The organism is Microbacterium sp. cf332 (genome assembly GCF_900102175.1).
In the GTDB taxonomy this organism is placed as follows: Bacteria; Actinomycetota; Actinomycetes; order Actinomycetales; family Microbacteriaceae; genus Microbacterium.
In genome coordinates, this window is record NZ_FNKN01000001.1 from 512018 (window position 1) to 567674 (window position 55657).

General features: G+C 70.5%; 57 protein-coding genes, 1 tRNA gene and 1 other RNA gene (2 of these 59 cut by a window edge). 19 read left to right on the forward strand and 40 right to left on the reverse strand.

Annotated elements, in window-relative coordinates; translation table 11 throughout:
- Positions 1-1120, reverse strand: partial view of a glutamate--tRNA ligase gene (gltX, locus tag BLT21_RS02405; RefSeq protein ID WP_091498702.1) — the 5' portion only. 395 nt of this gene lie to the left of the window's left edge; the window shows 1120 of its 1515 coding nt (coding positions 1-1120); the start codon lies at positions 1118-1120; its stop codon lies beyond the left edge, outside the window.
- Positions 1121-1130: 10 nt separating this feature from the next.
- On the reverse strand, positions 1131-2087 hold the full coding sequence (locus BLT21_RS02410; protein WP_091498705.1) for a LysR family transcriptional regulator: 957 nt from the start codon (positions 2085-2087) through the stop codon (positions 1131-1133).
- Positions 2088-2167: 80 nt separating this feature from the next.
- Between BLT21_RS02410 and BLT21_RS02415 the strand changes: the two genes are divergently transcribed.
- Entirely contained in the window at positions 2168-3217 is a 1050-nt protein-coding gene (locus BLT21_RS02415) for an aminotransferase class V-fold PLP-dependent enzyme (protein WP_091498709.1), read from the forward strand.
- A gap of 16 nt (positions 3218-3233) precedes the next feature.
- Here the strand turns inward: BLT21_RS02415 and BLT21_RS15595 are convergent, their stop codons facing one another.
- From BLT21_RS15595 to BLT21_RS02440, 6 genes are all read right to left on the reverse strand, one after another.
- Positions 3234-3410, reverse strand: coding sequence for a hypothetical protein (locus BLT21_RS15595; RefSeq protein ID WP_176786789.1), 177 nt, complete (start codon positions 3408-3410; stop codon positions 3234-3236).
- Positions 3411-3471: 61 nt separating this feature from the next.
- Complete coding sequence (locus BLT21_RS02420; RefSeq protein ID WP_091498713.1) at positions 3472-4740, reverse strand: MFS transporter; 1269 nt, start codon at positions 4738-4740, stop codon at positions 3472-3474.
- The gene (locus BLT21_RS02425; protein WP_091498717.1) at positions 4733-5497 is read right to left on the reverse strand and encodes a fumarylacetoacetate hydrolase family protein; all 765 of its coding nucleotides are present in this window, start codon (positions 5495-5497) and stop codon (positions 4733-4735) included. Before BLT21_RS02425 ends, BLT21_RS02420 begins: the two co-directional genes overlap by 8 nt.
- A 1-nt stretch (position 5498) precedes the next feature.
- Positions 5499-6605 carry a branched-chain amino acid aminotransferase gene (locus BLT21_RS02430; protein WP_091498720.1) on the reverse strand — a complete coding sequence of 369 codons (1107 nt, stop codon included), beginning with the start codon at positions 6603-6605 and terminating at the stop codon, positions 5499-5501.
- A gap of 43 nt (positions 6606-6648) precedes the next feature.
- The gene (locus tag BLT21_RS02435; protein ID WP_091498724.1) at positions 6649-7701 is read right to left on the reverse strand and encodes a 3-isopropylmalate dehydrogenase; all 1053 of its coding nucleotides are present in this window, start codon (positions 7699-7701) and stop codon (positions 6649-6651) included.
- A 38-nt stretch (positions 7702-7739) separates the two neighbouring features.
- Positions 7740-9287: an MFS transporter gene (locus BLT21_RS02440; RefSeq protein WP_091498728.1), complete on the reverse strand. Its 1548-nt coding sequence runs from the start codon at positions 9285-9287 to the stop codon at positions 7740-7742.
- A 62-nt stretch (positions 9288-9349) separates the two neighbouring features.
- Between BLT21_RS02440 and BLT21_RS02445 the strand changes: the two genes are divergently transcribed.
- Positions 9350-9895 carry a TetR/AcrR family transcriptional regulator gene (locus BLT21_RS02445; RefSeq protein ID WP_176786790.1) on the forward strand — a complete coding sequence of 182 codons (546 nt, stop codon included), beginning with the start codon at positions 9350-9352 and terminating at the stop codon, positions 9893-9895.
- A gap of 42 nt (positions 9896-9937) precedes the next feature.
- Here BLT21_RS02445 and serA read toward each other — a convergent pair whose 3' ends face one another.
- The 10 genes from serA to BLT21_RS02495 form a co-directional block, all read right to left on the reverse strand.
- The gene (gene serA, locus BLT21_RS02450; protein ID WP_091498732.1) at positions 9938-11542 is read right to left on the reverse strand and encodes a phosphoglycerate dehydrogenase; all 1605 of its coding nucleotides are present in this window, start codon (positions 11540-11542) and stop codon (positions 9938-9940) included.
- Positions 11543-11679: 137 nt separating this feature from the next.
- Positions 11680-12033 carry a hypothetical protein gene (locus BLT21_RS02455; RefSeq protein ID WP_091498736.1) on the reverse strand — a complete coding sequence of 118 codons (354 nt, stop codon included), beginning with the start codon at positions 12031-12033 and terminating at the stop codon, positions 11680-11682.
- Complete coding sequence (locus tag BLT21_RS02460) at positions 12033-12524, reverse strand: hypothetical protein (RefSeq protein WP_091498740.1); 492 nt, start codon at positions 12522-12524, stop codon at positions 12033-12035. The genes BLT21_RS02455 and BLT21_RS02460 overlap by 1 nt, the downstream gene beginning before the upstream one ends.
- A gap of 69 nt (positions 12525-12593) precedes the next feature.
- Positions 12594-13340, reverse strand: a complete 747-nt coding sequence (locus BLT21_RS02465) for a hypothetical protein (protein ID WP_091498745.1) — start codon at positions 13338-13340, stop codon at positions 12594-12596.
- Positions 13341-13487: 147 nt separating this feature from the next.
- On the reverse strand, positions 13488-14513 hold the full coding sequence (gene ilvC, locus BLT21_RS02470; protein ID WP_091498748.1) for a ketol-acid reductoisomerase: 1026 nt from the start codon (positions 14511-14513) through the stop codon (positions 13488-13490).
- Positions 14514-14549: 36 nt separating this feature from the next.
- The gene (gene ilvN, locus BLT21_RS02475) at positions 14550-15059 is read right to left on the reverse strand and encodes an acetolactate synthase small subunit (protein WP_071918201.1); all 510 of its coding nucleotides are present in this window, start codon (positions 15057-15059) and stop codon (positions 14550-14552) included.
- Between the two features lies 1 nt (position 15060).
- Positions 15061-16863, reverse strand: coding sequence for an acetolactate synthase large subunit (locus BLT21_RS02480; protein ID WP_091498753.1), 1803 nt, complete (start codon positions 16861-16863; stop codon positions 15061-15063).
- A 46-nt stretch (positions 16864-16909) separates the two neighbouring features.
- Entirely contained in the window at positions 16910-18616 is a 1707-nt protein-coding gene (gene ilvD / locus BLT21_RS02485) for a dihydroxy-acid dehydratase (RefSeq protein ID WP_091498758.1), read from the reverse strand.
- Between the two features lie 29 nt (positions 18617-18645).
- The gene (otsB, locus tag BLT21_RS02490; RefSeq protein WP_091498762.1) at positions 18646-19437 is read right to left on the reverse strand and encodes a trehalose-phosphatase; all 792 of its coding nucleotides are present in this window, start codon (positions 19435-19437) and stop codon (positions 18646-18648) included.
- Entirely contained in the window at positions 19434-20915 is a 1482-nt protein-coding gene (locus BLT21_RS02495) for an alpha,alpha-trehalose-phosphate synthase (UDP-forming) (RefSeq protein WP_091498767.1), read from the reverse strand. Before BLT21_RS02495 ends, otsB begins: the two co-directional genes overlap by 4 nt.
- Before the next feature lie 81 nt (positions 20916-20996).
- Between BLT21_RS02495 and BLT21_RS02500 the strand changes: the two genes are divergently transcribed.
- On the forward strand, positions 20997-21254 hold the full coding sequence (locus tag BLT21_RS02500; protein WP_091498771.1) for a hypothetical protein: 258 nt from the start codon (positions 20997-20999) through the stop codon (positions 21252-21254).
- 55 nt (positions 21255-21309) lie between these two features.
- On the opposite strand, the gene BLT21_RS02505 is transcribed toward BLT21_RS02500, so the two are convergent.
- Positions 21310-22494 (reverse strand): acetyl-CoA C-acyltransferase, encoded by a 1185-nt coding sequence (locus BLT21_RS02505; RefSeq protein ID WP_091498774.1) that lies wholly within the window; start codon positions 22492-22494, stop codon positions 21310-21312.
- Positions 22495-22578: 84 nt separating this feature from the next.
- Positions 22579-22654, reverse strand: a tRNA-Lys gene (locus BLT21_RS02510).
- Between the two features lie 95 nt (positions 22655-22749).
- Between BLT21_RS02510 and BLT21_RS02515 the strand changes: the two genes are divergently transcribed.
- From BLT21_RS02515 to BLT21_RS02530, 6 genes are all read left to right on the forward strand, one after another.
- Positions 22750-23586, forward strand: a complete 837-nt coding sequence (locus BLT21_RS02515) for an inositol monophosphatase family protein (protein WP_256335882.1) — start codon at positions 22750-22752, stop codon at positions 23584-23586.
- Entirely contained in the window at positions 23583-24143 is a 561-nt protein-coding gene (locus BLT21_RS15490; RefSeq protein WP_143024929.1) for a hypothetical protein, read from the forward strand. Before BLT21_RS02515 ends, BLT21_RS15490 begins: the two co-directional genes overlap by 4 nt.
- Entirely contained in the window at positions 24143-24532 is a 390-nt protein-coding gene (locus tag BLT21_RS15495; protein ID WP_143024930.1) for a nuclear transport factor 2 family protein, read from the forward strand. The genes BLT21_RS15490 and BLT21_RS15495 overlap by 1 nt, the downstream gene beginning before the upstream one ends.
- 61 nt (positions 24533-24593) lie before the next feature.
- Positions 24594-24752 carry a hypothetical protein gene (locus BLT21_RS15600; RefSeq protein WP_176786791.1) on the forward strand — a complete coding sequence of 53 codons (159 nt, stop codon included), beginning with the start codon at positions 24594-24596 and terminating at the stop codon, positions 24750-24752.
- A 105-nt stretch (positions 24753-24857) separates the two neighbouring features.
- On the forward strand, positions 24858-25061 hold the full coding sequence (locus tag BLT21_RS02525) for a hypothetical protein (RefSeq protein WP_091498779.1): 204 nt from the start codon (positions 24858-24860) through the stop codon (positions 25059-25061).
- A 104-nt stretch (positions 25062-25165) separates the two neighbouring features.
- Positions 25166-25567 (forward strand): DUF3021 domain-containing protein, encoded by a 402-nt coding sequence (locus BLT21_RS02530; protein ID WP_256335883.1) that lies wholly within the window; start codon positions 25166-25168, stop codon positions 25565-25567.
- Positions 25568-25679: 112 nt separating this feature from the next.
- Here the strand turns inward: BLT21_RS02530 and ssrA are convergent.
- Positions 25680-26049: a transfer-messenger RNA gene (ssrA, locus tag BLT21_RS02535) on the reverse strand.
- A 133-nt stretch (positions 26050-26182) separates the two neighbouring features.
- Between ssrA and BLT21_RS02540 the strand changes: the two genes are divergently transcribed.
- A complete protein-coding gene (locus BLT21_RS02540; protein ID WP_091498784.1) occupies positions 26183-26845 on the forward strand; it encodes an SIMPL domain-containing protein in 663 nt (220 codons plus the stop codon).
- 46 nt (positions 26846-26891) lie between these two features.
- On the opposite strand, the gene smpB is transcribed toward BLT21_RS02540, so the two are convergent.
- The 4 genes from smpB to prfB all read right to left on the reverse strand — a co-directional run bounded on the left by smpB (position 26892) and on the right by prfB (position 30554).
- Complete coding sequence (gene smpB, locus BLT21_RS02545) at positions 26892-27368, reverse strand: SsrA-binding protein SmpB (protein ID WP_091498788.1); 477 nt, start codon at positions 27366-27368, stop codon at positions 26892-26894.
- Between the two features lie 89 nt (positions 27369-27457).
- Positions 27458-28372 (reverse strand): permease-like cell division protein FtsX, encoded by a 915-nt coding sequence (ftsX, locus tag BLT21_RS02550; RefSeq protein ID WP_091498793.1) that lies wholly within the window; start codon positions 28370-28372, stop codon positions 27458-27460.
- Positions 28369-29343, reverse strand: a complete 975-nt coding sequence (gene ftsE, locus BLT21_RS02555) for a cell division ATP-binding protein FtsE (protein WP_091498797.1) — start codon at positions 29341-29343, stop codon at positions 28369-28371. Before ftsE ends, ftsX begins: the two co-directional genes overlap by 4 nt.
- 98 nt (positions 29344-29441) lie before the next feature.
- A complete protein-coding gene (gene prfB, locus BLT21_RS02560; protein WP_091498801.1) occupies positions 29442-30554 on the reverse strand; it encodes a peptide chain release factor 2 in 1113 nt (370 codons plus the stop codon).
- A gap of 25 nt (positions 30555-30579) precedes the next feature.
- Between prfB and BLT21_RS02565 the strand changes: the two genes are divergently transcribed.
- From BLT21_RS02565 to opgC, 6 genes are all read left to right on the forward strand, one after another.
- A complete protein-coding gene (locus BLT21_RS02565) occupies positions 30580-31905 on the forward strand; it encodes an MFS transporter (protein ID WP_256335959.1) in 1326 nt (441 codons plus the stop codon).
- A 1-nt stretch (position 31906) separates the two neighbouring features.
- Positions 31907-32767, forward strand: coding sequence for an endo alpha-1,4 polygalactosaminidase (locus tag BLT21_RS02570; protein ID WP_256335884.1), 861 nt, complete (start codon positions 31907-31909; stop codon positions 32765-32767).
- 149 nt (positions 32768-32916) lie between these two features.
- On the forward strand, positions 32917-34866 hold the full coding sequence (locus tag BLT21_RS02575; RefSeq protein ID WP_091500649.1) for a glycosyltransferase: 1950 nt from the start codon (positions 32917-32919) through the stop codon (positions 34864-34866).
- A 3-nt stretch (positions 34867-34869) separates the two neighbouring features.
- Positions 34870-35205 carry an STAS domain-containing protein gene (locus tag BLT21_RS02580; protein ID WP_091498810.1) on the forward strand — a complete coding sequence of 112 codons (336 nt, stop codon included), beginning with the start codon at positions 34870-34872 and terminating at the stop codon, positions 35203-35205.
- The gene (locus BLT21_RS02585) at positions 35198-35617 is read left to right on the forward strand and encodes an ATP-binding protein (protein WP_091498813.1); all 420 of its coding nucleotides are present in this window, start codon (positions 35198-35200) and stop codon (positions 35615-35617) included. Before BLT21_RS02580 ends, BLT21_RS02585 begins: the two co-directional genes overlap by 8 nt.
- Positions 35602-38142: an OpgC domain-containing protein gene (opgC, locus tag BLT21_RS02590; RefSeq protein WP_256335885.1), complete on the forward strand. Its 2541-nt coding sequence runs from the start codon at positions 35602-35604 to the stop codon at positions 38140-38142. Before BLT21_RS02585 ends, opgC begins: the two co-directional genes overlap by 16 nt.
- Positions 38143-38145: 3 nt before the next feature.
- Here opgC and BLT21_RS02595 read toward each other — a convergent pair whose 3' ends face one another.
- Positions 38146-39318: a SpoIIE family protein phosphatase gene (locus BLT21_RS02595; RefSeq protein WP_091498818.1), complete on the reverse strand. Its 1173-nt coding sequence runs from the start codon at positions 39316-39318 to the stop codon at positions 38146-38148.
- 154 nt (positions 39319-39472) lie between these two features.
- Between BLT21_RS02595 and BLT21_RS02600 the strand changes: the two genes are divergently transcribed.
- A complete protein-coding gene (locus BLT21_RS02600) occupies positions 39473-39931 on the forward strand; it encodes a GNAT family N-acetyltransferase (protein ID WP_176786792.1) in 459 nt (152 codons plus the stop codon).
- A gap of 38 nt (positions 39932-39969) precedes the next feature.
- Here the strand turns inward: BLT21_RS02600 and BLT21_RS02605 are convergent, their stop codons facing one another.
- The 14 genes from BLT21_RS02605 to BLT21_RS02670 all read right to left on the reverse strand — a co-directional run bounded on the left by BLT21_RS02605 (position 39970) and on the right by BLT21_RS02670 (position 53919).
- Positions 39970-40386 carry a pilus assembly protein TadG-related protein gene (locus tag BLT21_RS02605; RefSeq protein WP_256335886.1) on the reverse strand — a complete coding sequence of 139 codons (417 nt, stop codon included), beginning with the start codon at positions 40384-40386 and terminating at the stop codon, positions 39970-39972.
- 13 nt (positions 40387-40399) lie between these two features.
- Complete coding sequence (locus BLT21_RS02610; RefSeq protein ID WP_091498821.1) at positions 40400-40885, reverse strand: hypothetical protein; 486 nt, start codon at positions 40883-40885, stop codon at positions 40400-40402.
- Complete coding sequence (locus BLT21_RS02615; protein ID WP_091498824.1) at positions 40860-41246, reverse strand: TadE/TadG family type IV pilus assembly protein; 387 nt, start codon at positions 41244-41246, stop codon at positions 40860-40862. The genes BLT21_RS02610 and BLT21_RS02615 overlap by 26 nt, the downstream gene beginning before the upstream one ends.
- A gap of 1 nt (position 41247) precedes the next feature.
- Positions 41248-41436: a hypothetical protein gene (locus BLT21_RS02620; protein ID WP_091498828.1), complete on the reverse strand. Its 189-nt coding sequence runs from the start codon at positions 41434-41436 to the stop codon at positions 41248-41250.
- A gap of 60 nt (positions 41437-41496) precedes the next feature.
- Positions 41497-42414, reverse strand: a complete 918-nt coding sequence (locus tag BLT21_RS02625; RefSeq protein ID WP_091500653.1) for a type II secretion system F family protein — start codon at positions 42412-42414, stop codon at positions 41497-41499.
- A complete protein-coding gene (locus BLT21_RS02630; RefSeq protein WP_091498832.1) occupies positions 42411-43271 on the reverse strand; it encodes a type II secretion system F family protein in 861 nt (286 codons plus the stop codon). The genes BLT21_RS02625 and BLT21_RS02630 overlap by 4 nt, the downstream gene beginning before the upstream one ends.
- Complete coding sequence (locus tag BLT21_RS02635) at positions 43268-44389, reverse strand: TadA family conjugal transfer-associated ATPase (protein WP_256335960.1); 1122 nt, start codon at positions 44387-44389, stop codon at positions 43268-43270. Before BLT21_RS02635 ends, BLT21_RS02630 begins: the two co-directional genes overlap by 4 nt.
- A gap of 329 nt (positions 44390-44718) precedes the next feature.
- Complete coding sequence (locus tag BLT21_RS02640) at positions 44719-45903, reverse strand: M20 metallopeptidase family protein (RefSeq protein WP_176786793.1); 1185 nt, start codon at positions 45901-45903, stop codon at positions 44719-44721.
- A gap of 7 nt (positions 45904-45910) precedes the next feature.
- Positions 45911-46684, reverse strand: coding sequence for an ABC transporter ATP-binding protein (locus tag BLT21_RS02645; RefSeq protein ID WP_091498838.1), 774 nt, complete (start codon positions 46682-46684; stop codon positions 45911-45913).
- A complete protein-coding gene (locus BLT21_RS02650) occupies positions 46681-48573 on the reverse strand; it encodes a dipeptide/oligopeptide/nickel ABC transporter permease/ATP-binding protein (protein WP_091498842.1) in 1893 nt (630 codons plus the stop codon). The genes BLT21_RS02645 and BLT21_RS02650 overlap by 4 nt, the downstream gene beginning before the upstream one ends.
- A gap of 10 nt (positions 48574-48583) precedes the next feature.
- On the reverse strand, positions 48584-49603 hold the full coding sequence (locus BLT21_RS02655) for an ABC transporter permease (protein ID WP_091498845.1): 1020 nt from the start codon (positions 49601-49603) through the stop codon (positions 48584-48586).
- A 10-nt stretch (positions 49604-49613) separates the two neighbouring features.
- Positions 49614-51197, reverse strand: a complete 1584-nt coding sequence (locus BLT21_RS02660) for an ABC transporter substrate-binding protein (protein ID WP_091498849.1) — start codon at positions 51195-51197, stop codon at positions 49614-49616.
- A gap of 38 nt (positions 51198-51235) precedes the next feature.
- Positions 51236-52816, reverse strand: a complete 1581-nt coding sequence (locus tag BLT21_RS02665) for a hydantoinase/oxoprolinase N-terminal domain-containing protein (protein ID WP_091498854.1) — start codon at positions 52814-52816, stop codon at positions 51236-51238.
- On the reverse strand, positions 52813-53919 hold the full coding sequence (locus tag BLT21_RS02670; RefSeq protein ID WP_091498858.1) for a DUF917 domain-containing protein: 1107 nt from the start codon (positions 53917-53919) through the stop codon (positions 52813-52815). The genes BLT21_RS02665 and BLT21_RS02670 overlap by 4 nt, the downstream gene beginning before the upstream one ends.
- 73 nt (positions 53920-53992) lie before the next feature.
- On the opposite strand from BLT21_RS02670, the gene BLT21_RS02675 reads away from it, so the two are divergent.
- Positions 53993-55474, forward strand: coding sequence for a PucR family transcriptional regulator (locus tag BLT21_RS02675; protein WP_143024931.1), 1482 nt, complete (start codon positions 53993-53995; stop codon positions 55472-55474).
- A gap of 96 nt (positions 55475-55570) precedes the next feature.
- On the forward strand, positions 55571-55657 hold the start of the coding sequence (locus BLT21_RS02680) for an MSMEG_1061 family FMN-dependent PPOX-type flavoprotein (protein ID WP_176786794.1). Its footprint extends 540 nt past the window's final position; 87 of the gene's 627 nt are visible here — the first part of the coding sequence; its start codon is at positions 55571-55573; the stop codon falls past the right edge of the window.

Consider the following 55657-nt stretch of genomic DNA (forward strand, 5'->3'; position numbering starts at 1 on the left):
GCTCGCCCGCGGTCGGCGGGTTCTCGATGAGACCCGCGTTCGCGAGATACGGGACGAGACGCTCGGCGAAGACCTCGGGCGCGAGCATGCGGACATGGTCGCCGTTGATGGACTCCGCCTTCTTCTGATCGAAGCGCGCGGGGTTCGGGTTGACGTCGGCGACGTCGAAGGCCTCGATGAGCTCGTCGCGGGTGAAGACGTCGCGGTCGGCGGCGATGGACCACCCGAGCAGCGAGAGGTAATTCAACAGCCCCTCGTGGATGAAGCCCTTCTCGCGCTGCAGGAAGAGGTCGGCCTTCGGGTCGCGCTTCGAGAGCTTCTTGTTGCCCGTGTCGCCCAGCACCAGGGGCATGTGGCCGAAACGGGGGACGAAATCGGTCACGCCTGCTTCGATGAGCGCCGCGTAGAGCGCGAGCTGGCGGGCCGTCGATGGCATCAGATCCTCACCCCGGAGGACGTGGGTGACGCCCATGAGAGCGTCGTCGACCGGATTCACGAACGTGTAGAGCGGGATGCCGCCGGCCCGCACGATCACGAAGTCGGGGAAGGAGCCGGCCGGGAAGGTGACTTCACCGCGGATGAGGTCGACGTAAGTCAGATCGTGGTCGGGCACGCGCAGGCGCCACGCCGGCTCGCGGCCCTCAGCTCGGAATGCGGCCTTCTGCTCGTCGGTCAGGTTGCGATCGAAGTTGTCGTAGCCGAGCTGCTTGGCGCGGCCGTTCGCCTCGTTGCGGGCGTCGATCTCTTCGGCCGTCGAGTACGACTCGTAGACCACACCGGCGGCGATCAGCTTGTCGAGCACCTCTCGGTAGAGCTCGTGACGCTGCGACTGACGGTACGGTGCGTGCGGCCCGCCCTTCTCGACACCCTCGTCCCAGTCGATCTCGAGCCACCGCAGCGCCTCGAGCAACTGCTGGTAGCTCTCTTCGCTGTCGCGAGCGGCATCGGTGTCCTCGATGCGGAAGACGAGCTTGCCGCCGTTGTGACGCGCGTAGGCCCAGTTGAACAGAGCCGTGCGGATGAGACCGACGTGCGGCAATCCGGTCGGCGAAGGGCAGAAGCGGACGCGGACGTCGGTTCCGGAGGCGGTCGTGGTGGCGGGGTGCGGTGCGGTGGACATCCCCTCCAGCTTAGTTCTTGCGCGGCGGGCCGCCGAGGAGCTCGGTGACGACCGCTCGCAGGTGCGCGAGGACCGAAGCGACGGCCGGCACCCGGCCGGCGCCGCCGGCGGACACGGCATGGATCGCGCGCCGCTCGCTCGCCGGCAACGGTCTCGTCACGACGCCGGGAAGCAGGGGGAAGGACGACACCGCCAGCCCGGGCAGCGTCGCGACGCCGATGCCCTGTGCGACGAGCTGCTCGACCGCGACGAAGTTGTCGGTCTCGAACCGGATGGCCGGAACGAAACCCGCACGACCGCAGACCTCGAGCAGGTGTCCGCGACAGCGCGGGCACCCTGCGATCCACGCTTCGTCGGCCAGCGGCCGGACGTCGATCGCACCACCGCCGCGCGCTGCCGGATGCCCGGCGGGCAGGACGGCGAGCAGGTCGTCGTGCCCGATGAGCTCGGTGTCGAGACCCCGCGCGTTCTCCCCGTGCGGATCGGAGCGGTCGCCGGGATACCCGAAGGTCAGGGCGATGTCCGCCCGATCGGCTCGGACGTCCGCGATGGCCTCGGGTGGCTCGGCCTCGACGTACGTGAGCGTGAGGTCGGGCTGGCTCAGCGCGAGCCGGTCCATGAGTCTCGGGAGCACGGTGGGCGAGGCCGACGGGAAACCGACCATCCGCACCGTGCCGGCTCGGAGGCCGGCGAGCTCGGCGAGCTCCCCCGACGCGGCTTCGATGGCCGTGGCGACCGCTGCGGCGTGGCGAGCGATCACGCGACCGGCTTCGGTGAGCCGCATCCGGCGTCCGACGCGCTCCACGACCGGCACTCCGAGGCGCTGTTCGAGCCGCTTCACCTGCTGGCTGACGGCCGGTTGGCTGTAGCCCAGCGAGGCTGCTGCGGCGGTGATGGAACCACCGTCGGCGATGGCTCGGACGATGCGCAGCTCGGCCACATCGAGACGATAGTCGGGAGTGTCCATAGCGAAAGATAACGCTGCGTGATGCTTCTCATGCAAATCCTGGTCTGGATGAATGCGTCCGCGCCGTCGATCCTGGATACATGCAGACCACCGCCCTCTCCCCCGATGAACTCCGCACCGAGTTCTCCGGCACGGCGGGATACCTCGCGGCGTGCAGTACCGGCCTTCCGAGCCGGGCCACCCGCGCGGCTGTCATCGCCGACCTCGACGCCCGACCCGACCTGCATCACTACGCCGCTGTGGCCGAGCGGTGCCGCGCACACTTCGCCCGCATCGTGTCGACGTCTCCCGAGCGTGTCGCCGTCGGCTCGCAAACTTCCGTGATGGTCGGGATGCTGGCCGCGTCGCTCCCCGACGGGGCGACGGTCCTGTGCCCCGAAGGCGAGTTCTCGTCGCTCGTGCTGCCCTTCGTCCACGTCGGTCGCGGCATCCGCGTGCGTTCGGTTCCGCTCGCCGGCCTCGCGGCAGCGATCGACCCCACCGTCGACCTGGTCGCATTCTCGATCGTCCAGTCCGCGACGGGCGAGGTCGCGGATGCGGCCGCCATCGTCGCGTCCGCCCGTCGCAACGGCACACGGACGCTGTGCGATGCGACACAGGCCGCCGGCTGGCTGCCCGTCGACGCGGGCATGTTCGACGCGCTCGTCTGTCACACCTACAAGTGGCTGTGCACTCCTCGCGGCCTCACGTTCCTCGCGCTGACCGAGGACTACGCCGCGACCCTGACGCCGATCCACGCGGGCTGGTACGCCGGTGAGGACCCGTGGGCCGCCTGCTACGGGGCCGACGCGTCACTCGCGGCTTCGGCCCGCCGGTTCGACGTCTCGCCCGCCTGGCAGGCGACGGTGGGAGCAGAGCCCGCTCTCGCGCTCTTCGCGGATGCGGATGCGTCGGCGCTCCACGAGCGTGTGACCGGACTCGCGGCGCGGTTCCGCGAGAGGCTCGGCCTTCCCGAACCGGTGCGGCCCACGCCGATCGTGACCTGGCCCGATTCAGAAGGCCTGGATCTTTGCCGGCTCACCACGGCGGGTGTCGTCGCATCGGGGCGTCGGGGCAACGCGCGCCTCGCGTTCCACGTCTTCAACGACGACGGCGACGTCGACCTCGCGGTGCGCGCGCTGCTCTCCTGAGCACCGAACCGACGGGTCAGGCGACGAGGCCCCACACGGTGAGTCCCGCGGCGTCCGCGATCTCCGGCTCGCCGGGGAAGTCGATGCCGCCCGTGAAGAGGCTCGTGACGACGAGCACGAAGACGAACGCGATCGAGAGGAACAGGATCGCGCTCGATCCCAGGGCGATGATCAGCTGTGCGCGATGGCTCATGCCACCAAACTGACACACGCCGGGCCCGCGGCCAAATACTTGCCGCGCGGACGCCCAGCGGCTAAGACGGGCCCGATCGTACCGACTCGGCCTCGCGACCCTCCCCATCGCGCGCGAGCGGCGAAGCGAGGACGACGACCGCGACGATCGCGAGCGCGGCGACCGCGAGGCCGGCATAGCCGACGAGGCCGAGGGCGACTCCCGCGCCCGCGGCTCCCGCGGCGCCCACCACGTTCATGGCCGCGTCGCTGCGCCCCTGACGGGCCGTGCGTCGGTCCGGCGACGACGCCTCGGTGAGCAAGGCGGAGCCGGCGACCGTCGCGGCGCTCCACCCGAGTCCCAGCAGGACGAGCGAGACCGTCACCGCGGGCGCCGACTCCGCGCCGAACGCCGCGACGACGAGCGAGAGCCCGAGGAGCGCCTGACCGACCAGGATCGTGGCAACGCGGCCGAGACGGTCGGCGATGAGACCGAAGACGGGAGACAGCGCGTACATGCCGGCGATATGGAGGCTGATGGTGAGTCCGACGACCGACAGCTCCGCCCCGTGATGCACGAGGTGCAGCGGGGTCATCGCCATGACCGAGACCATCACGCCATGCGAACCCGCGATCGCCGCGACGGCGTAGCGCGCGGCCCGGGGCCGATCCGGATGCGCGATCGCCTCGCGTCCCGCGCGCCCGCGCGCCGCGTCGGCCCGGGCGAGCAGCAGCGGGTCGGGCCGCAGGGCGGCCAGGTACAGCACGATCGCCATGATCTGCGCGACGGCGGTGAACAGGTAGGGCCCGGTCAGCGGCGGCATCCCGATCGCGCCGCCGACCGATTCGCCGGGACCGACGAGGTTCGGCCCGAGGACGGCGCCGACCGTCGTCGCCCAGACCACGATCGACAGGTCCCGCCCGCGGGTCCGGTCGGTGGCGAGATCGGTCGCTGCGAACCTCGACTGCAGGTTGGCCGCCTGGCCGCCGCCGATCATCGCGAACGCGAACAGGAGCAACGGCACGCTCGCGAGCGCGGCACCGGACACAACGAGCACGACACCCGCGAGCGCGAGAACCATGCCGAGCGTGAGCGCAGGGCGGCGGCCCGACCGCGCCGCGAACGATGCCAGCGGCACCGCGAGCAGCGCGGCGCCGAGGGTCACCGCCGCCGTCGGGAGCCCCGCCAGGGCGTCGTCACCCGTCAAGCGCTCGATGATGACGGCGCCGAGCGAGATCGTCGAGCCGAAACCGATGCCGCCCAGCACCTGACCGAGCGACAGGACCGCCAGCGACCGCCTGCGGATGCCGTCGCGGACCGTGTCGTCGGTCGCGGGTTCGGCCTCAGACATCCCGGACGATGTTGCGGAGGATACCGAGACCGTCGATCTCGACCTCCACGACATCGCCCGCGACGAGCGGCCCGACGCCGGCCGGCGTCCCCGTGAGGATGACGTCACCGGGAAGCAGCGTGAAGGCCGCCGACGCGTAGGCGATCAGCTCGGCGATGCCGTGGACCATGTCGGTCAGCGGCGCACGCTGCTTCTCCTCGCCGTTGACACGGGCGACGAGCTGGGCCTGCGCCGGATCGAACTCCGTCTCGATGGCCGGCCCCAGCGGGCAGAAGGTGTCGAAGCCCTTGGCGCGCGTCCACTGCCCGTCGCTGCGCTGCAGGTCGCGCGCCGTGACGTCGTTGGCGATGGAGTAGCCGAAGACGTGGCCGAGCGCCTCATCGGCCGACACGTTGCGGGTGACCTTGCCGATGACGACGGCCAGCTCCCCCTCGAAGTCGACCTGCTGCGACTGCGTCGGCCGCACGATCGCGTCGCCCGGGCCGATCACCGACGTGTTCGGCTTGAAGAACAGCAGGGGTTCGGCCGGGACCTCGTTGCCGAACTCGGCGGCGTGCTCGCGGTAGTTGCGACCGACCGCGATGATCTTGGAGCGCGGGATGACCGGAGCGAGCAGCACGGCGTCGCTGAGCGGCACGCGATCGCCGGTCGGCTCGTAGCCCGCGTAGAGGGGATCACCGGCGAGGGTCACCAGGTCGGTACCGTCGAGGATGCCGTAGCGGATGGCCTCGTTGTGCGAGAAACGGACGATCTTCATGTCAGCCGTCCAACCGCACGAGCCAGCCGTGCTTGTCTTCTCGTCGGCCGTACTGGATGTCGGTCAGCTCCTCGCGCAGCGACAGGGCGAGTTCGCCGACCGGCTGCTGGTCGATGAAGTCGCGGCCCTTGAGCACCCCGATCGGCGTGACGACAGCGGCGGTTCCACAGGCGAACACCTCGACGATGTCGCCGGACGCCACGCCCTGGCGCCATTCGTCGAGCGAGACGGCGCGGCCCTCGACCTTGTGTCCGCGGTCGCGCGCGAGCTGCAGGATCGAATCGCGCGTGATGCCCTCGAGGATCGAGTCGGACTGCGGGGTGACGATGGTGCCGTCCTTGTAGACGAACACGACGTTCATCCCGCCGAGCTCCTCGACATTGCGGTCCTGGTCGAGGAACACGACCTGGTCGCACTCGTTCTCGTAGGCCTCCGCCTGTGGCAGCAGACTCGAGGCGTAGTTGCCGCCGGTCTTGGCTGCACCGGTCCCACCCTTTCCAGCGCGCGCGAAATCCTCGCTCAGCCAGATCGACACCGGCTTCACGCCGCCGGTGAAGTAGGCACCGGCGGGGCTCGCGATCAGGTAGTACGCGACCTTGTTGGCCGGACGGACGCCGAGGAAGGCCTCCTTCGCGAACATGAAGGGACGCAGGTAGAGCGACTGGTCCGCACCGGAAGGGACCCACGCACCGTCGACCGCGATGAGCTCGCGCAACGACTGGACGAACCACTCGACGGGCAGCTCGGGGAGGGCGAGCCGGCGTGCCGAGCGCTGCAGGCGGCGACCGTTCTGGTCGGGACGGAAGGTGTGCACCGAACCGTCCGCGTGACGGTAGGCCTTGATGCCTTCGAAAATCTCCTGCCCGTAGTGGAGCACGGCCGCGGCGGGGTCCAGCGTGATCGGGCCGTACGGCTGCACGCGTGGGCGATGCCAGCCCCCGAGCACCGACCAGCAGATGTCGACCATGTGATCGGTGAAATGCGTGCCGAAGCCGGGGTTCGCCAGGATCTCGTCGCGTCGCGCGGCTGCCGCGGCGGCGAGGTTGCGGGTGACGGCGAACTCGAGCGGGGCGAGTCCGGCGTCGGGATCGTTTTCGAGAAGGGTCATGAGTCTTCCAAGCGAAAGTGGGGGCGACGGGGCGGAGTCCAGGCTACGCCTGGAGCTGAGCCGCGATCGCGTCGCCGATCTGCGATGTGGTGCGGGAGTCCGAGGTTCGGGCGGCGATGTCGTCCTCGACGGCGCGGGTGACGCGTCGAGCGGCCCCCGTGAGCCCGAGGTGATCGAGCAGCAATGAGACGGAGAGGATCGCGGCCGTGGGGTCGGCCTTCTGCTGGCCCGCGATGTCGGGCGCCGATCCGTGGACGGGCTCGAACATCGAGGGGAACGCGCCGTCGGGGTTGATGTTCCCCGAAGCGGCGAGGCCGATGCCTCCGGTGACGGCGCCGGCCAAGTCGGTCAGGATGTCACCGAAGAGGTTGTCGGTGACGATCACGTCGAAGCGGCCCGGGTTCGTGACCAGGAAGATCGTCGCCGCGTCGACGTGCAGATAGTCTACGGCGACCCCGGGGTGCTCCGCCGCCACCTGGTCCACCACGCGCTTCCAGATCCCGCCGGCGTGCACGAGCACGTTCGTCTTGTGCACGAGCGTGAGGGCACCTCGGCGGCGCTCCGCGAGCTCGAAGGCGTAGCGGACGACGCGCTCCACCCCGAACGCAGTGTTTACCGACGTCTCGTTCGCGACCTCGTGCGGGGTCCCCCGGCGGATGCTGCCGCCGTTGCCCACGTACGGTCCTTCCGTGCCCTCTCGGACCACGACGAAGTCGACGTCGCCCGGCTCGGCGAGGGGCCCGGGCACGCCGGGGTACAGCTTCGAGGGACGCAGGTTGACATAGTGGTCGAGCTCGAAACGCAGCTTCAGGAGGAGGCCCCGCTCGATGTTCGCGTCGCGGAGCCGCGGATCGCCCGGCACTCCCCCCACCGCGCCGAGGAGGATCGCGTCGTGCTCGGCGATCGCCGCGAGATCACCATCGGTGAGAGTGTCGCCGGTCTCGAGATACCGAGCCGCCCCGAGCGAGAACCGGGTCTTGTCGATCACGACATCCGTGCCCGCCACGGCCGCGTCGAGCACCTTCTCGGCCTCGGCGACGACCTCGGGACCGATTCCGTCGCCCGGAATCACGGCCAGCTTCACGACGCGCGACATCGCTCTCCTCGTTCTCGGCGATGCGGCGCGCCGGAAGCTCATCGCCCGGCGTGCCGCGTGTGGGATCCCTTCAGCGTAGCGGCCGCGATGACGCCGGCGCAGACCACGAGGACCGCGCCGATCGTGGCCGTGACGGCGACGCCCGAGTCGAACGCATGCGCAGCCGCGTCGAGCAGCTGCTGTCCCACCGGCTGCGGCAGCTCCTGTGCGACGTTCACGGCACCAGCAAGGGTCTCGCGCGCCGCATCGGCGGCCTCGGCGGGCACACCAGCGGGCACGACCATACCGATCCGGTACATGGCGGTCAGGATGCCGCCGAGCACCGCGGTGCCCAGCACGGCCCCGACCTCGTAGGCGGTCTCCGACACGGCGCTCGCAGCGCCGGCTTTCGCGGGCGGCGCGCTCGCGAGGACGAGCTCGTTCGAGACCGTCTCGGCGGCGCCGATCCCCATGCCGAGGAGGGCGAACGCGACGACGAGCTCGATCATGCTCTCGGCGTCGGTCAGCACAGCGATCATCACGTAGCCCGCGGCGGACAGGGCCAGCGCGGCGGGGACCACGATGCGGGGTGACACACGGCGCGAGACGGGGACGACGCCGAGACCGGCGATGATCATCATCGCGAGCCCGGGCACCAGAGCGAGCCCGGCTTCGAGCGGCGACAGACCGACGATCAGCTGCAGGTGCTGCGTGACGAAGTAGAGGAACCCGACGAGCGCCACCACGCTGAGCAGATTGACCAGGAGGGCGCCGCTGAAGGTGCCGCGCGCGAACAGGCGCATATCGAGCATGGGCGACGCCACCCGCAGCTGTCGCCGCACGAAGAGCCAGCCGAACGCGATCCCCGCGAGGAACAGCACGGGCGGCAGCGGCCCCCAACCCTTGACCGCGAACTCCTTGATCGCGTAGACGATCGGCACCATCGTGAGCATCGACAGCGCAATGCTCACGGGATCGATGCGCCCGGGGCGCGGGTCGCGGCTCTCGGGCACGAAGAACGGCGCGAGGACGAGCAGGGGCACGAGCACGGGAACCGCCATGAGGAACACCGAGCCCCAGCTGAAGTGCTCGAGCAGGATCCCGCCGACGATGGGACCGAGCGCGGCACCGGCCGAGAACATCGACGCCCAGACGGCGATCGCGAGACGCCGCTGATCGCGGTCGGTGAAGATGCTCCGCAGCAGCGAGAGGGTGGAGGGCATGAGCATCGCGCCGAAGACGCCCATGGCGGCGCGCGCCGCGATGAGGAGCTCGGCGTTGGGTGCGAAGGCGGCGAGGGCCGAGACCGTCGCGAAGCCCGTCGCTCCGACCAGCAGCATGCGGCGGCGGCCGAAGCGGTCGCCCAGCGAGCCCATCGTGACGAGCAGCCCCGCGAGGATGAGCGGGTAGACGTCGATGATCCACAGCTGCTGCGCGCTCGTGGGGCTGAGCGAGCGCGCGATCTCGGGCAGGGCGAAGCTGAGCACCGTGTTGTCGACCGATACGAGCAGCACCGGCAGCATGAGCACGACGAGCGCCGCCCAGCCGCGCCAGCCGACACGCCGGCCCTGCCCGTCGGCGATCGCGATTTCTTCCGTGAGAGTCATTTATTCACCGTCCAGCCGGTATAGTAACAGGAACAGCGGCGCGACGCGCGAGGATGGATGCCATGAGTCGTCCTCCCCGCGCGCGCGAGAGCGTGCTCGACGCGTACGAACAGCTGCTGATCTCCGACGGCGCACGCGGCGCGACGATGGACGCGGTGGCCGCGGCCGCCGGGGTGTCCAAGGGCGGACTGCTCTACCACTACGCCTCGAAGGAAGCGCTCGAGACGGCACTGCTCGACCGGATGATGGACCTCGCCCGCCTCGACGTGGACGACATGTCGCAGCACCCCGAAGGCATCGTCGCGGCATACCTGCGCACCTCGGTCATGGAGGACAGCGCCCTCGACCGCGCTCTTCTGGCTGGATCGCGGTTGGCCCAGAGCGGCCACGCTGCCGCGAGCTCCGCGCTCCGCGACGTCCGCACGCTCTGGGAAGAGGCGCTCCGCGACCACACGCGCGACGAGACCGCCCTGCAGCTCGTCCTTCTGGTCGGCGACGGGCTCTACTTCAACAACGCCCTCGGGGCGGGCGCCGTGGTCGGCCCGCTCCCCCAGGGCGAACAGTTCGACGCCCTCATCCGTCTCGTCCTCGGCGTGACCGCACGCTGACGGCGTCCGGAGCGCAGCGGCCCCGGACGCCGGACCGGCGGGTCAGACCTCGCTGAGCTCGATCTGCCGGAAGAGGTCTGCTGCGACCGCCTCGCGCATCTCGTCGAGCAGGTGGTCGGGAACGGGCGAATCGACGGTCAGCACCGACAGTGCGCGCCCCGAGGCGTCCGGGCGGGCGACCTGGAGCCCGGCGATGTTGATGCCCGCCTGGCCCAGCTTCTGCCCGTAGATCGCGACGATGCCGGGGCGGTCGGCGTAACGCATGACGACGTGGTGGCGCTCGATCGGCACCTCGACCTCGTAGCCATTGATGCCGACGACCTTGGGCACCATGCGGGTGCCGGCCAGCGTGCCCTCGACGGTCAGCACGGAGCCGTCGGAGAGCGTACCGCGCAAGATCGTGATGTTGCGGTACAGCGGGCTGTCGGACTCCACAATCAGGCGCGTCTCGATGCCGCGCTGCTCGGCGAACAGCGGCGCGTTCACGTACGAGACGTTTTCGCTCACGATGTTCGTGAAGATGCCCTTGAGGGCGGCCAGGCGGTAGACGCTGACGTCGTAATCGGCCAGCTCACCGCGCACCTCGATGTCGAGGCTCGTCAGGGCGCTCGGGGCCAAGCCGGTGAAGATCTGACCGAGCTGCTCGACCAGGGCGATGCCCGGCCGGACGAAGGGGTCGATCACACCACCGGCGACGTTGACCGCATCGGGCACGAGGTCGCCCTCGAGCGCGAGCTTGACCGACTTCGCGACGGAGACGCCCGCCTTCTCCTGCGCCTCGTCGGTCGAGGCGCCGAGGTGCGGCGTCACGACGACGTTGGGCAGCGACAGCAACGGGAACGCCGTTCCGTCCTCCTTCGGCGGTTCGCTCGTGAACACATCGAGGCCGGCGCCCGCGATCTCGCCCGTGGTGAGCGCCGTGTACAGCGCCTCCTCATCGATCAGCCCGCCGCGGGCGACGTTGACGACGTAGGCCGTCTTCTTCATGCGCGCGAACTGCTCCGTGCCGATCATGCCGGTCGTCTCCGGCGTCTTGGGCATGTGGATCGTGACGAAGTCGCTCTGTCCGAGCAGCTCGTCGAGGCTCAGCAGCGTGACGCCGAGCTGCTGTGCACGCGTCGGCGTGACATAGGGGTCGTACGCGACGACGCTCACACCGAAGGCCTGCAGGCGAGCGGCGATGAGCGCTCCGATGCGTCCGAGGCCGATGATGCCGACGGTCTTCTCGAACAGCTCCGTGCCCGTGAACGACGATCGCTTCCACGCGCCGGCGGCAAGCGAGGCGTGCGCGGCCGGGATGTGACGTGCCAGGCTCAGGATGTGTCCGACCGTCAGCTCGGCCGCCGAGATGATGTTCGACGTCGGGGCGTTCACGACCATGACGCCGGCGGCGGTGGCGGCCTTGATGTCGACGTTGTCGAGACCGACACCGGCACGGGCGATGACCTTCAGCGCGGGGGCCGCGGCGATCGCTTCGGCGTCCATCTTGGTCGCCGACCGGATGAGCACGGCGTGCGCGTCGGCGAGAGCGGGCAGCAGGGCCGCGCGATCGGCACCGTCGACCGACCGGACCTCGAAATCAGGACCGAGGGCATCGATCGTGGCGGGCGAGAGTTCTTCGGCGATGAGCACGACGGGCTGGGGCACGGACGATCCTCTGGAGCATGCGCGTGAGCGCGGAACGGGTGGTCGCCACGACGGCCGACGGCGGTGCGGCGGGTCGTCTCAGCCTAGCGCGGCGCAGACGGCGCCTGAGACCGTGTGACGCCGCGCGACCGCCGCGGTCAGCTGCCGAGCAGCGACCCGCCCTGCGTGATCGAGTACGACAGGATGTTGAGCCAGAAGACCGCGGTGAGTCCCAACCCCGCGAGCAGGATGAGCGCGAACGATCCCGCGCCGCGTCGGTGTCCGAGCGCGAACGCTCCCGCGAACACGAGTATCGGGAACACGATCGCGCTGCCGAGCACGGCCCAGCCGAGACCGTTGAGTCCGAGGACGCCGGTCGCCTGCGTCACGAGGTGCCCGACCGCGACCCACACCGCGTAGGCGTAGAACAGACCGAACGCGCCGGCGACCGTGGCGATCAGCCACGTCGGCGTTCGATGGGCGTGCTTCTCGGCAGACGTGTCGACGGTCATCACAGCCCCGTTCCGAGCATCGCGAACGGCCAGGGGACGAGCAGCACCGCGCCGGCGACGAGCCAGACGAATCGGAGCCACGTAGCCCGCCCGCGCGTGAGGAGGAAGGTCACCCCGAACCAGACGGCCGGGGCGAGGATCGCGACGATGATCGCGGGAACCGAGGCGGTCGGCGCCACGATGAAGCCGGCGATGTCGTTGAGCCGGAGACCGCCGACGATCCAGCCGACGGTATAGAGGAGGTAGATGCCGCCCAGCACGCCGAACGAGACGAGCGCGGCGCTGCTCATCGCGGGACGGCCCGCATCGGCCGTGCCGGGGTCGCCCGCGGACTCGAGGTCCTGCGCGGGCGCCGGCTCGCTCGGGTGCGTGGGCGGCGCGGCGGCATCCGACGGTCGCGATGCGAGCCCGGAGTCACGCGTCGGGGCCGACACGAGCGTCGGATCGTCGTCTCCCGCCCAGCTGAGGGCATCGTCATCGCGGCTCGTCACGGATTCAGAGTAGCGCGCGGCTCGAGGGCGGGGATCCGGTGCGGTGACGGCGGGCGCTCCCCCGCGGGGTCAGCGCCCGATCTGTCGACCGCCGCGCAGGACGAAGACGGCCACGCCGGCTGCGGCGACGCCGAGAGCGCCGGCCCACGGGCCCCAGACGACGGGCTCCACGAGCTCGGTGCCGGAGCCGTCGCTCAGTGCACCCACTTGAACGGCATCGGTGCGTCCGGTGGTGTCCTGGGGCGGCACGACGGTGTTCAGCTCCGCGGAGCCCCCGACATCGGGGCCGCCCTCGACGTGCACCTCCTCCGTGGGCTGCGGGGTGGGTGCCGCAGCCGCATCCCTCGACCCGAGTCGCAGCAGGGCGCCCAGTCGCGCAGCCGTCGGAAGTCGGACATCGACCTCGCTCTCGACGCTCGGAACCTCGAGCGCGGGTGGCGCGGGTACTGCCGGGATCTCGATCGGAGGCACGCTCGGAGACGGGATCTCCGAGGGCTCCGGGCTCGGGATGGGCGGGGGCGTCGGGATCGTGGACGGCGAGCCGGACGGACCGGGCGACGGAATCGATGACTCTTCCGGCTCCGGCGTCGGAACGGTCTCCTCCTCGCCGGGCGTGTCCTCGTCGTCTCCACTGCCATCGCCCTCGTCGCCGCCGGGCAGGGCCGGGGTCGCGATGTCGGACCGAGGAATCGTCTCGACCGCGTCGGAGGTGTCCGCCCACGCGGCGGGCGCGACCGTCACGCCGGTGATGACGCAGGCCGCCAGGCAGACCGCCCCCAGGCGCGTGCGCGGAGGACGCTCGGTCGGAGGGGACATGCACTCCATCGTAAAACGTATCTGCGCGGACGTCGCACGCCGAAAGCCCGGCCCCTGATGGGGACCGGGCTTCCGTGGCACGAGGCCGAGCTCGGCGGGGTGCCGCCGAGGGTCACGGGGCGGGTGCGCACCGCCGCGGGAGGTGGGTCAGCGCGCGGCGCTGCCTTCCGTGTAGTCGCTGTCCTGCTGCTTCCAGGCGAACAGGCCGCGGAGCTCCTTGCCGGTCGCCTCGATCGGGTGACCCTGCTCCTTCTCACGGAGTCCGAGGAACTCGGGCGCGCCGTTGTCCTGGTCGGCGATGAAGCGCTGCGCGAAGGCGCCCGACTGGATGTCGGCGAGCACGGCCTTCATGTTCTCCTTGACGTCCGGCGAGATCACGCGGGGGCCGGAGACGTAGTCGCCGTACTCCGCGGTGTCGGAGATCGACCAGCGCTGCTTGGCGATGCCGCCCTCCCACATGAGGTCGACGATGAGCTTGAGCTCGTGCAGCACCTCGAAGTAGGCGATCTGGGGCTGGTAGCCCGCCTCGATGAGGGTCTCGAAGCCGTACTGGACGAGGTGGCTCACGCCACCGCAGAGCACGGCCTGCTCGCCGAACAGGTCGGTCTCGGTCTCTTCGGTGAACGTGGTCTTGATGACGCCGGCACGGGTGCCGCCGATCGCCTTCGCGTACGACAGGGCGGTGTCCCATGCCGAGCCCGAGGCGTCGCGCTCGACGGCGATGATGTCGGGGATGCCGCGGCCCGCGACGAACTCGCGGCGCACCGTGTGGCCCGGGGCCTTGGGCGCGACCAGGATGACGTCGACGCCCTCGGGAGCGTCGATGTAGCCGAAGCGGATGTTGAAGCCGTGCGCGAAGGCGAGGGTCTTGCCCGCTGTCAGCTTGTCCTTGATAGAGTCGGCGAAGATCGAGCGCTGGTGCTGGTCCGGCGCGAGGATCATGATGAGGTCGGCCCACTCGGCCGCGTCCGCGACGCTCTTGACCTCGAAGCCCTCGTCCTGAGCCTTCGCGGCCGACTTCGAGCCGTCCTTGAGCGCGATGGCGACCTCGACACCCGAGTCGCGGAGGTTCTGAGCGTGGGCGTGGCCCTGCGAGCCGTAGCCGACGATCGCGACCTTCTTGCCCTGGATGATGGACAGGTCGGCGTCGTCGTCGTAGAAGATCTCGGCCATGTTCGTGTGTTTCTCCTTGATTCGTGGTTCGGAAGGTCAGCCGCGCAGGACGCGCTCGGTGATGCTCTTGCCGCCGCGACCGATGGCGAGCAGACCCGACTGGGCGAGCTCCTTGATGCCGAAGGGCTCGAAGGCGCGCAGGATCGCGTCGATCTTGCCGCGGTCTCCGGTCACCTCGACCACCAGGGCGTCGGGGGCGTAGTCGACGATCGCGGCGCGGAACAGGTTCGCGACCTCGATGACGTTCGATCGGGTCTGGTTGTCGGCGCGCACCTTGATCAGGATGTGCTCGCGCTGCACCGACGACGAGAAGTCGAGCTCGACGATCTTGATGACGTTGACGAGCTTGTTCAGCTGCTTCGTGACCTGCTCGAGCGGCAGCTCCTCGACGTCGACGACGACGGTGATGCGCGAGAGACCCGGCACCTCGGTCACTCCGACCGCGAGCGACTCGATGTTGAAGCCGCGCCGGGCGAAGAGCCCGGCGACGCGGGTGAGCAGACCGGGCTTGTCCTCGACCAGGAGGCTCAGCACGTGACGCGACATCTCAGTCCTCCTCGTCGAAAGCGGGCGCGTGCTCGCGCGCGTACTGGATGTAGCTGTTGCTGACACCCTGCGGGACCATCGGCCAGACCATCGCGTCGGCGCTCACGACGAAGTCGATCACGACCGGGCGGTCGTTCGTCTCGAGGGCGAGCCGGATCGCTTCGTCGATCTGGTCCTCGGTCTCGACCCGGATGGCGAGGCAGCCGTAAGCCTCGCCGAGCTTGACGAAGTCGGGGATGCGCGCCGTGCCGTGGCCGGTGTTGAGGTCGGTGTTGGAGTGACGGCCGTCGAAGAACAGCGTCTGCCACTGCCGCACCATGCCGAGCGACGAGTTGTTGATGATCGCGACCTTGATCGGGATCTGGTTGATCACGCAGGTGGCCAGCTCCTGGTTGGTCATCTGGAAGCAGCCGTCGCCGTCGATCGCCCACACGACGCGGTCGGGCTGGGCCACCTTCGCGCCCATGGCCGCCGGCACCGCGTAGCCCATCGTTCCGGCGCCACCCGAGTTCAGCCACGAATTGGGGCGCTCGTACTTGATGAACTGCGCCGCCCACATCTGGTGCTGCCCGACGCCCGAGGCGTAGACGCCCTCCGGGCCCGTCAGCTCGCCGATGCGCTGGATGACCTGCTGCGGCGAGAGGAGGCCGTCGGTGGTCGGTGCATAGCCGAGCGGGAACTCCTCGCGGAGGCCGTCGAGGTACGCCCACCATTCGGTCGTCTCGGGCTTTCCATCGCCGATCGTGCCCCGGAACGCCGACTCGAGGTCGACGAGCACGTCGCGCACGTCTCCCACGATCGGAACGTCCGCGAAACGGATCTTCGAGATCTCCGCCGGGTCGATGTCGACGTGGACGACCTTGGCATTCGGCGCGAACAGCGAGGCCTTGCCGGTCACGCGGTCGTCGAACCGCGCACCGAGAGCGACGATGAGGTCGGACTCCTGCAGGGCGAGCACGGCGGGCACCGTGCCGTGCATGCCGGGCATGCCGAGGTGCTGCGGGTGCGAGTCGGGGAACGCACCGCGCGCCATGAGCGTCGTGACGACCGGGGCTCCGGTCGCTTCGGCCAGGGTCAGCAGCTCCTCGGACGCGCGGCCCCGGATGACGCCGCCGCCGACGTACAGCACGGGCTTGTGCGACTCGGCCAGCAGCTGGGCCGCGGCCTGGATCTGCTTGCCGTGGGCCTTGGTCACGGGCCGGTAGCCCGGGAGGTCGATCTTGGGCGGCCACACGAACGGTGCGGTGTTCTGCTGCGCGTCCTTCGTGATGTCGACGAGCACGGGACCGGGGCGACCGGTTCCCGCGATCTCGAACGCGGCGGCGATCGCGCCGGGGATCTCCTCGGCGGTCTTCACGAGGAACGAGTGCTTCGTGATCGGCATCGTAATGCCGACGATGTCGGCCTCCTGGAACGCGTCGGTGCCCATGAGGGTCGAGAACACCTGCCCCGTGATGCAGACGAGCGGCACGGAGTCCATGTAGGCGTCGGCGATCGCGGTGACGAGGTTCGTGGCGCCCGGCCCGGAGGTCGCGATGGCGACCCCGGTGCGGCCGGATGCGGCGGCGTACCCCTCGGCGGCGTGGCCGGCGCCCTGCTCGTGGCGGACGAGGATATGGCGCACCGCCTCGTCGTCCATGAGCGGGTCGTAGACGGGCATGATCGCGCCGCCGGGAAGCCCGAACACCTCGGTGACCCCGAGGTTGTCGAGTGAGCGGACGACGGCTTCGGCGCCCGTCATCAGGGGTGCCGAAGGCGTGCGGGACGGCGGCCGGGGAATGGCCGCGGAGATGTCGGTGGACATGGTGATGAACCTCGCTGGAGAAGAGGAGACGATGTCGGAGCCGAAGTCAGCCGGTGGTCGCGCCCTCCGCGGCGGAGCGCACGAGCTTGGAGTACTTGGCCAGGACGCCACGGGTATAGCGCGGGGGAAGAGGGGCCCAGCCGTCACGGCGGGCATTCAGCTCAGCCTCGTCGACGAGTAGGTTGAGGGAGCGAGCCGCGATATCGACCCGTATCAGATCACCATCGCGCACGAATGCGATGGGACCTGCGTCCACCGCTTCGGGTGCTATGTGGCCGATGCACAGGCCGGTTGTGCCGCCTGAGAATCGTCCGTCCGTCAAGAGTAGTACATCTTTCCCGAGCCCGGCGCCCTTGATGGCCGCCGTGATGGCGAGCATCTCGCGCATACCGGGACCGCCCTTCGGGCCCTCGTAGCGGATGACGATGACCGAGCCCGGCTCGATCTCGCCGTTGGCGACGGCGTCCATGGCCGCACGCTCGCGCTCGAACACGCGCGCCGGACCTTCGAACACCGCGGCGTCGAAGCCGGCCGTCTTCACGACCGCACCCTCCGGCGCGAGCGATCCGTGCAGGATCGTGATGCCGCCGCTGGCGTGGATCGGGTTGTCGAACGTGTGGATGACCTTGCCGTCGAGGGGCTCGGGGTCGAGGTCGCGGAGGTTCTCCGCGAGCGTCTTGCCGGTCACCGTCAGCGCGTCGCCGTGGAGCAGACCCTCGTCGAGCATCGCCTTCATCACGACCGGAATGCCGCCGTGCCGGTCGACGTCGTTCATGACGTACTGTCCGAACGGCTTCATGTCGGCCACGTGCGGAGTCTTGTCGCCGATGCGGTTGAAGTCGTGCAGGCTCAGGTCGACCTCGGCCTCGCGGGCGATGGCCAGGAGGTGGAGGACCGCGTTGGTCGAGCCGCCGAGGGCCATGACCAGCGCGATCGCGTTCTCGAAGGCCTCCTTCGTCAGGATGTCCTTCGTCGTGATGCCCTGGCGCAGGAGGTTGACGACGGCCTCGCCGGAGCGGTGGGCGTAGTAGTCGCGACGCCGGTCGGCCGAGGGCGGGGCTGCGGAGCCCGGCAGGCTGAGGCCGAGGGCCTCTCCGACGGACGCCATCGTGTTGGCGGTGTACATGCCGCCGCAGGCGCCTTCGCCGGGAACGATGGCGCACTCGATGCGCTTGAGGTCGGCTTCGCTCATCTTTCCCGCCCGGCAGGCGCCGACGCCCTCGAACGAGTCGATGATCGTGACGTCCTTCTCGGTGCCGTCGCTGAGCTTCACCCAGCCGGGCATCGTCGAGCCGGCGTAGAGGAAGACGCTCGAGAGGCCGAGGCGGGCGCTGGCCATCATCATGCCCGGGATCGACTTGTCGCAGCCCGCGAGCAGGACGGTGCCGTCGAGGCGCTCGGCCATGATGACGGCCTCGACGGAGTCGGCGATGACCTCGCGCGAGACGAGGGAGAAGTGCATCCCCTCGTGCCCCATCGAGATGCCGTCCGAGACGGAGATCGTGCCGAACTGCAGCGGGTAGCCGCCGCCGGCGTGCACGCCCTCCTTGGCGCCCTGCGCGAGGCGGTCGAGGCTGAGGTTGCAGGGGGTGATCTCGTTCCAGCTCGAGGCGATGCCGATCTGGGGCTTGTCCCAGTCCTCATCCCCCATGCCGACGGCACGGAGCATGCCTCGGGAGGTCGTGGCTTCGATGCCGTCGGTGACGGCACGACTGCGGGGCTTGATGTCGATGGTCTCGGAGCTGTCGGGCATTCTCGAATTCTATGCCCGCGGGCCCGGGCTCATTCTCCCGCGCGGGCCTCGGCGAGCCGCCCGAGCACGGCCGCGAGCGCCGCGGCATCCGGCACCCGGTACCGCGCCGCCGTCTCGCCGCCGCCCACGCGGATGCCGACGTCGCCGGCCTCGAGCGAGCGCAGTGCGTCCTCGTCGGTCACATCGTCGCCGGCGAAGAGGACGACGTCGGCGCCGCTGCCGTCGCGCAGCGCGCGGACCGCCGAGTCCTTGCCCTCGTGACGCGACGCGAACTCGAGGATGTCCTGCCCCGTGCGGCGGCGCCAGGCGGGCGCGCCCTCACGCACGAGGTCGTCGATCCGCGCGATCGCTTCCACCGCGCGGTCGCGGTCGGCGAGTCGCGTGTGCAGACCGAACCCGAAGCGCTTGTGTTCGATCCACGCGCCGTCGACGTCCGCGACGATCTCCTCGGCACGCGCCGTCAGAGCGTCGCGAAGGCCGGCATCGTCGTCACGGTCGTCGTCGGAGGTCGCGCCCGGGTGCCAGAACTCGGCACCGTGGGATCCGGCGAGATGAATGAGCGAGTCGTTCTCGCGCTCGGAGATCTCCGCGAGATGCTCCAGCGTCCGGCCCGACACGAGCGCGACGGTGGTGTCGGGTGCGTGCGAGAGCCGGCGGAGGGCGTCGCGCGCGGCAGGCAGCATCCGCGCCGACATGGGCTCGTCCACGAGGGGTGCGAGCGTGCCGTCGAAGTCGAGCGCGACGAGCAGATGCCGGGCCGATGCGGCGCGGGCGACCGCCTCGGCGATGCCCTCGTCCGGGGTGAACACGATCTCGCTCATGCCCGGTGCTCCGCCTCGGTGGCGGCCGTCGAGACGGCCCGGGCGGTGGCGGCCGAGTCGGCGGGGCTGTTCGACCGTGCGGCCGTCGCGAGGGCCTCGAGGAATGTGCGCGACCAGTCGTCGACGTCGTGTTCGCGCACGCGCTTGCGCAGCGCCCTCATCCGCCGCCCCTGTTCGGCGGCCGGCATCTCGATCGCGCGGACGATCGCGTCCTTCATCCCGTCGATGTCGTGCGGGTTGATGCGGACCGCGCTCGCGAGCTCGTCGGCCGCGCCGGCGAACTCGCTCAGCACCAGCACGCCGCGGTTGTCGACCCGGCTGGCCACGTACTCCTTGGCGACGAGGTTCATCCCGTCGCGGAGAGCCGTGACGAGCATGATGTCGGCCGCGAGGAACAGCGCGACCATCTCCTCGCGGGGGAACGCCTGGTGGAGGTAGCGGATCGCGCTGTGACCCCACGTGTCATGGTCGCCGTTGATGCGCGCGACGGTGAGCTCGATCTCGTCGCGCAGCTGGACGTACGACTCGACGCGCTCGCGGCTGGGGCTCGCGACCTGCACGAGCGTCGCGTCCTCGACCGAGACGCGCCCGTCCTGGATGAGCTCGCCGAACGCCTTGAGACGGTGGCGGATGCCCTTGGTGTAGTCGAGCCGGTCGACGCCGAGCAGCACCGTCTTGGGGTTGCCGAGGTCCTCGCGGATCTCGGCGGCACGGGCCTGGATGTCGGGGCGCTGCGCGAGCTCGATGTAGTCGTCGGTCGAGATCGAGATCGGGAACGCCTTCGCCACGGCTGTGCGGTGACCACCGTCCGTAGCCGGAACGCGGATTCCGGTCGCCTTCGTCTCGAGCCGCAGCTGACGGCGGACGGCCCGCGCGAAGTTGCCCGCATCCGCCACCCGCTGGAACCCGATGACGTCGGCGCCCAGCAGACCCTCGAGCACCTGCTTGCGCCACGGCAGCTGCGAGTAGAGGCCGTGGGCGGGGAACGGGATGTGGTGGAAGTACCCGATCGTGAGGTCCGGACGCAGGTCGCGCAGCATCTTCGGCACGAGCTGCAGCTGATAGTCCTGCACCCAGACGGTGCCGCCCTCGGCGACGGCTGCGGCGGCGGCCTCGGCGAAGCGCAGGTTCACGCGCTGGTAGGCCTCCCACCAGTTGCGTCGATAACGCGGAGCCGCGATGACATCGTGGTAGAGCGGCCAGATGGTGTCGTTCGAGAAGCCCTCGTAGTAGTCCTCGACGTCGGCGGCGCTCAGGGCCACCGGCACGAGATGCATGCCGTCGAAGTCGAACGGCTCGAACTCGAGGTCGGGCTTGCCCGGCCAACCGACCCACGCTCCCTCGGTGCTGCGCATGACGGGCTCCAGGGCGGTGACGAGTCCTCCCGGGGAGCGACGCCATTCGCCCTCCTCACCACCGTCCGTGTTCCGGTCAACCGGAAGACGGTTGGCGACGACGACGAAATCAGCGGTGCTCATGCATGCCTCCAGGCTGCGATCGGCGGTGACGCCAGCCTACCCGCGCTCCCGTCGACCCCTGCGGGCGACTACGTTTGTGCTATGCGCAAGTACCTTTTCGGCACCGGTCTCCTCTCCGCGATCACCGGCGGTGTGACGCTGCTGCGGTCGGCCCGCAACGACGAGCCGTTCACCTGGCGCACCGCCCTGGCGTGGCTCAGCTGGGGCATCACGATGGCCCTCGCGGTCGGTGCGGTCGTGGACAGCTACCGCGGTGCCCGCGGCCACCTGATCGACGGCGACTCGAAGGTCGATCGCGACAAGCTCTTCGCCGAGCGCGTCAAGCGCAACCGTCGCTGAGCGACGCCACTCCCCCGCCGCCGTGCGCCTCATCGCGCGCACGGCGGGGTGAGCGTCACCGGGTCAGGATGAGCGCCTCCCCCTGGCCTCCACCGCCGCAGAGCCCGGCCGCCGCGGTCCCCGAGCCGCGACGAGCCAGCTCATGGGCGAGGTGGACGACGAGGCGCGCGCCGGACGTGCCGATGGGATGCCCGAGCGCGATCCCGCCGCCGTCGACGTTCACGATGTCCGAGGCGACGCCGAGCCGCCGTTCCGAGGCCGCCACGACGGCGCCGAACGCCTCGTTGATCTCGATCAGGTCGAGATCCGACACCGCCAGCCCCTGCTTCGCGAGCGCTCGCTCGATCGCCGCGGCGGGCTGCTCGTGGAGCGAATTGTCGGGACCGGCGACCTGACCGTTGGCCCCGAGCGCCGCCAGCACCGACCATCCCTCCCGGTCCGCACGCTCGCGCGTGGTCAGGACGACCGCCGCGGCCCCGTCGGAGATCTGCGAGGCATTGCCGGCGGTGATCGCGCCGTCCGCGGCGAACGCCGGACGCAGACCGGCGAGCGTCTCCACCGTCGTGTCGGGACGGATGCCCTCGTCGGTGTCGACGATCACGGTCCCGCCGCGACGCTGCGGCACCGAGACCGGGGCGATCTCGGCCGCGAACCGCCCCGCGCTGCGCGCCGCGGCCGCGCGCTGATGCGACCGTGCGGCAACCGCATCCTGGTCTTCCCGGCTCACGTCGAAACGCGCATTGAGACGCTCGGTGGACGCCCCCATGCTCTCGCGGTCGTGCGCATCCGTCAGCCCGTCGAACGCGGCATGGTCGAGGACCTCGATCGACCCGTACGACCACCCGGACCGCGAAGCGGGGAGCAGGTGGGGCGCTCGGCTCATCGATTCCATGCCACCCGCGACCACCACCTCCGCATCGCCGAGCGCGATCATGCGCGCAGCGTCGATGATCGCGGTCAGCCCCGACAAGCAGACCTTGTTCACGCCGGACGCAGGCACATCCCAGCCGATGCCACCCGCGAGGGCTGCCTGACGGGCCGGGTTCTGGCCGTTCCCGGCGGGCAGGACCTGACCCATGACGACCGCCTGGACAGCGGTCGCCGGGACGCCGGAAGCGGAGAGCGCGCCGGCGATGGCGGCGCCGCCGAGTCGCGGCGCGGGGATCGACGCGAGACTCCCCTGTAGCCGACCCTGCGGCGTTCGTGCGGCGGCGACGATGACGATCTCGGGCGTGGTCATGAAGCCAGCCTAGAAGCGCGCGCGCCTTGCGAGCGACAACACACGAAGGCCTCGCAACTGGCGAGAGTTGCGAGGCCTTCGTGCTGGTGCACCCCCTCGGACTCGAACCGAGAACCCACTGATTAAGAGTCAGTTGCTCTGCCGATTGAGCTAGAGGTGCAGGCTGTTCGCGGTGAAGCGAACCGAGGAGAAACGTTACCACCACTTGCCGTCACATCGCCAATCGAGGCCCCGGGCGCGTCGTATCCTGGAGCCGTGACCCCCACCACCGCGCGCGCCACCGCGCCGTCCTCAGACGATCTGGCCGACGATCTGGCGCTCGCGCTGCGCCTCGCCGACGCCGCGGATGCGGTGAGCATGGTGCGCTTCGACGCCGCCGACCTCGACATCCAGCTCAAGGCCGACGCGTCGCACGTCACGGAGGCCGACCTCGCGACCGAGCGCGCGATCCGCGACCTGCTCGCCACCGAGCGCCCCCTCGACGGCATTCTCGGCGAGGAGTACGGCACATCGGGCGATGCGCGCCGCCAGTGGATCATCGACCCCATCGACGGCACGGCGAACTATCTCAAGGGCATCCCGATGTGGGCCACCTTGATCGCTCTCGCCGTCGACGGTGTGCCGCGGGTCGGGGTCGTCAGCCAGCCCGCCATCGGACGTCGCTGGTGGGGTGCGACCGGCCACGGCGCCTGGACCAACGTCGCGGGAGAGACGACGCCCCGACGCATCGCGACATCGGCGGTCGACGACCTCGCCCACTCGAGCATCAGCTTCCAGAGTCTCCGGCAGTGGGACGAGGTCGGGCGCAGCGATCAGCTGCTCGCGCTCTCCCGGCGCGTCTGGCGCGATCGCGGATACGGCGACGCCTGGCCCTACATGCTGCTGGCGGAGGGGCGCCTGGAGTTCGTCGCCGAGTTCGGCGTGAAGGAGTACGACATCGCCGCCCACGTTCCGATCGTGACCGAGGCCGGCGGCCGGTTCACCGACATCGACGGCGCCGACACCCTGTCGACGCGATCCGCTCTCGCCACCAACGGCATCCTGCACGAGACCTATCTCGAGCTGCTCGCACCCGATGGAGATCGCGCATGACCCGCCCACGTACGCTCGCCGCGGCCGCCCTCGGCTCGATCGTCACAGCCGGTCTGCTGGCCGGGTGCGCAGCACCGGTTCCCGTCGAGACGACTCCTCCCGAGGCGGTGCCGTCGTCACCCGTCGCGACCCCGCAGGAGACGGCTTCGGAGCCCGCGCTCCCCGACCCGACGTGCGAGAACATCATCCGCGAGGCGAGCCTCGAGGAGCTGCAGTCGCAGGGCTGGGAGTACCAGCAGGAGCCGTTCATGATCGGCCAGACCCAGATCGAGGCCGGCGTGTCGTGCACGTGGACGAACGCGGCCGAACCCGGCGGCAACATCCTGCAGTTCGGGTGGGCGCCGCTCACGGCCGCGGAGACGACCGAGGCCGAGCGAGCTCTGCAGTCGCAGGGGTGGATCCGCGAGGAGGCCGACGATGGCGTGTACCTCACCGAGGACCCGAACTTCGCCCTGAACATCGACAGCGACGGGTACGGCGTCACCTACTTCTTCGGCGAGGGCTACGTCCAGGTGGCCGACGTGAAGCAGGGGCTCGTCATCATCGAGCGGCGCTGATGCGCGAGCGGGTGGGCGCGGGCGTCGACGCGGATCTCGCTCGCCGGGTCCGGGACGCCGAGACCGAGCTGCTCACGACAGCCGCGCGGCACGACGCCGGCCGATTGCGCGAGCTCATCCACCCGGACTTCACCGAGATCGGGCGGTCCGGGCGCGTGTGGAACCGTTCCGACCTGCTCGTCGACCTGGTCGAAGAGGCACCACGTCAGACCCCCGAGACCGATGACTGGGTCGTGCAGCGCCTCGACGTCGACACCCTCCTCGTGACCTACCGGATCGTCGCGGGCACCCGGGTCAGTCGGCACTCGTCCGTCTGGACGACTTCGGGCGGCATCCTCGCTCTGCGTTTCCACCAGGGCACCGATCGATCGGACGGCGTTCGCCCATAGAGTCTCGTGCGCGCCAGGTCAAGCCGATGCGCCGAGGACGACCACGGGCGAGAATCGGAGCATGCCTGCACTTGCGATCATCCTCATCATCATCGGCATCGCGTTGCTGTTCACGGGAATCTTCGTCGAAGCGGTGAAGTTCCTGCTCTTCGTCGGTATCGCGCTGATCATCATCGCGGTCATCGCGTGGCTCATGCGGTCGATCCGCAACAAGACCTGAAAGCGTCTGAACGCCGAAAGCCCCCGTGCCTCTGCTGGAGGTCGGGGGCTTTCGCTTGCTCCGCAGCTGTCCCCGCCGCGCGGCGATCATGGATACGTTCGGCTCATGCGAGCACGCGACACCCGGCGGGACGAGTACGGCTACCCGCTCGACGAGACGATCGGCGAGCCCTACCACGCGGAGACTGCCGCCTCCGGACCGCTCGACGGCGACGATCCGGGGGCGCGGCGCGCCGCCCACCAGGCCTACCAGGACCGGTTCTTCGCCGAGTACGCCGCAGCCATTCGCGAGACGCGACGACGCGCGTAGTCCGAACGGATGATCTTCGGAAACCTACCTCTCCCGCTGCGGAGGTGGCCTTGGGCGGGCGGCTGTCGGCGACGCGGAGCGAGTGGGCTCTGTAGCCTGGCGGTGTGACTCTGCGTGTCAAAGCGGCTCTGCTGGCGGGCATCCTCTTGCTCGTGATGAGCGCGATCGGCTTCACCTTGTTCGCGCAGGACAAGCCGATCGATGGGCGAGCGACTCTGGCCGTCGGCGTCATCGTGGCGGCGACGTCGGGATCCTCCGTGATCTACCAGATCGACCGGTGGAGGCTTCGCAAGCAGTCGCTCGTGCACTTCGTCATCATGTGCCTGACCGTTCTGCCTGCGTTGCTGCTCAGCGGCTGGTTCCCGCTTCAGGACGCCTGGGGGTATTTGACTGTCGTCGGCGTCTTCCTGTCCACCGGTCTCATCCTCTGGCTCGCCCTCTACCTCATCTTCACCACGCTCGTTCCGCGTCGGTCGGCCGATGCGGGGCGTATCGACGTGCGTTGACGAGCGACATCCCGCGACCGACCCCGCCGTGGACGCACCGTTCGGTAACGCAGAAGAGCCCCCGATCCCCTGTTTCCCGGGGATCGGGGGCTCTGCAGTGTGACAGCGGCAGTGGTGGAGATGGGGGGAATCGAACCCCCGTCCATCGCTGAGATACGGCGTCTTCTCCGGGCGCAGTCTGTAGAGGCGTTCTGCTCGGCCCCGACTTTCAGTACAGACACATAAGTCGACAGGCCCAGTCCGGAAAGAGTCCCGCGTGACGTCCGAACGCCGTCACGCAGCAAGATCCCTAGATGACGCCAGGGTCCGTGGCGGGATCACACACGGTCTGACGGACTATCGGGCTCGCTTATGCAGCGAGGGCGAAGTCAGTGCGCTTGGATTCGGCACTTATAGTTTTGCAGAGATCGTTAACGAGATAACCCTGCATCCTCGGCCCGCTTCTCGCCGACACACAGGCGATGTCGAAACCGATCATCCCCATGAAGCCTTCGGTCGAAGGGCCGCTGTCACACTGTGGAATTACCAGACCGGATGCCGAGGCACCCGAGCTCTACAGACTACAACCGATCAGCTCCCGGCGCCATTCCCGGGCACCGCGCCTAGAGTCGGACCATGGCAGACATCCTGATCTCCGTCCGCGGCGAGGCCGAGCGACGCGTCGCCCCCGAGGTCGCCATCGTCTCCGCGGCCGCGGCCGCCGATGGCCCCGAACGCACAGCGGTCGTCTCCCGCGTCACGACGACGATCGCGACCCTGCGCACGCGCCTCGAAGAACTGACGCGCGCCGGCGTCGTGTCGAACTGGTCGAGCGGATCGGTGTCGACCTGGTCGGACCGGCCCTGGAACCCCGACGGCAAACAGCTCGCCCCTGTCCACCATGCGACGATCGATCTCTTCGCGACCTTCGACGACTTCGTGGCGCTGTCCGAATGGGTGGGCCTGCTCTCGGACGACGACGGGATGCGCGTCTCCACCGTCGAGTGGCAGCTCTCCCCCGCGACACGTGCAACCATCGAACGCGAGGTCGCGACGTCCGCGGTCGGCGTCGCCGTGGCCCGGGCGTCGGCGTATGCGGCGGCCCTCGGTCACGGATCCATCGAACCCGTGGAGCTCGCCGACGTCGGGCTGCTCAGCGGAGCGGACGCGCCCCCGGCCGCACCCATGTTCGCCCGCGCTGCGACCATGTCGGCGGACGCCGCATCCGGAGGCATCGCGCTGCGCCCCGGCGACATCGTCGTCACCGCGGCGGTCGAGGCCCGGTTCCGCGCCCGCTGATCGAGCCGGCCCGCAGAAGCCGGCCGGCCGGAGCGGAACCGTATCCTCAGTCGCCGAGACGGTTACGTGTGCGCATGGCGCGCTCGGCCTCGCGCTTGTCCTCACGCTCGCGGATGGTCTGCCGCTTCTCGAACTCGCGCTTTCCCTTGGCGACGGCGATCTCGACCTTCGCGCGTCCGTCCGAGAAGTACAGACGCAGCGGCACGAGCGTGTAGCCCCCTGCGCTCACCGCGTGGGAGAGCTTGACGATCTCGTCCTTGTGCAGCAGAAGCTTGCGGGTGCGCTTGGTGGCGTGGTTCGTCCAATGGCCCTGCGAGTATTCCGGGATGTGCACGGCGTCCAGGTAGGCCTGACCGTTGTCGATGTAGGCGTAGCCGTCGGTGAGGTTGGCCCGCCCCTGACGCAACGACTTGACCTCGGTACCGGTCAGCACGAGTCCCGCCTCGTAGGTCTTCTCGATGGCGTAGTCGTGCCGGGCGCGCTTGTTGCTCGCCACGAGCTTCTCGCCCTGTTCCTTCGGCATCACGCGCCTCCTTCCGCTGGTGCAATCGGCGCAGCCCTACAGTCTACGGGCACGCCGGGCTGCCGACGCGACGCGACGAACCGGGCGCGTCAGTTGCGCAGCCAGCGCCGGATGGCGAAGCCCGCGGAGACCGCCGCGAGAACCACCCCGATCACGACCACCGCAGGCACGACGATCGCGACATCGCCGAGGTTCACCCAGCTCGCGACGAAGTCGATCTGCGACGACAGGTAGTCGTCGACGCCGACCTGAACCATCACCACGATCGCGCCGCTCGCGAGCGCCGAGCCGATCAGGGCTGCGAACACTCCCTCGAGGATGAACGGCGTCTGGATGAAGCGATTCGATGCGCCGACGAGACGCATGATCCCGAGTTCGCGTCTGCGCGCGTACGCAGACAGCCGGATCGTCGTGGCGATCAGCAGCACGGCCGCGATGAGCATCAGCGCGGCGATGCCGACGGCGATGTAGGTCGCGACCGTGAGCGCCGAGAACAGCGGGTCGAGGTATTGCAGCTGGTTCGCGACCTCCTCGACGCCGTCGAAGTCCTTGAACGCCTCGCTGATGACATCGCTCTGCGACGGATCGGCCAGAGTGACCCAGTAGGTGTTGTTGAGCTGCTCCGGCGTGACGAACTCGGCGTAGTCGTCGCCCATCAGCGAGAGCACGTTGTCGTACGCCTCCTGGCTGCTCTCGAAACGCACGTCGCGCACGACGCTCTGCAGCGCCGGCGAGTCGAGCCGCTCGGCCACCGCCGCGATCTGGTCCTCGGTCGCCGGGCCGTCGGCGCAGTTCTGCACCGTCGCCTCCTCGCGGCACATGTAGACCGCTACCTGGGCGCGCTCCGACCAGAAGTCCTTCGTCTTGCTGATCTGCATCTGCATCAGCATCGCGGCGCCCACGAAGGTGAGCGAGACGAACGTGACGAGAATGACCGAGATCACCATCGACGCGTTGCGGCGCAGGCCGGTCAGGGCCTCGCCCAGGATCAGGCCGACTCTCATGACGTGGGCCCCACTTCGTCGCTGCGATCGTCGCGATCGCCGAGACCGAGCTTCCTCGCGACATCCGGGAGACCGAGACCCGCCAGATCGATGTCGGGCGCGACGATCGGGATGGCGCGCGTCTCTCCCACCGGCGGCGGCGGCTCGGCGGGCGCGTCGGACTCGTCCGGCACGTGGGCCGCCGGAGGCGTCTCGGCGATCTCACGCTGGAGCTCGAGCACCGCGGTGAGCGCGGCGACGGCGGCCGCGCCGCGCACCGGCTCGGGAGCCAGGCTCGGAAGTGCCGACGTGTCGCCGTACCCGCCGCCGACCTCGTCGCGCACCATCACGCCACCGCTGAGCTCGATGACACGCCGCTGCATCTGGTCGACGAAGCCCGCCTCGTGCGTCGCCATGACGACGGTCGTCCCGTTCGCGTTGATGCGCGCGAGCAGCTGCATGATGTCGACGGATGTCGCGGGGTCGAGGTTTCCCGTCGGCTCATCCGCGAGCAGCACCTGCGGCCGGTTGACGATCGCGCGGGCGATCGCGACGCGCTGCTGCTCGCCACCGGAGAGCTCGTGCGGGAGGCGCTTCTCCTTGCCGGCGAGGCCGACGAGCGCGAGCGCCTCGGGCACGGCCTGGGAGATGAACGCGCGCGATGAGCCGATCACCTGCAGCGTGAACGCGACGTTCTGGAAGACCGTCTTGTTCGGCAGCAGACGGAAGTCCTGGAAGACGGCGCCGATGTGGCGACGGAAGTAGGGCACCTTGCGGGTCGACAACCCGCGCAGGTCGCGGCCGAGCACGACCACGCGCCCGTCGCTCGCGACATCCTCGCGCAGGATCATCCGCAGGCACGACGACTTCCCCGACCCGGAGGCGCCGACGAGGAAGACGAACTCGCCGCGCTGGATCTCGAAGTCGACGTCGCTGAGCGCGGGCTTCGAGGTGCCGCGATACCGCTTGCTGACGTGTTCGAACCGGATCATGACTCGACGAGCCTAAGCGGCGGTGTCGCGCATGCCGGATGCGACACCCGCGAGCCGCGGCATCCGCACCTCAGTACTGGGTCAGGCGTTCGCGCCGGTCAGGCGTCGTCGTCCTTGCGCTTGCGCCACCGGATGCCCGCGGCGATGAAGCCGTCGAGGTCGCCGTCGAAGACCGTGGAGGGGTTGCCGACCTCGTGGCCCGTGCGCAGGTCCTTGACGAGCTGCTGACCGTAGAGGAAGTACGAGCGCATCTGGTCGCCCCAGCTCGCGGTGATCGTGCCGGCGAGCTCCTTCTTCTTGGCCGCCTCCTCCTCGCGCTGCAGCAGCATGAGGCGGGTCTGGAGCACACGCATCGCGGCGGCGCGGTTCTGGATCTGCGACTTCTCGTTCTGCATCGACACGACGATGCCGGTCGGGATGTGCGTGATGCGCACGGCGGAGTCGGTCGTGTTGACGGACTGGCCGCCGGGGCCCGACGAGCGGAACACGTCGACACGGATGTCGTTCTCGGGCACGTCGACTTCGACGGCCTCTTCCATGACGGGGATGACCTCGACCGCGGCGAAGCTGGTCTGGCGCTTGTCGGCCGAGCCGAACGGGCTGATGCGGGCGAGACGGTGCGTGCCGGCCTCGACCGAGAGGGTCCCGTACGCGTAGGGCGCATCGATCTCGAAGGTCGCCGACTTGATGCCGGCACCCTCGGCGTACGAGGTGTCCATGACCTTGACCGGGTACTTGTGACGCTCGGCCCAGCGCAGGTACATACGCAGGAGCATGTCGGCGAAGTCGGTGGCGTCGTCGCCGCCGGCGCCGGAGCGGATGGTGACCACCGCGGACCGCTCGTCGTACTCGCCGTCGAGCAGCGTCTGCACCTCGAGCTGTCCGATGACCTCGCCGAGCTGCTTGAGCTCCTTGCGAGCCTCGTCGGCCGACTCCTCGTCGTCCATCTCGATCGCGAGCTCGACGAGCACGTCGAGGTCGTCGAGGCGGCGCTCGACCTCGGTCACGCGCTTGAGCTCGGCCTGCCGATGGCTGAGCGCGCTGGTGACCTTCTGGGCCTTCTCGACGTCGTCCCAGAGATCGGGGGCGCCGGCCTCGTCGGAGAGGCGGGCGATCTCGGCCCGGAGCGCGTCGACGTCGACCACCGCCTGAATGTCGGCGAAGGTGGATCGCAGGGCCTGGATGTCGGCGGAGATATCGAATTCGAGCATGGCACTCCAGAGTATCGTGGAAGCAATGGGAGCCAGCCACGCGGAGGACGAACCGATACGACGCGTCCTGTGGCGCCTGGCCCCCATGATCTACGGCCCGACCACCCTGTTCGGCCTGGGCGAAGGCGCGGTCATCCCCCTGATCCCGGTCATCGCCGTGCAGCTCGGCGCCGACGTCGCCACCTCGGCCCTCGTCGCCGCCGCGCTCGTCGTCGGTCAGCTGTGCGGCAACATCCCGGCGGGCTGGGCCGTGGCCCGCATCGGCGAACGCGCGACCATGATCATCGCCGGATTGCTCGCTCTCGTGGGAGTGGCGGCGATGGCGGTCGCCCCCGTCCTCGGGGTGTTCGCGGCATCCGTCTTCGTGATCGGCATCTGCGCCGCGGCATTCGGTGTCGCTCGACACGCGTTCATGACGACGCGCGTGCCCCTCACCTTCCGTGCGCGAGCACTGTCGCTGCTCGGCGGCAGCTTCCGACTCGGCATGTTCGTCGGCCCGTTCATCGCGGCGGCGCTCCTCTGGGTGTTCGGCGACGAGCACGCGACCATCTGGTTCTTCGGCGTCTGCCTCGTCGCGATGATCGCGCTCGTCGCGTTCGGGCCCGAGCCGGAGAAGCGCCTCGGCCCGGCCCCCGCCGTCGCACGGACCGCCGAGGGCGAGGCCATCACGACCGCGCCGGTATCCGCCCGTCGCGTCCCCGGGACGGGCGTCGTCCGCACCGCCTGGCGCAACCGGGACGTGCTCGCCCGCCTGGGCGTCGCGGCCGCGTCGCTGTCCGCGCTGCGCTCGACTCGTCAGGTGCTCCTGCCGCTCTGGGGCGTGGCCATCGGCCTCGACGCCCCGACCATCGCGCTCGTCGTCGGGGTGTCGGGCGCGATCGACTTCGCGCTCTTCTACGCCAGCGGTCAGGTGATGGACCGCTTCGGACGGCTGTGGGCTGCTCTGCCCGCCATGCTCCTCATGAGCGCCGGTCTCATCGCGCTCGCCCTCACGTCGTCGGGCGCGCAGCCCGAGCTGTGGTTCGCGCTCTTCGCCGCGGTCCTCGGGGTGGGCAACGGGATCTCGAGCGGCATCCTGCTCACGCTCGGCGCAGACGTCGCCCCGACCGCCAACCCGGCCCCCTTCCTGGGCTCGTGGCGCACGCTGACCGACGCCGGCGGCGCGATGGCTCCCCTGCTGGTGTCGGCCATCACGGCCGTGGCCTCACTACCGGTCGCAGCCGCCGTGATGGGCGGGTTCGGACTCGTGGGCGCGCTCGGCTTCATCCGGTGGGTGCCCCGCTTCGTCCCCCGCGGCCGTGTCGCACCGCCCTCCGATCCCGATGCGCCCGACCCCGATGCGTCCGCCTAGCGTGTCCGGCACGCACCGGCCCCGCGCCGCTGTCGTCACCTCGCCGACGGGACTGGCGGTGGGGGCGATGCTCATTCTCCTCTCCGGCTGCGCAGCAGTCGGAGCCCCCGACGCGGGAGCGCCGGACGCGGGCACGGTCGACATCGCGTTGCCCCCCGCGGGCGGTCTGCCCGACTACCAGCTCGGGGGCGCCTACGAGCCGGAGCCGGATGTGGAGATCGTCGGACGCGACCGTGCCGCGGAGCCTTCCGTCGGTCGCTACTCGATCTGCTACGTGAACGGTTTCCAGACGCAGCCCGGCGAGCGGGATCTCTGGGACCCCGATCTCCTCGTCGCCGTCGACGGCCGACCGCTCATCGACCCGGAATGGCCCGACGAGGTGCTCGTCGACACGTCGACCGCAGCTCAGCGCGACCGCATCCTGGAACTGGTCGCCCCGTGGATCCGGGGATGCGCTGACGCCGGCTTCGACGCGGTCGAGTTCGACAACCTCGACTCGTTCACCCGTTCTCGGGGACGACTCGATCTCGGGGGGAACCTCGCCCTCGCGACCGCGTACGTCGAGGTCGCACACGCAGCGGGGCTCGCCGCAGGACAGAAGAACGCGGCCGAATACGCCCCGCGCCTGCGGGACGACGCCGGCTTCGACTTCGCGGTCGTCGAGGAGTGCGCCGCATACGAGGAATGCGATGCCTACACAGACGTCTACGGTGACGCCGTCGTCGACATCGAATACACGGACGATCTCCCCCGCACGTGGACCGAGATCTGCGCCGACCCGGCCACTCCCCCCTCCGTGGTGCTGCGCGATCGCGATCTGACGGTCAAAGGCGACCCTGAGCACGCCGCGATGCATTGCTGAGGCGAATAATGGTCTGACGCGGCGAGGCTGCGCAACCCGCTCTCGCTCTGCCGGTAGGCCTGGGAGGGTTGTCGACGGACGGAGGGAGATCGATGGTCTTCGAGACGACCCTGCGCCGGGAAGGCACCCGTCGCGAGACCGCCCGACAGATGAAGAGGTCGGCGCGCCGCCTCGCGCTCATCCGTCTGGTCGTGCTGCTCGCTGCGATCTCCGGCCTCAACTACATCGTGTGGCGCTGGCTCGCATCGGTGAACTGGGAGGCGTGGTGGATCGCCGTCCCGCTGGTGCTCGCCGAGACATACAGTCTGATCGACTCGCTCATCTTCGCGATCGGCGCCTGGCGGCTGCGCGAACGCCACGACGCTCCTCCGCTGACCCGTGAGGTGACCGTCGATGTGCTCGTGACCACGTACAACGAACCGCTCGACCTCGTCATGCGCACCGCGCGGGCCGCTCAGGCCATCCGGTACCCCCACGAGACGTGGATCCTCGACGACGGCGATCGTCCGGAGCTCCGCCGGCTCGCCGAGGCCGAAGGCATCGGGGTCGTGACGCGGTCGCAGGCGTGGCGTGATCGACCCCGCCACGCGAAGGCCGGAAACATCAACAACGCTCTGATGGTGACGGAGGGCGAGTTCCTGCTGATCCTCGACGCCGACCAGGTGCCCGCACCCCACATCCTCGATCGCACCCTGGGCTGGTTCATGGACGACCGGGTAGCGCTCGTCCAGACACCGCAGTGGTTCGTCAACGTGCCGCCGAGCGACCCGCTGGGCAGCCAGGCGCCGCTCTTCTACGGGCCGATCCAGCAGTCGAAGGACGGCTGGAACGCCGCATTCTTCTGCGGCTCCAACGCCATCCTGCGCCGCGAGGCGCTCATGCAGCTCGGCGTCTCGCGCTACGTCGACGAGGTGACGCTCGCGGTGAACCGCGGCGTGCGATCGTCGCGTCGCGTGCTCGCACGAGCGCGTCGCGACCACGGCGCCGACCCCCGCATCGCAGCGGCGCTCGACACCGTCGGCCGGGCCCTCGACCAGGTCAAGGTCGAGATCGCGCGGGGAGACGCGCTCGCCGACGTCACGTACTCCTTCCAGGTCCGTATCGACCGGGTGCGCCGCGAGCTGAGCGACCAGGACGTGTCCGGGCTGCAGGACGAGCTGCGCGCGCTCGCAGAGCTCACCGCCGACGCCGAGGCGCTCGCGGTCATCGACGAGGTGACGCTCGACGCGCTCGGGGATCGCAGCCTCTCACCTCTCGCCGCACTCGAGTCGATCAGCATGCTGGTCGCAGCCTTCGACGTCGGACGCGACGAGGAGGCGCAGGCGATCATGCCGCTGGCCACCATCTCCGTCACCGAGGACATGGCGACGTCCATGCGGCTGCACGGCCTCGGCTGGCGGTCGGTCTACCACGACGAGGTCCTCGCCGAGGGGCTCGCCCCGGAAGACCTGCCGACGATGCTGACGCAGCGGCTGCGGTGGGCGCAGGGCACGATGCAGGTGATGTTCCGCGAGAACCCGCTGGTGCAGCGCGGCCTCAGCTGGGGACAGCGGATCATGTACTTCGGCACGATGTGGAGTTACCTGGCGGGCTTCGCCGGCCTCGTCTACATCGCGGCGCCGGTGCTCTACCTGTCGTTCGGCGTCATGCCGGTGCAGGCGTGGAGCGTCGACTTCTTCGCGCGGTTCATCCCGTTCTTCCTGCTCAATCAGCTGCTCTTCCTCGTGGTGGCGAACGGCCGGCCGACTTGGCGCGGCGCGCAGTACTCGCTTGCGCTCTTCCCCGTCTGGATCCAGTCCGTCACGACCGCGTTCACGAACGTCTACCGCGGTCGAGCCCTCGGTTTCTCGGTCACCCCGAAGACGCGCGCGGCCGAAGGCCGGCCGCGCTGGGACCTCGTGAAGCCGCAGCTCATCGCGATGGGCGCGCTCGTCCTCTCGCTCGTCGCGGTCGCGATCCGATACGCCGTCGGGCAGGCCGAGGGCATCGCCCCGCTCGTGAACATCGTCTGGGTGATCTACGACCTCATGGTCTTCAGCATCATCCTGCGCGCCGTGCTCTACTCCCCGCCGCCCCACCTGGAACTGAAGGAGACCTGACCCATGCTGGACCTCGATATCGACGTGCGCGAGAACGGCCGAGTCGTGCGCCCCCACGGGCGCCTGACCATGGTCTCCGCGCGACCTTTCCGAGAGAAGGTGACGGAGGAGATCGCCGCGGCCAGCGGGAATCCCGTCATCGTCGACCTGTCGGACGTGTCCTTCATCGACTCATCCGGCCTCGGCGCGCTCGTCGCCTGCTTGAAGACGGCCCGCCAGAGCGGCGGCGACCTGCGGCTCGCGGCTCCGAGCGAGCAGGTGACCATGGTCCTCGGTCTCACGAACCTCGACCGTGTCCTGCGTCCGCGGGCGAGCGTGCAGGAGGCGCTCGATGGCTGACACCGTCACCCGCTCGCTCGTCGCGCCGGTCTCGCTCGAGAGCGTCGAGGCCGTGTACGACCTGCTCGCGTCGTGGTGGGACGAGCTGGGCGACGTCGAGCCGCGCACGCGCTTCGCCTTCGAGACCGCCGTCGTCGAGATCGCCGGGAACATCGTCGAGCACTCCGTGGCGGCGGAGGGTGTGGCCGGACGACACTTCACCCTCGACCTGCACGGTGACGCCGGCCGCCTCCGCGCGACCTTCCAGGACGATGCCCAGCCCGCCGAGCTCGACTTGAGCGCCGTGACGATGGCCGACGAGGACTCCGAGAACGGGCGCGGGCTCGCCCTCGCCCTCGCGAGCGTCGACACGCTGGACTACCGCTACGAGAACGGACGGAACATCTGGAGTCTCGAGTGCCGCCGCGAATAAGAACCCGAGTCGGCCGGACGCTGGCGGCGCTCGCGCTCGCCGCGGCGGCCGCGCTGCTCGCGGCACCCGCCGCGGCAGCCTCGACGCCCCCGGGCACCGCCGCGGAGCCCGCGGCCGCGACCGGGATCTCCGACGGCGCCGCACTGCAGGACGGCCTGTGGTTCGGCCCCGAGCTCGACTGGGGTTCGGACGGTCCCGACGGGTACGCCGACCGCCTCGGCGAGACCGCCGCGACCTACGCCGTCCGCCTCTCGTATCCCCTCGACGACCGCGCCCGCCAGGACTGGTCGCGAGCGGCGACCGCGGCATCGGCACAGGGCGCCGTGCTGGTGCTCAGCATGGAACCGCGGGTCGCACTGGCCGACCTCACGGGCGACGACGCCGCCGCCTTCACCGCCATGCTCGACCGGATGCACGACGACTACGGCACACACCATCTCGTCCGCTTCGCGCCGGAGATGAACGGGTCGTGGACGACCTGGGGCCAACAGCCCCGCGAGTTCGTGCGCGCGTTCGAGACCGTCGCCGACGCCGTCCATGCCGGCGGCTCGGGCGCCGAGATGGTCTGGGCGCCCTCCTACGGTGCGGGCTATCCGTTCGAGCGCGCCGACGGACGTCTCGAAGACCTCACGGCCGCCGACCTCCGGGCGCTCGACACCGACGGCGACGGTCTGCTGACCGAGTCCGACGATCCCTACGGCCCCTACTACCCCGACCCCGACGCCGTGGACCGGGTGGGGCTGACGATGTTCTACTTCGGCAAGGGCGAGGCGGGTGCCGCCGCGGGACGCGACGTCCCGCTCGAGACCAACAGCGCACCCGACGACGGCGAGGTCGCCGCGCGCCTCGACGAGCGCTGGGGCTACACGGTGCCCCAGACGTCGACGTTCTACGACCGCTTCGCGCTCGGCGAGAATCGCGACCTGCTGCTCGACACGGGTGCCCTGTACGACTTCTCGCTGCCCGGCGACGACGAACTCGCCGTCAAGCAGGGGTGGTGGCGCCAGGTGTTCGCGTCGCTGCCGAGCCACCCCCGCATCACGGCCATCACCTGGCTCGAGACCGTTCGCGAAGAGGCGGAGGCCGGCTCGCAGGAGGTCGACTGGCGCGCCACCGGTTCGGATGAGCTCGCCGATGCGCTCCGCGACGATCTGAGCGCACTCGGCGAGGTGCAGTGGAGCCCGATCACCGCGGTGATCACGGCGGAGCAGGGCGCGGCCAGCACGGTGCAGGTGCGGCAGGGCAACGACGAGATGAACTGGATCACGGGCACCGCGGCCGTCCTCGCCGTCGCCTTCGTGATCTCTGGCCTCGTCGGTCGGCTGCTGCCGTCGTGGCGGTACCCCGACGACTCCGCGACCCGCGATCTGCGCATCGACATGGTCCGCGGCTTCGTCATCATCGTGGTCGTGGTGACGCACATCGAGGTGCTGAGCCCGTACTCGCTCGCCTCGCTCAACGTGATCGGCGCGATCACGGGCGCCGAGCTCTTCGTCGTCCTCAGTGGCATCGTGCTCGGCATGGTCTTCCCCGCTGCGATCAAACGCGGAGGCGAATGGGCCGCCGCCGTGGCCGCATGGGGGCGCGCGCGCAAGCAATACCTCGTCGCGCTCGCGGTCATCCTGCTGATCTTCGCGGTCAGCTTCGTGCCCTTCGTCGACGCATCCGCCATCATGACGTTCACCGACCGCGGCACGGGCGAGGACGGCACGACGACGACCGGGCGTGTCTACGACCTCTATCCCAACGCCGACCGCCTGCTCGACTACCCGCCACCCTGGTACGCGGTGCGCCAGCTGCTGCTGCTCGAGATGGGCCCCTGGCCGTTCAACATCATGGGCCTGTTCGTCGTGCTGAGCCTCGCGTACCCCGCCCTCATGTGGCTCATCCGCCGTCGGATGTGGTGGGTCGTGCTGCTGGGCAGCTGGGGACTCTACGCCCTGCACATCGTCCGGCCCGATCTCGCCCCGCTGCCGTCGCAGTTCAACGCCGTGTTCCCACTGCTCGCCTGGCAGGTGCTGTTCACGCACGGCCTCGTCATCGGCTACTACCGACGGCAGATCATCCGGGCCCTCACCTCGACGCCGGGGAAGATCCTCGTGGGAGTGTTCGTCGTGGGTTACGCCGGATTCCTGGTCTATCTGTGGGCCGGCGACAGCTTCGGCTTCGAGCCGGCGCCGTTCCCGGCGGACCTCTACCGGATGCTGTACGACTCCGGCTATCCCCGCATCGACCTGCACTGGGGCCGTCTGCTCGACCTGGTCCTCGTCATGGCGAGCAGCTACGCCGTGCTGACGGTCGCATGGAAGCCGATCAACGCGGTCATGGGCTGGCTGTGGATCCCGCTCGGACAGGCGAGCCTGTACGTCTTCATCGTGCACGTCTTCTTCGTGCTCGCGGTGGCGAACATCCCCGGCCTCGATCGGCAGAGCTTCTGGCAGGGCACGCTCGTCCACACCGCGGTGATCGCGGCGATCTACTTCATGGTGCGCAAGCGGTTCCTGTTCTCGGTTATCCCCCGGTGAGGTTCACCGCACCGAGATGACGACCGCCGTCACGTCGTCGTCGACGACGTGCTCGGAGACACGGATCGACAGCTCGTCGAAGAACGCGTCGGGTTCGGAGGCGCGCCGCAGGTCTTCGCCGATGAGGCGGAGGCTGTCGAGCGTGGAGTCGTAGGCGTCGAGCGCGCCGTCGGAGACCGAGATGATGAGGTCGCCGTGCGTGACGCTCGTCTCCCCCGCCTCCCACTCCGCGTCCGCAGGGCGAAGCCCCAGCGGCAGGTTGCGCGAACTCAGTCGTTCGCTCGTGCCGTCGGCGCGCAGCAGCAGGGTGAGCCCGTGGCCCGCGTCGACGTACGACACCTGGCCGCTCCGGGTGTCGATGTCGGCGTGGAAGAGCGTCGCGAACGTCTCGCGGTACCGTGCGTCGTGACGTGCGTAATCCTCAACCGAGAGCATCGCCTCGACCGGGGCCAGGTGCGAGCGCTGCTGCAACGCCCCGATGAGCTCCTCGGCGAAGCCGCCCGCCTCCTCGCCCTTGCCCATCACGTCGGCGAGGGTCACGACGATGCGGTCGCCGAGCTGCTGCCAGCTGCTCCGATCGCCGCTCACTCTCCCGTGCGGGATCGCGAGGGACGCGAGGCGCACCTCGCCCGCGGCGAGGCGGTCGGCGCGGGCGACCGGAGACACCCCGTCGTCCGCGGCGGCGTCGGGGGGCGTCAGAGCGGGGTCGTCGAGACGCATCTCGGCCTGGGCCCACAGGCCGAAGCGCTCGAACGCATCGCGGTCGGAGTCGCTGAGCTCGCGCGGCGACGTGTCGAGCAGGCACAGGGTGCCGACGGTCTCGCCGGCGTCGGTGTGGATCGGGAACCCGGCGTAGAAGCGGATGCCGTGCTCCGCGACGATCGCCCGATCGGCGAAGCGCGGGTCGGCGCGCCCGTCGGGCACTTCGAGCACGGCGGGCCGCTTGACCGCTTCGCCGCAGAACGAGTCCTCGATCGGCGTGTGCCGGAAATCCGACCCGGGCGGCTGCGACTTGGTGAACACCGTCTCGGAGGTGACGACGTTCACGACCGCGAAGTCGACGTCGAACATCTCCCGCGCGAGGCGGGTGATGCGATCGAAACGTTCCTCGGGCGCACTGTCCATCAGGCCGAGGCGCGCGACGGCGTCGTCGTCCGTATCGAGTTGCTGGGTCATGAGTGGGCTCCCCCTCCACGCATCGCCGGTCCCCTGAGCCTATCCAGAGGGATTCCGGACGGGAAGGAGGTTGAGCGGTTTCCGGCGCAGCATGGACCTTCCGGCCGCCCATCGGCCCGGTCCGACCCGGAGCAGGTGGTGGGAGGATGGGCGGATGATCTCATTTCGGCCGGCGGAGGCAACGGATGCAGAGGCGATGGCCGAGGTTCAGAACGCGATCCATCGAGCCGGGCTGCGCGCGACGCCGGTCGATGCCGGGCTGATGCGGGAGCGCTATCTGGACTCCGCCGGCGAGATCGCGTGCACCGTCGCGCTCCGCGACGGTGAGGTGATCGGCTTCCAGTCGCTCAAACGGGCGTGGCCCGGAAACCCTTACGGCGTGGCGGTCGGCTGGGGCATCATCGGCACCCACATCCGCCCGGACGCCGGCCGGAGCGGGATCGGCCGCCGGATCTTCGCCATCACGCTCGCCGCGGCGCGGGCAGCGGACCTGCACCACATCGACGCGACCATCGGCGCCGACAACGGCCCCGGCCTCGCCTATTACGCGGCGATGGGCTTCGTCCCGTACCGCGAGGGCGACGGGGCGATCCCGCACCGCCTCGACCTCTGAACCCCGCCGACGTGGGGCGAACGGGTTGACCGCTCAGCTCAGCGCAGGACGACGCGACTCGTGGCCGAGGACTCGAGCCGCACCCCGTCGGGCACGAACAGCGAGGAGATGGGCGGGCGCCAGATCGTCGCGACGGTGACGCGCGCCGACAGACCGTCGGGGGTGTCCGCTGCGATCAGCGTGACCTCGCCGGATGCCGCCACGACCTCTGCGGCCAGCTCGGCGAGGGTGGCGGGATCGAGGCGGGCATGCGCGCCACCGCCGTCGACGTCGAGGACGAACCCGTCGGATGCCGCCAGCGCCGCCGCATCGGCGACGGTGTCGGCGCGCTTATGCGCGAGAGCGAGGCTGATCGCGTCGGCCGCGACCAGCACCAGGACCACCGCGAGGAGGGCATACCCGACGGTCAGCGGCAGGACGCTGCCCTCGTCCCCCAGGGTGCGGTGTCGTGTCACGACGGGCTCCCTCTCACGATGAACCCCACGTGCGCGACATCCGCTGCACGGCGCTCGCCTCGATGGGGACCGTCGCGAGGCTCTCGAGCCCCAGGACAGGCGGTATCAGCGGCAGCGAGGCCTCGCCGCGCACGGTGACGGTGACGACCGCGCTCGGCCGCGGGCACGCGCCGGTCCCCCGGCATTCGACCGCGACGGAGAGGGATGCCGCGTCCATCCCGTACTCCTCGGCGATGGCGGCCAGCACCGTCCGCGCGCCCGCATCTGCGGCCGTCGCATCCGTCGCCGTGGCGATCGTGCGAGCGACATGACGCGCGGCGGCCTGGGCTCCGAGGGCGGACGACTGGACGACAGCGAGCGCGATGACGAGGTACACGATCGGGACCAGCAGGATCATGCCTGCGGTGAGGAACTCGAGCGATGCGGAGCCCTCGTCGCACTCGCGGGCGCGCGGGATGCCGGGCGCCCCGCGCTCACTCGACGTCGTCCGCGGGTGCATGCGCCGTCACCTCCCAGCCGTCCGAAACGCCGAGGAGACCGACGAGCGGCAGCGTGAGCCGGAGCGTGACCTCCACCGCGGGATAGCCGCGCGACGAGCTCCGCTGCGCCTCTGTCGCCGTGACGAAACCCGCGCCGACGGTGCCCGCCACGACCGCGCGCGCCCGCTCGGCACCCTCGGCGTCGGTGACGTCCGCGAGGGCCGCATAGTAGGCGCCTTCGAGCGCCGCGTCGTGCGCGAGGCCCCGCACGTACACCGCCAACCCGAGTTGGACGACCGCGAACGTGAGGAGGGTGAGGAGGGCACCGACCATCACGAACTCCGCTGGGCTCGACCCGCCCTCATCCGCTCCCAGGGTCATGTCAGAACCCCGACACGCGGGCGATCGCCTGCTCGAACAGGTTCGACAGCGCGGGCCCCGCGAGCGCCCAGATGACGACGACGAGCCCCGCCGTCATCAGGGTCACGAGCACCCAGCCGGGAACATCGCCCCGTTCGTCGTCGGTCAGATCGTCGAGCCTGCGGCACAGGCCGGCCGTGATCTTCTTCATCGTCTCTTCCTTTCTGCGCCCCGCGCGGGTCGCATGCTCTCGTGCATCCTCGAACCGGCCCTACACGCCGAGTCGCAGCATCACGATCCCGGGGAACACCGCGAAGAGCACCGACAGCGGCAGCACCAGGAACACCAGCGGCAGCAGCATGAGGATCTCTTTGCGTCCGGCCTGCTCGATGAGCACACGTTTGGCGTCCTCACGCGCGTCGGCAGCCTGCGACTGCAGCACCTGAGCCAGCGGCGCACCGCGCTCGATCGCGCTCACGAGGTGATCGACCGCGCGGTCGATGCTGCCGACGCCGAGCGAACGGGCCATGTCGCGCAGCGCATCGGCCAGCGACGACCCGGTGCCTGCCGCAAGCACGGCGGCGCGGAGGTGCGCGGTGAGCTCACCCGCGCCCACGTCGCCGACCCGGCGGAGCGCGTCGGTCAGGCTCTCGCCGGCCGACAGGCAGAGAGCGAGGAATTCCAGCACGGTCGGCACCTCCTCGCGGATGCGACGCATGCGCCGATCGGCGGCACGGACCAGCGTCAGGTGGGCGAGGACGACTCCCCCGGCAGCGCTCACGCCGGGGACGAGCGCGACCGCGGGACTCGTCGCGCTGGCGACCGACCCGGCGACGGCGAGTACCACACCCACGACGAGGCCGGCGATGCCCGCGAGTACCTGTCGGGCGCGGAAAGCGGCAGGGGTCATCGTCCAGCCCGCACGGACGATCAGGCCTCCGAGCGCCGCCGAGTCCGAGGCGCGCTCCAGCCAGTCCGCCCATGCCCGCCGACCCCGCACCGGAACCCGGAGGGCCGGACGCAGCGGGGTCAGCCCGAGGGGGTCTGCGACATCCCGCAGATACGGAGCGATGCGGCGTTCCAGGGGCGGAGCGGTCCACCGGGGGACGGCGGACGCCATCACGACCAGCCCGCCGGCGAGGCAGATGCCGAGCAGCACCGCCGAAGCCAGATCGGAGACCGCGCTCATCGCGTCCACCGGCGCGGCTCGGCGAGGCGACCGACATGGAGCATGATCCGGTACGCGACGAAGGAGACGGCCGCCCCGGCGAGGATGAGAACGCCTCCCTCCGCGCTCGCGTAGGCACGCGCCCCCTCCGGCCTCAGGGCGAGCAGGGTCAGGACGACCCAGGGCGCGACGAGACCCAGCACCGCCGCACCGCGGGTCCAGGACTGCCGCGCCTCGACCTCGGCTCGCAGGGCGGCATCGGCGCGCACCGAGGCGGACAGCGCACGAAGCACGGGCACGAGCTCCGTGCCGCCGACCTGACGCGCCATCCGCAGTGTCTCGACGATACGGTCGGCGACCGGGTCGGCGAGCATCGTCTGCAGCCGGGCCGCACTGGAGTCGAAGTGGCCCGACGCGGAGAGGTCATGCGCGAAGGCGCGGAACGCGGGACGCAACGGCGGCGGACCCGCCTCGTCGAGGGAGGCGATCGCTTCGCCCAGGGGCATCCCGGCGCGGACGGACGCGATGAGGAGGTCGCAGACATCGGGCCACAGCGCGCGGCGCGCACGCCGCAGTCGCCGGGCGCGCGCACGCAGCACCGACACGGGAGTCAGCATCCCCGCCGTTCCCGCCAGCAGCGCCACCACCGGCAGCGCCGTCACGAGCCAGGCGACCGCCGCCCCCACGATCCCCGTCCCGAGCGTCGCGGCCACGACACCCGAGGCAGGAGCGTGCGCGAGCCCGGCTTCCTCGAGCAGCCGTCTCGCGCGTCTGGCCGCGTACGGTCGCGGGCGGCGCGGCGCCGTGGCCGGCCACAGCCAATGCGCGGCGATGAGGACGAGTCCGGTCCCGAGCGTCCCGCCCCAGACGAGCGTCACGCCGACGCCCGGTAGATCGATCGGGTGCGGACGACCCCGTCGGTCACAGCGCCGGTCGGCGAGACGATCTCGGCGACGCGGCGCCGGCCCGACGGGAGCATCTCGCAGTGCACGACGAGATCGACCGAGGCCGCGAGCGCGTCGCGGACGAAGTCGACGTCGATGTTGCGCCCCGCCAGCAGCGGCAGCGCCACCAGCTTGCGGAGCGCGTCCGCGGCCGAGTTGGCGTGCACCGTCGCCGCGGCCGGCACACCGGTGTTCAGCGCCAGCAGGAGGTCGAGAGCCTCCGCGCCGCGCACCTCTCCGACGACGAGGCGGTCGGGCCGCATCCGCAGCGCCTCGGTGACGAGACGGCGGAGCGACACCTCGCCCCCGCCCTCGAGACTCGGCTGGCGGGCCTGCAGCGCCACGACGTCGGGCAGATCGACGGCGAGCTCGAACGTCTCCTCGACCGTGATCACGCGATGCTCCGGCCGACCGGCGGCGATCAGGGCACCGAGCATCGTGGTCTTCCCGGCGTGCGTCGCACCCGAGACGACGATGTTCCGCCCGCCGGTGACGGCGGTCCGCAGCACGGTCGCCCCTTCCGCAGAGACGGCACCGGCGGCCACGAGGTCGTCGAGGGTGCGGAACGTCCGCAGGAACTTGCGGACGTTCACCGCCCAGTGCCGCGTGATGTCGGGGATCACGACGTGCAGGCGCGAGCCGTCGGGGAGCGAGGCGTCGACGAAGGGCTGGCTCAGGTCGACGCGGCGGCCGCTCGCGTGCAGCATCCGCTCGACGAGGTCGCGCACCTCGGCACCGGTCAGCATCAGCGCCACGCGTTCGCTGCGACCGTCACGCGCCACGAAGACGCGGTCGGGGGCGTTGATCCACAGCTCCTCGACCCGCGGGTCGTCGAGCAGGGCCTGCAACGGGCCGTAGCCGGCGACGGTCGCGAGCACCCCGCGCACCGCGGCCGGCTCGTCGTCGAAGGGTGTCAGCCCCCGCGCCAGGGCGACGTCGTTGTGCCGTCGCACCTCTGCGACCGCAACACGTTCGGCCTCGTCAGGCCGTCGGGCCGGGTCGACGCCCTCCGACCGCAACCGGTCGCGGACCCGCGTCGCAATGGCCGTCAGCGCCGGAGAACCGAGCGCGACCGCAGCCGAGTCGGCGGAGAAGACGGTGGACGGGGCGGGGACGGTCGTGCTCACCCGCAGCATCCTGCCCGCGCTCGCCGGCGAGCCGCGGCCGTTCTCCACAGGCCCGCATCCCCCGACACTCGAAAGCCGGGCGACGACGCCGGACAGACCACCATTCGCGCCCCGGGGGGATCACTCGTCAGCATGTTGCTCAGGTGTGATCTCACCGTCGCCTCGGAGACGCGCTCGACGAGGTGACGGCGCGGCTCGACGAGGTGACCGGAGCGGCCGTCCAACCCGTCCGTCCGGGCGGGGTGACGATCGTGTCAGGCCCGAAGGAGCCGCCGCCACGCGAGCTCGGCGAGCACGACGGCGTGCGTGTCGAGACGACCGTCGTCGAACACGGCGGTCGCGGAGTGCATGCCGGGCGCCCGCGCCGCGGGGGTCTCCGCGGGCCGGACGCCGAGGAACAGCAGGGTTCCCGGAATCTCCTCGAGAACGTACGCGAAGTCCTCCGACGCCATCGACGGATGCGGGAGTCGCACGACGTTGGCCGGTCCGTAGACCTCGTCGAGCAGCGCGAACACCTCGTCGGTCTCCCCCGGGTCGTTCACGGTGACGGGATAGGAGTCGATGAACTCGGCGTCGACGACGCACCCGTGCGCCTCGCCGATCGCGGTGACGAGGCGCGGCAGCTCGGTGCGCATCAGCTGCAGCGTCTCGCGCGACAGCGAGCGCACATTCGCCTCCATATCGACGGTCGCCGACAGCACGTTGCCGGCCGCGGAGTCCGACGAGATGCGCGTCACCGAGACGACCGCGGGATCCGACACGGGGATGCGGCGGGCGACGAACGACTGGATCGCCAGCACGATCTCGGCGGCGACCGGCATCGGGTCGACGGCGTGCTCGGGCCAGGCGGCGTGTCCCCCAGTGCCGGTCACCCGGATGCGCATCCCGCTGGCACTCGCCATGATCGCGCCCGCCCGGGTCACGGCGGTCCCGCCCGCGGTCGTGCAGTCCACGTGGACCGCGTACGCCGCGACCGGGCGCTCCCCCGCGGCATCCAGCACGCCCTCGTCGAGCATCATGCGGCCGCCCGCGTATCCCTCTTCGCCGGGCTGGAACATGAAGACGACGGTGCCGGCCAGCTCCTCCCGCCGTGCGGCCAGCAGCCGTGCCGCACCGACGAGTCCCGCCATGTGCAGGTCGTGTCCGCACGCGTGCATCGCGACGTCGGGCGACGCGAAGGGCAGCCTGGTCGTCTCGACGACGGGCAGCGCATCCATGTCGGCGCGCAGCAGCACGACCGGGCCCGGCTCGCCACCTCGGAGGACCGCTGTCACCGAGGTCAGCTGCCGGCCGGTCGAGATCTCGAGGCCGAGCCCGTCGAGCGCCTCGACGATCCGCTGCTGGGTGCGCGGCAGCACGAGGCCGACCTCGGCCTCTGCGTGCAGGGTGCGCCGGAGCGCGATAAGCGCCGGGAGCAGATCGGAGGGCGCGTGGATCACGTGGGGCTCACTCGCTGAACTCCATCCGGCGGCCCAGGACGGGAACGGCCTCGAGCAGCTCGCGCGTATAAGCGGCGGCCGGGTTCGAAAGGAGCTGCTCCGTCGGCCCCGCCTCGACGATCCGCCCGGCGCGCATGACGCAGATCTCGTCGCTGATGTACCGGACGACCGCGAGGTTGTGCGAGATGAAGAGGATCGACAGGTCGAGCCGCTGCTGGAGGTCGCGCAGCAGATTGAGGATCGACCCCTGCACCGACACATCGAGTGCCGAGGTCACCTCGTCGGCGATGAGGATGTCGGGATCGCTCGCGAGGGCGCGCGCGATCGTGATCCGCTGGCGCTGCCCGCCCGAGAACGCTCGCGGCAGCTCGTCGGCCCGGGCGGGATCGAGTTCGACCTGGCGGAGCACCTCGGCCACACGCACGCGACGCTCGGCGCGGGTGAACGAGCGCGGGCTCGCGATGAGCCCCTCGGCGATCGAATCGCCCACGGACATCCGCGGGTCGAGCGCCGAGAACGGATCCTGGAACACGAGCTGCAGGCGCCGTCGCGCCGCACGCGCCGCCGCGCCGCGCCCGAGCGCGCTCGTGCCGTGCACGCGGATCTCGCCGGAATGCACGGCCGCCAGCCCGACGACGGCGTTCGCCACCGTCGACTTGCCCGACCCCGACTCGCCCACCAGTCCGAGGGTGCGTCCCGCCGGTACGTCGAGCGAAACGCCGGAGACCACCTCGCGGTGCCCGTACCGCACGACGAGATCCGAGATCTGCAGAGCGCTCATCGCGCCACCTCCACGGGTGAGAGCGCGCCGTCGGCCGGATCATCCGCGATCGCCGTACCGTCCGGAGCATCGACCGCGACACCGATGACCGGCAACGGCTGGGTGCGATCGGTGCGCATGTCAGGGAGGCAGGCGATGAGCCCCTTCGTGTACGGGTGGCGTGCGTCCTCCCGGATGCGCGCCGCCGGCAGCTCTTCGACGATCGCCCCGTCCCTCATGACCACGACGCGGTCGCAGAAGCCCGATACCAGCGCGATGTCGTGCGAGATGAAGACGATGCCCGCACCCGTCGCGCGCTGTGCACGCCGCAGCACGGCGAGCACCTGCCGCTGCACGGTCACATCGAGCGCGGTCGTCGGCTCGTCCGCGACGATGAGCCGGGGCGTGCCGGTCAGAGCCATGCCGATCATGGCGCGCTGACGCATGCCGCCCGAGAACTGGTGCGGATAATCTCGCAGGCGGCCCGCCGCGTCGGGGATGCCGACCGCTTCGAGCCCGTCGACAGCGCGCCGACGCGCCGCCGTGCGGCCCAGACCGAGGTGGTGACGCGGCACCTCGGTCAGCTGCCGGCCGATCGTCAGGGCCGGGTTGAGCGAGGTCAGGGGGTCCTGGAACACGACGCCGATCTCCACACCGAGGCGGCGTCGCTCGGACGCGCCGAGCCGGCCATCGAGGTCGATGCCGTCGAAGACGCGCCGCTTCGACGTGATCACGGCGGGGCGTTCGAGGAGACCGGCGAGCGCCATGGCCGTCAAGGACTTCCCCGAGCCCGACTCACCGACGATCCCGACGATCTCGCCCGGCATGATGCGCAGGCTGACGCCGTGCACGCGCTCGATCATGCCGCCGTCCCCGTCGGGGAACGCGACCCGCAGGTCCCGTACCTCGGCCAGCACGCCCACCGTCCGCTCGGTCGACCGGGGCGTCGTCGCCGACCGATCCGCGGAGCCGCCCGTCCGACGAGCGTCCCGTCGTCCGAGCGCGGCCGTCCGCGAGGCCTTGGCGAACGCACGCAATCCCTGTCCCGGCTGCTCCCCGACCGTCTCGGCGATCATCGTGAAGACGAGCGCCGCGAAGACGACCGCGATCCCCGGGCCGATGGCAGCCATCGGGTTCGTGTAGAGGTGCGCGAGCCCCTCGTCGAGCAGCCGACCCCAGTCGTACTCGGGCGGCTGCACGCCGAGCCCGAGGAACGACAGCCCGGCGAACGAGAGGAGCGTCGTGCTCGCGGCCGCCGCCGACTGGACGAGCAGCGGATTGGCGATGTTCGGCAGGATGTGCCGGACCATCACCCCCAGCGGCCCGACCCCGATGACGCGCGCCGCGCGCACGTAATCCTGGTCGCTCACCGATGAGGCCATGTTGTAGACGAGACGGGTGATGCTCGGGATGCCGGCGAGCCCGATCGCGAGCATCGCGCCGACGGCCGAGACGTTCCAGATCACGGAGAAGAAGAGCACCAGCAGCAGCCAGGGGAAGGCCAGCAGGATGTCCATCACCCAGATCAGTCCGCGTCGCGCCCGTCGGGGCAGGATGGCGGCGGTGAGCCCGATGACGAGGCCGCCGCCGATGAGGATCGCGGTCGCTCCCGCGGTCAGGAGCAGCGACAGACGGGTCGCGACCATGACGCGGGCGAAGATGTCGCGACCGATGTCGTCGGTGCCGAAGAGATGCTCGGGGCCGGCTGTGGCCCAGCGTTCCGCGATGTTGCGAGCCGTCGCGGGCTCTGTCCACACGTCGGGGCCGATGACGGCGATCACCAGCAGCAGGGTCGAGCCGATGATCGCGGCCAGTCCGGTGCCGCTGACCCAGCGCGAACGGCGTCGACGCCGGGGCGCGGTCACGGGGACGGCGTCGAGGTCGATTCCTCCGGGGACGGTGTTCGTCATCGTGGCGCACTCACCCTTCTGCGATCGTCGTGCGGGGGTCGATGGTGATGAGGATGAGGTCGACGACCAGGTTCACGGCGAGCACGAGACCGGCGTAGACGAGCACCATGCCCTGGATCATCGGGTAGTCCTTCGTGCCCACGGCGGAGATGAGCGTGTTGCCCGCCCCCGGAACGGCGAACACGGTCTCGATGATGACCGTGCCCGCGACGAGGCCCGACAGCAGCAGGCCGCCGACCGTCAGGGTCGACGTGACGATGTTCGGCAGGGCGTGTCGCAGCAGCACGACGCGCTGCGGCAGGCGCTTGGCCCGCGCCGTGGCCATGTAGGTCGAGTCCAGCACACGGATCATCTCGACCTGCACGATCCGGGCGAGGTACGCCATCGGGCCGAGCGCGAGCGCGAGGACGGGCAGGACGACGTGGGCGGGGTCGCCCCACCCGGCGGGCGGGAACAGCGCGATGCCCATGCTGAAAGCGGCGATGAGACCGACCGAGAGGACGAAGTCGGGGACGGCGATGAGGACGCCGAGGAGCCCCGCGATCCCGCTGTTCGCCGCGCGACCGCGACCGGAGCGCGCGAGCAGCGCCGCGCCCATCCCGATCGGTACGGCGCCGACGACGGCGACGGCGAAGCCGAGGGCCGCGAGGGTCAGGGTGGTCGGGAACCGGGCGGCGATCGTGTCGGCGACCGAGAGGCCCGTCTGGATCGAGGTGCCGAGATCTCCCCGTGCGAGACGAGCGAGGTGATCTCCCAGCTGCTGGATCAGTGGCAGGTCGAGTCCGAGCGCTGCGCGGGTCCGCTCGACGAGGGCCGCCGGGGCTGTCGGGCCGAGCGCCGCCCGCACCGGGTCGCCCGGCACGAGGTGGACGAGGAAGAAGGCAGCGAGGACCACGACAGCCAGGCTCACGACCAGGCGGCCGGTGCGCCGGAGCGCGAAGTCGGCGCGCGGTGAGAGGCGCGGTCCCCGCGGCATCCGCCGTGCGGAGGCCGTTGCGGTCGCCTCCGGCCGGTGGGCTGTCGTGGTCATCGCCGATCCCTCACTCGGTCATGCGGATCGTGACGGGCTGGATGTAGTCGGTGATCTCGAAGGTCGCGCCGTTCATGAAGGTCGGTGCCTCGGTGCCGGCCATCAAGAACGTGTGGAAGTTCTCGACCACGACCTTCTCGGCCTGGTTCCACGACTCGCACGCCGCCTCCGGGCTCGCCGCCGCCCGGGCCTGGTCGGCGAAGGCGTTGTACTCGGGATCGTCGACGCCCATGAAGTTCAGTCCGCCGTTCTCGGGGAACGCGCCGCCGTAGAACAGGTCCTGCGTGACCGGGCTGCCGACGCCGATCTGGATCCACCCGGTGTCGTAGTCGAAGGTCTCATAGAGGTACTCCGACCAGGCCGCACCGTCCATCGCGATGAGGTTCGTCGCGATGCCGAGCTCGTCCCAGTCCTCCGCCACGAGCTCGGCGGCCGAGGCGTGACCGCCCGATGCCGCGTCGTAGATGAAGTTGATGCTGAGAGGGGTGCCGTCCTTCGAGCGGGTGCCGTCGGCTCCCGCGGTCCACCCGGCCTCGTCGAGCAGCTCGGCCGCGCGGTCGGGGTCGGACGAGGGACGGTCCCAGACCGGCTCCTCGTTGAAGCAGGTGAAGGGCGCGTCGGTGATCCACGACGTCAGCTCGTACGGGCGGCCACCGGTGACGACCTCCGTCGCCTCCTCGTGGTTGAAGCTGAGGACGAGCGCCTCGCGCACGAGGGGGTCCGACGTCGGACGGTCGGGCCGCTCGTTGAAGAGCATCTGCCCGATGGGGTTGATGCGCCCGGCGTACGCGTAGCCGGCGGCCTCGATGCGATCGACGTCGGGACCCTCCACCTGGGCGGCGTTCAGGCTGCCCGCCAGCAGCAGGTTGGCGCGTGTCGACTCGTCGGTGACGACCGACACCTCCAGGCCGTCGGGAAGCCCCGCGGTCTCGGAGGTGAGGCCGTCGGGACCCCAGGTGTAGTCGTCCCGCGTCTCGAACGTGTACTTGTCGGCCGCGACGCCCGTCAGCCGGTACAGGCCCGTGCCGTTCGACCCCGCCTCGAGGCTCGAGGGGTCGTCGAGGCCGGCCTGAGCGACCATGAAGATGTCGCCGACGATGTTCGCGAGGAAGGGGTCGGACGCGTCGGCCGTCACGTCGAGGGTCAGACCGTCGCCCGTCGCCGTCAGCCCGGCGGGCAGCACGTCGGCGAGCACCGTCGCATTGGCCGGATCGGCGTGGTAGTTGATGTTGGCGGCGGCGACGGCACCGTCGAAGGGCGTGCCGTCGTGGAACGTCACGCCGTCCTTCAACTGGAACGAGACGGATCGGCCGTCTTCGCCGATCTCCCACGATTCGGCAAGCCAGGGGTATTCAACGCCCTCGCCGTCGGTGTAGATGAGGCCCTCGTACGCGTAGGTCAGGATCTGCAGCTCCTGCGGCTGGTTCGCCGTCATCGGTTCGATGCTCCCCACCTCGGGGTAGACGGCGTGTCGGAACACGCCGCCCGAGACGGGCTCGTCGCCGCTCTGCCCGCCGCCAGAGCAGCCGGCGAGGGCGAGGGCCAGGATCGCGCTGCCGGCGAGGACCGCCGGCAGGGTGGTGCGTCGGTGCATGATTACTCCTCGGGTTGCTGGTGCACGGAATGGATCTGTCAGGTCGCGGCGGGGACGTGGGCCCCGAGGTGCGCGAGCGGGCCGGCTGCTTTGACCGAGACCTTGACGGTGGGACGCGTGGTGTACGAGACCGGGGTCTCGAGGACATCGACGACGGTGACCTGCAACGGGTCGGCGCCGGCCTGGATGGCCTTGGCGATCGCCGCCCGCGAAGCGGCCTCGATGGCGGCGTCTCGATCCTCGACGTCGCTCATCTGATCCGCGCGCCCGCCGGCGAGCGAGATCGCGGCGCCGACCGCGTTCGCGACGCCGCCGTGCGCAGGACGGATGACCGGTCCCGCGCCGGGCAGATCGTCCGGGACGAGGAACGCTCCCCCGCCGACGACCACCAGCGGCAGATCGAGCCGGCCGAGCGACAGCCGCTCCACCGCTTCCTCGAGCCGCTCGTGCGCGAGTGTCAGGGCCGACCGCAGCGCCGAGCGCGTCGCGCCGGGGAGCGACGGCAGCGTGCGTCCGTCGATCGCGGCCCCCGCGAGGGCTGCGGCATCCGTGAGCGTCGGGGTGGCTCCGCCGAACAGCAGGCCCTCGTGCTCGATGCGATAGCCGACCGACGCCGGACCGACGCGCCCCGAGGCGGGGTCGACGACGGTGCCCCCGCCGATGCCGAGACTGAGGATGTCGGGCATGCGGAAGTTGGTGCGCACGCCGCCGATCTCGCGCGGCAGCGTCGACTCGCGGGGGAAGCCGTTGACGAGCACGCCGAGGTCCGACGTCGTGCCGCCGACATCGACGACGATCGCGTCGTCGGCACCCGAGAGGTAGGCGGCGCCGCGGATGGAGTTCGCCGGCCCCGACCCGATGGTCAGCACCGGATACTGCGCCGCGTAGTCGAGCGACATCAGCGTGCCGTCGTTCTGGGCGAAGTAGGTGACGGCGTCGAGCCCCTGCTCATCGACGACGGTCAGGAGCGCCCGGGTGACCGAACGGGCGACGCCGTGCAGCGCGGCGTTCAGCGCCGTGGCGTTCTCGCGCTCGAGCAGCCCGATCGGGCCGATGTCCTGGCTCAGGAACACCTGCGCGTCGGGACCGGAGTGCTCGCGGATCAGCGCGGCGACCTCGAGCTCCTGGTCGGGGAACGACGGACTGAAGATGCCCGCGACCGCCACCGCGTCGAATCCGCCGAGCCCGTCGAGGAACCGCAGGATGCCGTCGCGGTCGAGCGGAGCGATGGGCGTGCCGTCGACCATGTGGCCGCCCCCGAGCATGGCCGTACCGGCGAGGGCGGTCGACGTGAGGTCGGCGGGCCACCCGCTCAGCGGCGGGTACTCGGTGGCTGCCGGGGCGCCGAGGCGCACCATCGCGACACGCCCCAGCTCGCGACGGCTGACGATGGCGTTCGTGGCGTGCGTGGTGCCGAGCATGACGCGGGCGACGTCGTCGCGCCGCTCGCCGAGCTGCGCCAGCACCTCGGCGATGCTCGCCCGGATGCCGCCGGTCACGTCCGCCGTCGTGGGCTGCTTCGTCGCGGCGAGAACGGTCCCCCGGTCGTCGAGCACGACGGCATCGGTGTTCGTGCCGCCGACGTCGACGCCGATCGAGAGGGTGCGGGGTGCGTTCATCGCTGCGCCCCCTCGAACGGGACGTAGGGCAGGTCGTACCCGAAGGCGGCTGGTCCGGCGAGCTCGAGGCCCCGCTCGGTGCGCCAGATCGGGTCGCACGCCCAGGCGAGCACCGAGACGCGCTGCCCGAACCGCAGCATCTCCGTCGAGATGGCGTGTCCCGTCTCGGAGTCGACGATGGTGACGAGGTCGGGCACCGTCGCGAGCACCTCGCCGTCCTCAAGGACGATGAGGTTCTCGTTCTGCAGCTCGATGCGCTGGAGGCGGCCGCGGTCGGCGCCCACACCGGCGATCGTGACCGATCCGCGGACGAACCCGCCCTCGGTTCGACGGGCGACGTCGATTACCTTGCCGGCGATCAGGACGGCGGCGTTGAGCTCGTCGGCGACAGCCCGTACCGGGTCCGACGCCGACAGCAGCGCTCGGCCGACGCGGATCGCCGCGCTGACGGTGCCCTCGATCACCGCACCCCGGGCCGTCGCCGCGGTCAGCGGGTAGTGCGCCCCCAGGCAGAGGCCGCCACTGGCGACCGTGACCGCTCGTGCATGCCGCTCGAGCCACGCCAGGTCGACCGTCCGCATGGTGACGATGTTGCCGACGACATCGGCCATCACGGCGAAGTCGCAGGGCACGCCGGCGACGTTCATGGCGATCATGGTCGCCTCCGGGAACGCCCGGCCCATGCCGTCGGCATCGAGGAACTTGAGACCGAGCCGTGCGGCCCATCCCACGGGGCTGACACCGTTGCTGCCCCCGATCTCCGCAGCCATCAGTGTCGTGATCCGGCGCCCCGCCGCAGCTTCAGCTCCCGCCAGCAGCGCGTCGATCTGGTTCGTCGACGACAGCATCTCGATGCCGACGGTCGGGGCTCCGATACCCGACATGATGATGACAGCGTCGTCGGCGTCGAGCTCGTCGACCGTGACGAGCTCGACCGGCCCCGCGGCCTCGAGCGCCCGTTCGGTCGCGAGCTGCGAGGTATAGACCGCCCCGCCGCCACCGGTGCCGAAGACGGCGCATCCCGCGGCGAGTGGGGCGACGTCCTCGGCGCGGACGGAGCGGAGCCGTTCGCGCGTCGAGATACGGGTGGAGAGGTGGGTCATGCTCCGACAGTAGGGAGCGTCTCCGTCAGCGACAATGTGTCGGCACTCCAGAGAATCGTGCACACTTGTGCTCATGGCACAGTTTACGGTCCGAGACCTCCTTGCCGAACGCGAGCGACTGGGCGTGGATCTCGCCGCAGGACCATCCACCGGCACGGCCATCGAAGCGGTCGACATCGCGGGCCTCGACTCGATCGACTCGCTCGCGCCCGGAACCCTCGCGATCATCCCCGGCGTCGAGAATCCCGCGCCCTACCGCCTCGACGTCGCCCTCCGGCGCGCGAGCGCACGGGGACTGGCCGGTCTCGTGTTCACCCTCGACCTCGCGCTCGCCGAGACCGCGGTGGCCCTCGCCGAACGCGGGCGCGTGCCGGTGCTCGCCGCCGCCGGGGCGAAGCCGTCGGATCTCGCGGTCGCCATCGATCGGATGCTGTCCGCCGGGGCGTCCGAGGCGATGACCCGAGCCGCGTACGCGATCGAGCAGGCCACCGCGGCGGCATCATCGGCCGACGGGTCCGTCGACGCCATCCTCGCCGCCGGCGGCCGTGCGCTCGGGGTGACGCTCACACTCGCCGAGGACCCGACCGCGCTCTGGAGCGACAATGACGCCGTCTGCGTCGGCGAGGTGCCCATCGGGCGCATCGTCGCCGACCGCCCCGATCCCGCGGCGGACGTCGCGCGACCGGTCGTCGCCTCGCTCGTCTCGCGCGCGACGCAACGCCAGCTGCGCGATCGGTACGCTCCCACCCAGTCACGGGCCGACCTGATCGTCGAACTCGTGCTCGCAGAGTCGTCGCGCGTCGAGGCGTTCGTCGGCCAGGCCGCTCGTCTCGGGTTCCCGTTGCCGCTGTCGCACGTCGTCGGCTGGCTGAAGCCCACCGCGAGCGGCGATCCCGACGCTCGGCCGCCGCGCGGTGTCGAGCCGGCCCTCGAGCTGTTCGCCCTGCAGCTGGTGGAGGGCCGGGAGGAGATGTGGCACGTCGCCTTCATCCAGGAGGACATGCTTCTCGTCAGCACCGAGGAGCATGGAGCCGGCGACCACCAGCGTCGCCTGCGCGAGGTCGGTGAACGGCTGCAGCGGCAGGCGCGGCGGCTGGCCGGCGCGGGATGGGCCTACACCTTGGGGCTCGGCACACCGCAGCTCGGTGCCGTCGGGCTGCGTCAGTCCGCCGCCGAGGCGCGCATCGCCGCCGACTCCGCCGTCGCCGCAGGTCGCCCGGGCGGCGTCGAGCTCACCGACGTGACAGGACTGCGACGCGTACTGCTCGACTTCTACGCCTCGCCCATCAGCCGCAGCCTGCTCGGCGACGTGCTCGCCCCGCTCGACGCGCTCGGCCCCGAACGCGCAGCGACCTCGGTGCGGACGCTGCTCGCCTATCTCGCACACCGGAACTCGCTGGCAAACGCCGGCCGCGAGCTCACTCTCCACCCCAACGCGGTGGGCTATCGCCTCAAGCGCATCCGCGACGTGCTGCAGCTCGATCTCGACGACCCCGACGTGCGTTTCGCCGTCGAGCTGGCCTGCCGGGTGCGTCTGCTCGGAGCCGGTCGCTGACCGTGACGCCGGTGACTGTGTCGAGGGCACATCGGCAGGCGTAACGCTGTGCCGCCGGCACCTTGCACGCCCCGGCAGGTCGCTTATCGTCGAAGGATGCTCTCCACCGAATTCACGCGGGTCGACCTTGCCGGGATCCGGGCCAAGCTGGGCGAGCCGAGCCAGGCGGCCGTCGACAAGATC

Bases quoted from the DNA above. Each gene is read 5' to 3' on its own strand.
- BLT21_RS02410 (WP_091498705.1), bottom strand. From the start codon at position 2,087: ATGGACACTCCCGACTATCGTCTCGATGTGGCCGAGCTGCGCATCGTC.
- BLT21_RS02415 (WP_091498709.1), top strand. From the start codon at position 2,168: ATGCAGACCACCGCCCTCTCCCCCGATGAACTCCGCACCGAGTTCTCC.
- BLT21_RS15595 (WP_176786789.1), bottom strand. From the start codon at position 3,410: ATGAGCCATCGCGCACAGCTGATCATCGCCCTGGGATCGAGCGCGATC.
- BLT21_RS02420 (WP_091498713.1), bottom strand. From the start codon at position 4,740: ATGTCTGAGGCCGAACCCGCGACCGACGACACGGTCCGCGACGGCATC.
- BLT21_RS02425 (WP_091498717.1), bottom strand. From the start codon at position 5,497: ATGAAGATCGTCCGTTTCTCGCACAACGAGGCCATCCGCTACGGCATC.
- BLT21_RS02430 (WP_091498720.1), bottom strand. From the start codon at position 6,605: ATGACCCTTCTCGAAAACGATCCCGACGCCGGACTCGCCCCGCTCGAG.
- BLT21_RS02435 (WP_091498724.1), bottom strand. From the start codon at position 7,701: ATGTCGCGCGTCGTGAAGCTGGCCGTGATTCCGGGCGACGGAATCGGT.
- BLT21_RS02440 (WP_091498728.1), bottom strand. From the start codon at position 9,287: ATGACTCTCACGGAAGAAATCGCGATCGCCGACGGGCAGGGCCGGCGT.
- BLT21_RS02445 (WP_176786790.1), top strand. From the start codon at position 9,350: ATGAGTCGTCCTCCCCGCGCGCGCGAGAGCGTGCTCGACGCGTACGAA.
- BLT21_RS02455 (WP_091498736.1), bottom strand. From the start codon at position 12,033: ATGACCGTCGACACGTCTGCCGAGAAGCACGCCCATCGAACGCCGACG.
- BLT21_RS02465 (WP_091498745.1), bottom strand. From the start codon at position 13,340: ATGTCCCCTCCGACCGAGCGTCCTCCGCGCACGCGCCTGGGGGCGGTC.
- ilvC (WP_091498748.1), bottom strand. From the start codon at position 14,513: ATGGCCGAGATCTTCTACGACGACGACGCCGACCTGTCCATCATCCAG.
- ilvN (WP_071918201.1), bottom strand. From the start codon at position 15,059: ATGTCGCGTCACGTGCTGAGCCTCCTGGTCGAGGACAAGCCCGGTCTG.
- BLT21_RS02480 (WP_091498753.1), bottom strand. From the start codon at position 16,863: ATGTCCACCGACATCTCCGCGGCCATTCCCCGGCCGCCGTCCCGCACG.
- ilvD (WP_091498758.1), bottom strand. From the start codon at position 18,616: ATGCCCGACAGCTCCGAGACCATCGACATCAAGCCCCGCAGTCGTGCC.
- otsB (WP_091498762.1), bottom strand. From the start codon at position 19,437: ATGAGCGAGATCGTGTTCACCCCGGACGAGGGCATCGCCGAGGCGGTC.
- BLT21_RS02495 (WP_091498767.1), bottom strand. From the start codon at position 20,915: ATGAGCACCGCTGATTTCGTCGTCGTCGCCAACCGTCTTCCGGTTGAC.
- BLT21_RS02500 (WP_091498771.1), top strand. From the start codon at position 20,997: ATGCGCAAGTACCTTTTCGGCACCGGTCTCCTCTCCGCGATCACCGGC.
- BLT21_RS02505 (WP_091498774.1), bottom strand. From the start codon at position 22,494: ATGACCACGCCCGAGATCGTCATCGTCGCCGCCGCACGAACGCCGCAG.
- BLT21_RS15490 (WP_143024929.1), top strand. From the start codon at position 23,583: ATGACCCGCCCACGTACGCTCGCCGCGGCCGCCCTCGGCTCGATCGTC.
- BLT21_RS15495 (WP_143024930.1), top strand. From the start codon at position 24,143: ATGCGCGAGCGGGTGGGCGCGGGCGTCGACGCGGATCTCGCTCGCCGG.
- BLT21_RS15600 (WP_176786791.1), top strand. From the start codon at position 24,594: ATGCCTGCACTTGCGATCATCCTCATCATCATCGGCATCGCGTTGCTG.
- BLT21_RS02525 (WP_091498779.1), top strand. From the start codon at position 24,858: ATGCGAGCACGCGACACCCGGCGGGACGAGTACGGCTACCCGCTCGAC.
- BLT21_RS02540 (WP_091498784.1), top strand. From the start codon at position 26,183: ATGGCAGACATCCTGATCTCCGTCCGCGGCGAGGCCGAGCGACGCGTC.
- smpB (WP_091498788.1), bottom strand. From the start codon at position 27,368: ATGCCGAAGGAACAGGGCGAGAAGCTCGTGGCGAGCAACAAGCGCGCC.
- ftsX (WP_091498793.1), bottom strand. From the start codon at position 28,372: ATGAGAGTCGGCCTGATCCTGGGCGAGGCCCTGACCGGCCTGCGCCGC.
- ftsE (WP_091498797.1), bottom strand. From the start codon at position 29,343: ATGATCCGGTTCGAACACGTCAGCAAGCGGTATCGCGGCACCTCGAAG.
- prfB (WP_091498801.1), bottom strand. From the start codon at position 30,554: ATGCTCGAATTCGATATCTCCGCCGACATCCAGGCCCTGCGATCCACC.
- BLT21_RS02565 (WP_256335959.1), top strand. From the start codon at position 30,580: ATGGGAGCCAGCCACGCGGAGGACGAACCGATACGACGCGTCCTGTGG.
- BLT21_RS02575 (WP_091500649.1), top strand. From the start codon at position 32,917: ATGAAGAGGTCGGCGCGCCGCCTCGCGCTCATCCGTCTGGTCGTGCTG.
- BLT21_RS02580 (WP_091498810.1), top strand. From the start codon at position 34,870: ATGCTGGACCTCGATATCGACGTGCGCGAGAACGGCCGAGTCGTGCGC.
- BLT21_RS02585 (WP_091498813.1), top strand. From the start codon at position 35,198: ATGGCTGACACCGTCACCCGCTCGCTCGTCGCGCCGGTCTCGCTCGAG.
- BLT21_RS02595 (WP_091498818.1), bottom strand. From the start codon at position 39,318: ATGACCCAGCAACTCGATACGGACGACGACGCCGTCGCGCGCCTCGGC.
- BLT21_RS02600 (WP_176786792.1), top strand. From the start codon at position 39,473: ATGATCTCATTTCGGCCGGCGGAGGCAACGGATGCAGAGGCGATGGCC.
- BLT21_RS02610 (WP_091498821.1), bottom strand. From the start codon at position 40,885: ATGCACCCGCGGACGACGTCGAGTGAGCGCGGGGCGCCCGGCATCCCG.
- BLT21_RS02615 (WP_091498824.1), bottom strand. From the start codon at position 41,246: ATGACCCTGGGAGCGGATGAGGGCGGGTCGAGCCCAGCGGAGTTCGTG.
- BLT21_RS02620 (WP_091498828.1), bottom strand. From the start codon at position 41,436: ATGAAGAAGATCACGGCCGGCCTGTGCCGCAGGCTCGACGATCTGACC.
- BLT21_RS02625 (WP_091500653.1), bottom strand. From the start codon at position 42,414: ATGAGCGCGGTCTCCGATCTGGCTTCGGCGGTGCTGCTCGGCATCTGC.
- BLT21_RS02645 (WP_091498838.1), bottom strand. From the start codon at position 46,684: ATGAGCGCTCTGCAGATCTCGGATCTCGTCGTGCGGTACGGGCACCGC.
- BLT21_RS02650 (WP_091498842.1), bottom strand. From the start codon at position 48,573: ATGACGAACACCGTCCCCGGAGGAATCGACCTCGACGCCGTCCCCGTG.
- BLT21_RS02655 (WP_091498845.1), bottom strand. From the start codon at position 49,603: ATGACCACGACAGCCCACCGGCCGGAGGCGACCGCAACGGCCTCCGCA.
- BLT21_RS02660 (WP_091498849.1), bottom strand. From the start codon at position 51,197: ATGCACCGACGCACCACCCTGCCGGCGGTCCTCGCCGGCAGCGCGATC.
- BLT21_RS02665 (WP_091498854.1), bottom strand. From the start codon at position 52,816: ATGAACGCACCCCGCACCCTCTCGATCGGCGTCGACGTCGGCGGCACG.
- BLT21_RS02670 (WP_091498858.1), bottom strand. From the start codon at position 53,919: ATGACCCACCTCTCCACCCGTATCTCGACGCGCGAACGGCTCCGCTCC.
- BLT21_RS02675 (WP_143024931.1), top strand. From the start codon at position 53,993: ATGGCACAGTTTACGGTCCGAGACCTCCTTGCCGAACGCGAGCGACTG.